Below are 57,671 nucleotides of genomic sequence, written 5' to 3'. Positions count from 1 at the left end.
TAATATGGTTGAAGAGATCCGCAGTGCGTCAACAAATGTCTTTGATGCTGCAAGAGAAATTGCCGAAGGTAATAATGAATTAAGCCAACGTACTGAAACGCAAGCATCAAGTCTTGAAGAAACGGCCTCAGCAATGGAGGAGCTCACAAGCACAGTGCAACAAAATGCTGAAAACACGACTGAAGCAAGCAAACTTTCCTCCGGCGTTATGGATAAAGCAACCAATGGTGGCGAAGTTGTTAAAAACGCGATTGAAGCAATGAGTGATATTAATAAGTCGAGTAAGAAAATCGCAGATATCATCAGTGTCATTGATGAAATAGCATTCCAAACCAATTTGCTAGCACTAAACGCAGCTGTAGAAGCGGCTAGAGCCGGTGAGCAAGGCCGAGGATTTGCTGTTGTCGCAGCTGAAGTTCGTAACCTAGCACAACGTTCAGCAGGCGCGGCAAAAGAAATAAAAGGCTTAATAAATGACAGTGTTGAAGCGGTTGGTCAAGGTACTAAATTAGTCGATGCAACAGGACAAACCTTTACTGAACTGGTTAGTGCCATTGCCGAAGTTGGTAAAATGCTCAAGGATATTGATAGCGCAGGTAAGGAGCAGTCAGCAGGTATTGGTGAAGTGAGTGAGGCAGTTAGTCAAATGGATGAAATGACGCAACAAAACGCCGCCTTGGTTGAAGAAGCGTCAGCATCAAGTAAATCAATGGAAGAGCAAGCTCAAGGCTTGTTAGAACAAATTAGCTTCTTTAAATGTGTTGAAGTAGAGCCTGAGCCAGTTACTAGCAGAGCACCGGCAAGACGAGCCCCAGTAGGAAGTGCACCGGCAAAGACAGCGCAAGGTGGTGTAAAAAGAGAGACAGCGACTCGTCCGCCATCAGTGCGCCGTGCAACTAAATCTGATGACGATTGGAAAGAGTTTTAGAAGCTAGCTGTTGTAAGGAGCTTTTGTAAGGAGCTGTTGTAAGGAGCCGTTGTAAGGAGCCGTTGTAAGGAGCCGTTGTAAGGAGCGGTTGTAAGGAGCTTTAGTAAGGAGCTGTTGTAAGGAGCTTTTGTAAAGAGCCTGTGAAAGAGCTTTTGAATAAAGTATCTGAAACGAGCTTCTGAAACGAGCAGTCGAGCTGTTTTTTAATGACGTAGAAGGTTAAATGTAATGGCAGATGAGCGGCACGAAGACCATAGTCTATCTACAAAAGAGTTTAAGTTTGTCTGTGAGTACGTTCACAGTACAACCGGGATACTGCTCAATGAGAGTAAGCGGGAAATGGTTTATCGCCGCTTCTCGCGCATTATTCGAGAGCGTAAACTAGATAGTTTTAGCGATTATTGTCATTTATTGCAGACAAAATCAGAAGAGGAAGAAAATTATTTCATTAATGCGATAACAACAAATTTGACCAGTTTTTTTAGAGAAAAGCATCATTTTGATTATTTGCAAGAACATGAGATACCAAAAATAATTGCTCGAGAGAACAAAGCACAAGCGCAAAAAAAATCGATAAGGATCTGGTCTTCTGCATCATCTACGGGTGAGGAACCTTACAGCATTGCTATTACATTGTTAGAGGCGATGCAAAGCCAGTTACCACAATGGGACGTTAAAATATTAGCGACAGATATTGATAGTAATGTGCTTGCTAAAGGTGCAGCAGGTATCTATGACAATAGTCGTATTGAAGACTTACCAAAGGAAATACAACAACAGTATTTTATTCAAGGAACAGGTGCTAATAGTAAAAATGTCAAAGTGAGTAAACAAATAAGAGACCTAATCACGTTTAAGCAATTAAATTTGCTACATGAATGGCCGATGAAAGGGCTTTTTGACGTCATCTTTTGCCGTAACGTCATTATTTACTTTGATAAACCGACTCAACAAGAATTATTCGCTCGTTATTATGAATATATCAAGCCAGGTGGATTATTAATATTAGGACATAGTGAGAATTTAGGGGCCTATCAAAAGTATTTTTCCAATGGTGGACGTACTGTTTTCAGGAAGCCCGCGTTGTGCAATCAAGTTGTTGAAGGTTAATTACTTTGGAGCGCAATAACAGTATTGAAGTAAAACAATGTCTTTCACGTTGTTTGCCTGAGTTCAGTCATGTGAATCATTACTGGGATCGATATAGAGAAGTTGTGGTTGCCAAAATTTTACCGGGTGAGTTTTATATGACCAGAGATAATGTGGCTATTGCGACGACTCTTGGCTCTTGTATCTCGGCGTGCATTTGGGACAAAAACGAAAATATAGGTGGCATGAATCACTTTATGTTGCCTTTAACTGATAAAAAAGCTCATGAAGTTAACTGGGGAAAGCGCGGCATTTCCTCCGATGCAACCCGATACGGTAATTTCGCTATGGAACATTTGATTAATACCATATTAAAAAATGGAGGGCGCCGTGAGCATTTGCTAGCTAAAGTTTTTGGCGGTGGCAAAGTGTTAAACCAAATGACTGATGTAGGCAAGCGAAACATTGATTTTGCAATGCATTATTTACAAATGGAAAATATACAAATTGAAACTACAGATACCGGTGATTTGTATCCTAGAAAAGTAATTTTTGAGCCAGCTAGTGGGCGAGCATTCGTTAAAAAACTTAATAATTTACATAACGATACCATCGCTCAACGAGAAAAAGATTATTCCAAGCACATTGACCATAACGAGGTTGATGGCGATATAGAATTATTTTAATGTGCAATAGAGGACGGAACAGACATTGAAAAAAATAACCGTATTAGTTGTTGATGATTCATCAGTCATACGCAATATTGTCAAAGATGCGCTGAAGGATGAAGTTGACATTGAAGTGGTAGGGGAAGCAGAAGATCCTATTGTTGCCCGTGATTTAATTAAAAGACTAAATCCAGATGTTTTAACGCTGGATGTTGAAATGCCAAAAATGGATGGAATTACGTTTTTAGTTAATTTAATGCGCTTGCGACCTATGCCAGTAATAATGCTGTCTACGTTGACCACAAAAGGTGCGGATATCACCTTAGAAGCCCTAGAAATTGGCGCTGTAGACTTTATTGCTAAGCCCAGTGTTGCAGAATTATTAGCAACTAAAAATAGCTTTAAAGAAACCTTAGTCACAAAAATCAAACAAGCAGCGACTATTGAGCAACGAAATTTCAAATTATCCAACGTTATGGCTAGCAATTTACAAAATAAAATACTGCCGTTTAAAGGCTTAAAACGGCTAGATCATTTGATTGCTATTGGCGCCTCCACAGGTGGCACTGAAGCGATTAAAAAGATATTGATAAATTTACCTGCGAATTCACCCGCTATTGTAATCACTCAACATATCCCTAAATCTTTTAGTGGTCGATTTGCTGATCGCCTTAATAGTTGCTGTCAAATAACGGTTCAAGAAGCACAACATGGTCAAAAAATAAAAGTTGGTCACGCTTACATCGCGCCAGGAGACATGCATTTAAAAGTAGTAAGAAGAGGCAGTGGGTTATTCTGCACCTTGGAAGATTCGGCCGAAGTTAGCCGACATAAGCCATCGGTAGATGTTTTATTTGATTCATTAATTCCTTTTGCTGAGAACGTTCAAGCTATATTACTTACTGGCATGGGAAGAGACGGCGCCCAGGGCATGTTGGGTCTTAAGGAGTCTGGCGCGAGGACACTAATTCAAGATAAAGCAAGTAGTTTGATCTGGGGTATGCCGGGTAAAGCTTATGCACTTAACGCGCACTGTGAGCAGATTAGCTTAGCCAATATAGCAAGCAGTATTATCGACTTTGCGTTATTAAACAAAGCAGATATGAGAAAGAAAAATGATGAATATTGATAAAAATATAATATTTAGGATTGGCTTAAGCTTAATATTACTATTGTTAGTGAATGCAATTTTGTTAGAAATTAACGTTTTAAATATTTTAATTTCTCTGGGCTTGCTTGCGCTGCTGTTCTTAACTAAAAAGCAAAAGGAAAATAAAACTGAACAAATAACCCCTCATGAAAATGCAACTGATAACCCTTTACTGGTTTCAGTAATTCAAAATTTACATGAATTTTATGGACAAGAAGTAGAAATAATTGAGAATGAAATCGATCGTACTAGTGGCTTAGTCGGCGAGGCTGTTTTAGGTATCTCCGATTGTTTTAAAAACTTAACGCAACTTAGTGAAGATCAACAAACTATGATTGCAGCGTTGATACTGCAAAGCCAAAGTATTGGGGATGACGAAGGGACCAGCTTAGCCTCGTTCGTCCAAGAGTCAAATAAAACCTTAGACGAATTTGTCAGTGTGATTGTTAATACCAGTAAGCAAAGCCTCCAAACCATGGCGTTTACTGACGAAATGGTTAAACAATTCGATAGTGTTTTTGCTTTGCTAGAGCAAGTAGAACGGATTGCTACGCAAACCAATCTATTGGCATTAAATGCGGCTATAGAGGCAGCAAGAGCTGGTGATGCTGGTCGTGGCTTTGCCGTGGTTGCTAATGAAGTTAGATCGCTTTCTGTTAGTTCAACTGAATTAAATGAAAATATACGCAGAGAAATTAGCTTAGCAAAAGGGACTATCAGTAAGTTAAGAGCGTCGGTAGAAGAAATCGCTTCAGCTGATATGACGCCTATCTTAAAAGCCAAAGAGCATATAGGTACAATGATAGAACATATTCAAGATGTTAGTGAGGATAGCAAAGCAAAAGTGAATGAACTTTCTAACATTACGCCTCAAATAGCCAATGCGGCGGCATTAGGTATTCGCTCATTACAATTTGAGGATTTAACCTACCAATCATTAAATTCTTTAAAATCTAATACCGGTAGCATTCGTCAAATTAATGAAAGTCTCAATAAGTTTTGTAACGAAAGTAAAACGTATACACAAGAACAAATTGATACCTTCAGAGACAGCTGCCGAGAAATTACTATAAAGAGCAAAAATCAAAATCAAAATCGTAGTGTCAGTCAGGATTCTTTGGATGAAGGTGACATTGAGTTATTTTAGTAACGGGATGGTCGCAAAGTGACAGTTAAAACAAATATTTCAGACGATAAAAAAGTATTAACAATTGTGATTGAAGAGAGCTTTGAATTTTCTCAATATCAAATTTTTAGAGACGCCTATAGTGAAATTGACGTTATAGGTATTAAGTTTATCTTAGATTTAAGTAAAGCAGCGTTTATGGATAGCTCTGCGTTAGGTATGATCCTTTTATTAAAGGATCACGCGGATAAGCTTTCAGGGGAACTTATTATTAGCAAACCAAGTGTGATGGTTAATAAAATACTAGAGATAGCCCAATTCCATAAATTAATAACAATTCAGCGTTAAGTATATTTGGTATTCCCTTGCTAAAAAATACGAAATTAGTCTTAGTCGTTGATGATTCTAAAGTGCAATGTGACATTCTTAGTGCTTTATTAAAAAAACAAGGCTATGAAGTATTGTTAGCTTACAATGTTGTTCAAGCTGTTGAAATGTGAATTAAAAACCAAGTTGATTTGATATTAATAGACATTAACATACCCATGATGAATCGTTTTGATGTGACTAAAAAAATTAAAAACTTGCAAGGTGATAAGGTACTACCCCAACTTTCTTACGCGGCGATGCCTGCATGGGAATGGCAGTTAAAGTTAGGAGTCGAACGCTTACGTTGCGGTAACCCGATACCTATTATAATGGATCAAATATACGCTATTGAAGGTGATGAACCGCAGTGGGAAAATTTATACACCATATTAACTGAGCTATTTGTGAATGCGATGGACCATGGCGTTCTAAGTTTAAATTCTGCCTTAAAAAACTCTGCAGAAGGCTTTGGTCAGTATTTTGATGAGCGAGAAAAAAAGCTAAATAACGTAGACACGGGTTTTGTTCATATAGCTCTAAAGCGATTTAATGAAAAGGTTGGTGGCAAAATTCTTATTACTGTCAAAGACAGCGGACCAGGTTTCGATGTGTCTGACGTGATGAAAAAGCTGGACACGATGAATGACGCAGAACGGGTTTATTCTGGCAGAGGTCTAAAGTTGGTAAAACACCTTTGCGAGACATTGGAATTCAAGGAAAAAGGCTCATTGGTCGAAGTGACATACGTGTGGCGGTAATTACTCAATCTGAAATATTGTTCAGCGTTAATAATTTGGTCTTGTTCTTTATAGCATCCTGACACCGTCAGTTCATAACGGTAACTCGAGTCTATAGCGGCGTGCAATAGCAGACCTAATTGGCTCATCAAATTATTTATGCTATTACACTTTTTATATCTGCGCTTGAATAAATATTAGTTAACTTTAACCAGCCAATTGTGCTTGTCTTCAGCCTTACCCCATTGAATATCATTCAATGCTTGGCGTAATTTCATTGTGGTTAGCCCCGCTTCGCCATTGCCTACTTGATGCTCTTTATCATTATGAATAAAGGTGCCTACTGGCGTAAGCACCGCAGCGGTACCTGAAAGTGCTGCTTCAACACCGGGTTTTGCGGCTCTCTCTAATAACTCATCAACACTGATGTTGCGTTCACTAATCGTCATGCCTAAGTCAGCGGCAAGGGTTAAAATAGAATCGCGTGTAACACCGTGTAAAAAGCTAGAGTCTAATGCTTTGGTGATGATTTCGTTACCATCAATCAAAATAAAGTTGGCGGCACCGGTTTCTTGTACGTCACCATTTGGACAGAACAGTATTTGATCAGCTTGCACGTCGTTACGCGCCTTTAAAATAGGACCTAATGCACTTGCATAGTTGCCACCACTTTTAATCATGCCCATGTGCGGTGCACAGCGCATACCTGTCTCGTCTAGCAATAAGCGCAATGGTTTTGCGCCGCCGGCAAAGTAATCGCCTACAGGTGACAATAGCACGTATAGTATAGAAGACAGTGATGGGGCTGCGGCTTTGCCGATAGATGCTTCGGTACCGACATGAGTAGGGCGAATATACATAGAGCCAGGAGGTTGTGGCACTTCATCAGCATATTGAGCAACAATGTCTAGGATCATGGCTGCAACTTGATGTTTGTTTATTTTAGGTAAATTAAGTAGTTCACTGCTTTGCTCAAAACGGTTGAGGTTTTTATCCATTCTAAATACGTAAATACCGCCATCTTCGTGACGAAAGGCTTTCAAACCTTCAAAACAAGTACTTGAATAATGCAACACATGAGCGCCTGGGTGAATTTGAATACTCTCAGCAGAGACTTTTTGGGTATCGTTCCACTTATCATTTTCAAAAGTTGCCAATGCCATTTGCGGCATAAAAACAGTCCCGAACACAGCCATGTATAATTCCCAATTTTTGTTGTTGGCGTTAATCGCCTAATTTTATTGACCTTGTGCTATCAGCACGTTGCTTGATAGCGTTTATAATGACGACTATTTTACGTAATATTTAACTTTGAACAATAGCTGTCGCAGGTTTGCATCGCATTTATTAGTGCTAAATCAATTAAGGTCCCAAATCTGACTAAAAATTCGTTACTTACCTTGACCAGCATTCAATGGCTTGTTTTACCGTAAACTTGCCTTCAAGCAAAGCTCTACCTAAGATCACACCAGCGACATTAGTGGGTTTTAAGACCTCAATATCGCGCAAACTACCGATACCGCCGGATGCCTGCCATTGAATGTCCGGAAACTGAGCAACTACTTCTTTGTACAGGCTGTCGTTGGCCCCTTGAAGCGTGCCGTCGCGGCTAATGTCTGTGCATAAAACGTGCTTTAAGCCAACCTTGGAGTAGCGTTCAATCAACGCTTCAATAGAAACACCAGAGTCTTTTTGCCAGCCGTGCGTTGCTACAAATTTATTACCCTGTTCGTCAATGTTAATATCCAGAGCAAGAACAATATGCTCCGAACCGAATTCGACCATCCATTGCTCCACAACTTCCTGTTGAGTAACGGCCAGTGAACCGATTACGACTCTGTGCACTCCTGCTTTTAATAAACCTTCAACATCTGCTTTGGTGCGCACACCGCCACCGCTTTGAAACTTCATACGCTTGGTAGCCACCATCTCCGAAATGAGGGTTAATTGTCGTTTAGTTGTGTCTTTAGCACCAGTTAAGTCGACAATGTGTAACCACTGCGCGCCATCATCGGCATATTGATGCACCACATCGATTGGATCAAGTTTGTATTCAGTTGACTGGTTATAGTCGCCTTGATATAAACGAACCACTTTTCCTTCGATTAAATCGATAGCTGGAATAATCATTTTATTTTCTCACAACTGAATAAAGTTTTTGAGTAACTGCGCACCAGCATCACTGGAACGCTCTGGGTGAAATTGCACACCGAAAAAATTATCTTTATGGATCGCGGCTGAAAAAGTAGTCCCAATATCAGCTTTAAGTTGCTCGACACTTATTGGCTTGGCAATTATTGGGTCAGCACTTATTAGCTCAGCGTTTGCGTTAATAGCTAATGCGCCTATGTCTGATTGCTTTTTAGCTGAAGAATAATGGCAAGTGGCTAGCGTATGTGCATAGTCATCAATGGCATAGCTATGCACAAAATAGAAATGCTCGCCATCTGGAATGCCAACAAACAAAGGGTTTGCATATTTGCTTGTGACTCTATTCCAACCCATATGCGGTAAACGTAAATTGCCTACTTGCATACGTTTTACGTGGCCGGGAATTAAATTCAAGCTATTGGTCAAATCAGTTTTACCAAATTCACCTTCTTGCGAGTCGGTGACCATCAATTGCATACCCAAGCAAACACCTAATGTGGGCTGAGTTAACGCGCGTAAGCAAGCGGCTAAGGCTTTTTTGTTAATACTGCTCATGGCGGCAGGTGCACTGCCAACGCCGGGTAAAAGGACTCTTTGTGCTTTTGCTATTACCTTAACATCGTCAGACACGTCAACGTTGATACCTAATCGTTCAAATGCAAACTTAACTGACGATATGTTGGCACAGCCGGTATTTACAATGACCAATGAGTTAGACATTTATAATGATCCTTTGGTACTCGGTAGGGCATCACCTTGTTTCGCTATTGCTTGACGCAACGCGCGGCCAAACACTTTAAATAGGCTTTCTACTTGGTGATGTGCATTGCCTTCTGTGGTTGACAAATGCAATGATAAACCCATTGTTTGCGCAATTGAATAGAAAAAGTGAGGCACCATTTCAACCGCCATATCACCAACTGAATCACGACTAAATGGCGCATCAAATTTTAAGTGAGGGCGGTTTGAAATATCCATAATACATTCGGCTCGACACTCATCCATTGGCAAGGCGAAGCCAAAACGGGCAATTCCGCGCTTATCTCCCAAGGCTTTTTTCAGGCATTCGCCCAGTGCAAGAGCGGTATCTTCAACACTGTGATGATCGTCTATGTGAAGGTCACCATCAACACTCACGTTAAGGTAAAAACCGCCATGTGTGGCTACTTGATCTAGCATATGGTCAAAAAAACCGATACCGGTATGTATTTCTGGTTTTTGTGAACTGTCTAAATTTACTTTTACCCTAATATCTGTTTCTGATGTCGTTCTGACCACTTCTGCAATGCGCTCTGTTACTGTTAACTGCTGTGTGATCATCGGCCAATTGTTAGTTGCAGGGTCGTACTTAATACCCTTGATGCCCATATTCTCCGCAAGTTGTATGTCAGTATCACGATCGCCAATCACAAACGAACGCGTAAAATCGACTTTACCTGTTTGCAAGTAGTCTTTTATCAGCCCTAATTTAGGCTTTCTGCAACTGCAATTATCGGCATCAAAGTGCGGGCAAATTAATACGTCATCAAATACCACGCCTTGGCTGGAAAATATATTCAACATCGCGTTGTGTGGCAAATCAAAGTCAGCGATTGGAAAACTTTCCGTACCTAAACCATCTTGATTCGAAACCATCACCAACCTGAAACCAGCGGCTTGGAGTTTAAGTAGCTCAGGAATAACATTGGCTTCAAAGACCAACTTCTCTAAGTTGTCGAGTTGTTTATCAACGGGGGGCTCTTCCACTAAAGTGCCGTCACGATCAATGAAAAGAATAGCTTGTTGACTCATATTATTGATTTCCGTCGGCAAAGAATGCCTTAATTAATGCTAATAATGTGTTGTTCTGCTCTGGGGTTCCGATACTAATGCGCAGACAATTGTTCAAGTTTATCTGTTTTGATTGATCGCGAATTAGCATCTTGTTTTTCACAAGAAAAGCCATGAGCTGAGTTTTTCTTTGTGTTCTAAAGAGCACAAAGTTGGCGTTAATATTACCTACAATTTGAATATCACCAATGTCAGTTAATGCTTCACGCAATGCAATCAATTCAGCTTTTAATAAATCAACGTCGCTATGCATTTTAAGCAAACCGTCTGATTCAAGCGCTTTGCTCGCAACTTGAGCAACTGGTGCAGGAATAGGGTAAGGCGCAATAACTTTCAATAATGTTTGGACAATTGCCGCTGATGCTAGCGTAAATCCGCAACGTAAACCAGCTAGCGCGAACGCTTTTGACAAGGTTCGCAATATCACTAAATGTTCATATTGTTCGAGTAAATCAGTTTGGTTTTGAGCAATATCAAATTCAATATAAGCTTCGTCCACTACAACAATTGCTTGATCTTTAAATGCTTCAAGCACGGTCACAATGTCTTGTTTAGAAACACTTGTACCAGTTGGGTTGTTTGGTGAGCAAATGAACACCGCTTTGACTTTACCAACATACGTTAGTATATCGGCTATATTAAGGGTGAAATCGTCATTGAGTACTGATTTCTGTACACCAACGTTAAACGTTTGGGCACTGATCGCATACATACCATAAGTGGGAGGGCAAATAAGAATACTGTCTTTGCGAGGTTCACAAAATGCGCGAATGATGAGTTCTATGCCCTCATCTGCGCCTCTTGTTACTAGGGTTTGCGCCGCCTTTAAGTTTGCATATTTTGCATAGCCTTTGATCACAGAGTCAGGCTGGCAGTCAGGATAACGATTGAATACCGATGAATCGACAGCGTATTCTCCTGCAAACGGCGACTCATTGGCGTTTAACCACACTTGCCCTGTATCAGCGCCGGAGCCAGCGAAGAGTCGTCTTGCTGATTCATAAGGAGTTAACGCATTAACATGATCAAGGGCGAGGTCCGACAGCCAATTTGCTGTCGTGTTTATCTCACTGACCCTGTTTTTGTGTTCTGTGCTCATGGCTATTCACCTGCCGGAGTATAAATGTATACACGACCGTCTGTTTCACTGTTGTTGGTTGCGCTATTTACCGCGCTAGTTGCCACGCTATTCAATGCACTAATCACAACACTATCACTTTTTACTGCAGAATTTTCAGAGTGTTCGAGTGGCATAGAGGGCAGCTCTAAACCGGTTAATCTAATTTTAACCGCGTTTCTATGTGCATCGAGACCTTCAGCATCAGCTAAATCCATAATGGCATCGCCAATATTCTCTAACCCTTCACGCGATAATTCTTGCACAGTGTAACGGCGCATAAAGTCTAGTAAGCCCAAGCTCGAATAGTTTCGCGCATACCCATAGGTTGGCAATACATGATTAGTACCACTTGCATAATCACCTGCGGACTCTGGAGAATAAGCGCCAACAAATATAGAACCGGCGTGTTTCAAGGTTGCCAATAAGTCGCGAGCATTGTCAGTTTGCACAATCAAATGCTCAGGTGCATAGGCATTGCTGACCAAAACACATTCTTCAATACTATCGGTAAGAATATAACGACTGTTATCTACCGCTTTAGTTGCAATATCACGACGTGAAAGCTGAGCAAGTTGTAAGCTGATTTGTTGTTGTACTTTCACGATCAAGGTGCGGTCATTACTTACTAATACGGCTTGTGAATCTGCGCCATGTTCAGCCTGTGAAAGCAAGTCAGCAGCGACAAAGCCTGCATTCGCATTTGCATCAGCGATAACCAACACCTCAGAAGGACCCGCTGGCATATCGATAGCAGCGCCGCTAACGACTTGGCTTACTTGCTGTTTTGCTTCGGTAACAAAGCTGTTACCAGGACCAAATATTTTATCAACTTTGGGTATGCTCTCGGTACCAAATGCCATTGCCGCAATTGCTTGAGCGCCACCACAAAGGTAAATGTGTTTAATGCCACATAGCTTTGCGGCATAACAAATTTCAGGTGCGATTGTGCCTTGTGGTGAGGGTGGAGTGCATAAAATAGGCAACTCACAACCAGCTACTTGGGCTGACACACCCAACATCAACACAGTTGAAGGTAAAGGTGCACTGCCACCGGGAATGTAAAGACCCACTTTTTCTAAGGCTGTGTGTCTTTGTTCACACAATACACCCGGTGTTGTCTCAATACGAATATCCTGAGGTATTTGGGCTTCGTGAAATATTTTTATATTTGCATACGCTTTATCAATAGCGATTCTGACCTTCGCTTTAATTTTGCGTTCTGCTTGCTCAATGATGGTTGGGTCTAAGCGTAACTCTCTTAGTTCTGCACCATCAAATTGTTTTGTATATTCAAATACGGCGGCGTCTTTGTTCTCACGCACACGACTCAAAATTTTAGTCACAGTGTCACGCAGGATAACACTGTCTTTCATTGCTGGACGCAACAACGCATCTATTTGTTGTTGCTCGGTTAAACAACCCCATTCAATAATTGATTGCGACGACATCGCTTTTACCCCATCATTTTTTCAATTGGCATAACAAGAATTGAGCTACAGCCCAACGACTTTAATTTTTCCATGGTTTCCCAGAACAATGTCTCTGAGCTCACCACATGAATAGCGACTGTGTCGTCATTACCAGCTAACGGCAGTACCGTTGGATTCTCAGCACCAGGAAGCAAACTTTTGACCTGTTCTAAGTAGGCCTTGGGTGCATGCAACATGATGTATTTGCTTTCTTTTGCCTGCAGAACACCATCAACGCGCGGTAATAAGCGATTAATTAATGCTTGCTTGTCATCACTTAAAGGCTGCGCTCTTTGAATTAGCACGGCTTTTGACTCAAAAATAACTTCTTGTTCACGTAAGCCATTGGCTTCGAGTGTCGCGCCTGTTGATACAAGGTCGCATATTGCGTCAGCAACACCGGCACGCGGCGCGACTTCAACAGAGCCTGTTAACATGACCGCTTGTGCATCAATATTGTTTTCTTTGAAGTAGCGCTCTAATAGATAAGGATAAGTTGTCGCTACTTTGCTGCCATTTAATGTTTTTATGCCGTCGTACTGCATCTCGTTTGGGATCGCAATAGATAAACGGCAACCGCCATAATCTAAACGACGAAGTGTTTTGAACTCAGCAGGGCGATTAGATGATTGGCGTTCCAGCATTTTTTCTTCAAGTTCGTTTTCGCCAATAAAGCCCATATCGACAACGCCATCCATTACTAGTCCTGGAATATCGTCGTCTCGCACAAGTAATAAATCGATAGGCTGATTGGTTGAATGAGCAATGAGCAAGCGATCTCTAATTTGTAGTTTTATGCCAATTGCTTTTAACAACGCAATGCTGTCATCACTTAACCGGCCTTTTTTCTGTACTGCAATTTTTAATCTTGTTGAATCGCTCATTTCTAGTTCCTTTGTATGCTTTCGCTTAATTGCTACTACTTGTTAATCTAAATTGGAAATTTTTAAGGTTCGCAAAATCGTTATTATACGGTAAGCACTTATCGTAACTTACGGTCTTAAGATCCAGTACAACCCCGTTATCAACGCAATCTAATAGCACTATCTAATACCCATTCCAGCCCAGAGAGATCGATTTGATTTAATATGCAACGAAAATCAAACAAAAAACCCCCGAAAGTTTCCTCTCGAGGGCTTCAAATTTCTTTAATGCCGTGGAAAGGAAACAACACCCTTCCAGCACGAACCTGAAAGGTTATACGTTCATATGATGATGGCTGAAATTTGTAATAGTCATTTTAGTTTGATTTCGTCTTCAAATTTTCTAAGAGTGTGAATGTTATATAACTTGATGTTTATAATCAACAGCAAACCCAAGAGAAATGCACATTGTTTTACATAACTCATGTCAAATGTATATAAGAACGAGTGACCGTTAGTTGCTAATCAGTATTACTGCTTAAATTTTTGCACATAATTTGGTGTGTAGCGTTTGTAAATGGCGTTTGTAAATGGCGTTTGTAAATGGCGTTTGTAAATGGCCTTTGTAAACAGCATCGCCGTTTAAACCTGCTAATCTTTACTCGATGCGCGTTCCCAAGATTGCATTGTTGGGCTTGCATCGGCTAATTTTAACTGCAGCTCGGTGTCATCAAGATCGGCTTTTCTTAATTCGTGAATATTAGCTTGCAAGGCAGTTCGAAACTCTTTCACTTCACGCCAAAGTTTTATAAATTGTTCGCGTTCTTGCCTTGTTATATTGCTAGCGTCTTTAAGATCACTCGCAGCCAACAGGGGTCCTAAGACTTGATAGCCTTGCTGCAAACGTTCGGCGTGTTTATTTTCAAACGCCTCTAAAGACGGCTTATTTTGCGCTTGTGCAAGTTTCATAGAATTTGCTTCTTTTTTGAAACGAGAAAATTGCTCAATATAGATTTGAAGCTCAACACTATCTGCACTTTGCCATTGTTTAAGTGAATCCATATTCACTACAGTATTAGATACTGGGTCAACTATTAACACCGTAGGTGTGGCAAAGTAATTTGGATAGCCTACTAAGGAAGTGATATCTCGTCGGTCCTGCAGGTAGCCGACATCAATAAATTGGGTAACGTAGCGCTCCGACAATAGCGTTTGCATTTTGTCCGTAGAGAAACGTTCAGCTAAACTAACGCTATCATGACACCATTGCGCGCCAAGCACGATTAGGGCATATTTATTTTCAGCATTTGCTTTGCTTAATGTCGTTTGGGCTTGCAATATTGGGTTATCGGTTGGAATAAAAACATAGTGTGGAAGTACCGTTTTTTCTTCATCAGCAAGAGCAATCGACGCTGACGTAAAAATAACACATAAAAAAAGTGATACAGTCTTCACTAGAATAGTAGATTTTTTAGTAGTTTGAACGTTCATTAGTCATTTATTTTTCGAATTTTATTAGAATAAATATATCACTTTTTATAACTAGAAACATTCTGATACGAGTGATTTGAGTAAAAAAACAAAATTCAGTTTATAATAAAAACTCAACATGGGGTATTTGAGTGAATCGATTTTCAAAAGTAAATTCAAAGTTCAAGCAAGCAATTAGATAAAAAGCGTGGTGTTTTTTGCTATAACCTAGTTAACATCAATTATAATAACCACAACCCCAACGCGATCTCTATATGTCAATAAACTACGTACAACTTTCGCCCCATCATTTTGATGCTGTTATTGCTCTAGGTAACCAAGTGCATGGTGATAATTACTTAGATGAAAATAGCTTAACTGGCTTGTATCAATGCAGTTGGTCAAACAATATCAATGCGAGTTGGGTCGCGGTGCTAACAGCAGACGAGCTGCATAAGTTGAATGTTAGCTCATTGAGAAACACGCCGGATGGCTATTTAATTGGCTTTCGCCTGACCATCGCAAGCAATCAATGGATGCCTGATAAATGGTGTTCGCCGCTGCAATGGGACGTTCCTAGAGAACATGTCTGTTATTTTAAATGCAATACGGTTGACGCTGAATTGAGAGGGCGTGGAGTGGGTTCAAGATTATTGAAAAAATCAATCGTTACTTCCAAGCAGCAGGGTGCGCTTGCAGGAGTCGCGCATATTTGGCTAGCCAGCCCGGGCAACTCTGCGTTAAGTTATTTCAAAGCTTGTGGCGGCAAATTAGTCAAAGAGCATACAAATAGATGGCAGCAATACAGTATTGAAGATAGCTACGACTGTCCTGTATGCGGTGTTTTATGCCAATGTACGGCTGCTGAAATGATACTTAAATTCAATCAGTTAGCTCAGTAATGTACGACCCACTTGTGGATAATGTGCCACCCAGCGATCAGCATCAGCCAGACAGTTTTTGGGTATCAGAAAAATCCTCTGACGCTTATTTGCCGCTTGTTGGCGAGCATAAAACGGATGTTGTGATCATTGGTGCTGGCTATACTGGTTTGTCATGTGCTCTCAACTTGGCGCAACAATTTGGTGTTGAATGTACTGTTGTCGAAGCTAATCAACCGGGCTGGGGTTGCAGTGGTCGTAATGGCGGGTTTGTGCTACCGGGGACGGGACGGTTAAGTGTTCAACAAATGCGACAACGCTGGGGCAAGTCAGTCAGCCAATCCATTTATGCTGAATATCTCAATTCAATTGATACGGTTAATCAGCTAGTCGATGAAGGTATTGACTGCGAACGCGTTGCAGGTGGTTATTTAAAGTTAGCCCACAAACCGTCTTTAGTCAGTGCTTTGCATAATCAAGCAAAAGAGCTAGCTGCGGATTACGGTGACTCAATATTATCACTTTCAGCGGATGATATTGCGACCAAGTATTTATCCGGCACGCGCGCATATAGCGGTATTTACTACCCTAATGCGTTTGGCATTAACCCTTGGTTGCTGTGCCAAGGTATTGCAAAAAAAGCGGCAGATGCAGGCGTTACTATCTGCGGAAATAGCGCCGTTATCGATTGTCAAAGAGTGGATAAACAGCATGTATTGAGAACGAAATCGGCTTCAATTACGGCAAATACGCTGGTTGTAGCGACCAATGGTTATGGTCAACGGAATTTGTATAAAGGTCTCAAAGATCGCACCTTTCCGGTTATATCTAGCATTATTGTGACGCAGCCCTTAACGCCCCAGCAGTTGCTGGATGTTGGAATGGCAGCTGGCTTGATGTTTATGGATACCAGGCCGTTAAAATACTACTACCGAATACTAGCTGACAATCGTTTGTTGTTTGGAGGCAGAGGAGCGATTGAAGGAAAAAAAGCGAATAACGCTAAGTATCAAAAAGCCTTAAAAGATGGACTATTAGCAACTTTTCCTAATTTATATGATGTCAAAATTAGTGCTTTTTGGAGCGGATGGGTAAGCGTTTCTTTAGATGATTATCCACGCGTTTATCACGACCCACAGAACAAAATACTGTATAGCAGCGGCTATTGCGGTGCAGGATTGGCTTTTTCTATTCAAGCAGGAAAACGTCTTGCGCAATTGCATTGTGCTCCAGAGCAATTACCTGATCTGCCGTTTTGGAAATCACCTCTCAAGCAATTTCCTTTCGCATTAGCTAGGCGACCCGCTTTAAAGACCTTTTATGCATGGGAAGCATTTAAACGAAAAGTTGGAATGTGAGCCATGTCGTTGATGCGCTTACTCAATAAAACGTTTACGCCGAGGCGTCGATGTATAATGGAAAAATATAAGCAGTCAGTATGACGCCCCTGTAAACTACGATTTTGTTTGTAACTGCATATCTATGTGCATAATGCCATCTTCATCATAAGGCTGGCTAAACGGTATAAAACCTAATTGAGCATAAAATTTTTGTAGATAGACCTGAGCACCAATCTGAATAGTTTCATCAGGCCAATGTTGCTTACATATACTAATTGCCTCTAACATCAATAATTTTGCAAGGCCATTACCTCGTGCTTTTTTCGCAACCGCGACACGACCAATACTGCAACCCTGATACGAGCTACCCGGCTCTAAACATCGTGCGTAAGCGATAATGCCGTTGACAGACTCGGATTTGTCATTGAGCAAAGTGTTAGCCTTAGTTTCAAGCAACAAGTGTAATGTATTTGCTTGAATGTCTTTGTCGTCTAAATCTGCATAAACGCAGTTCTGCTCGACCACGAAAACATCACTGCGAAGTTTTAAAGCACTATAGAGGGCCAGATTAGACAGATCTTCAAACCGGTAACTACTGAATGAGGTGGGGGAGGTGTATTGGAATGTGTTCAAGCTTCTATCTAGCCTTTAAGGGGGTCGTAATTGGCTATTACTCTAGCTGAACATTTGAATAACTTCTACTATTGTAGACAAGTCGCAGCTCAACCGGTTTTTGTGAGGTATCTCATAAGTGATCAGATGTTCAAACTAAGGGGTCCTTTATTTCCAGGCCTGACGTATTCTCCAAGCCCATGAGTACGCTATATATTTACAATATAGCGCGCTAAGCTTTGCTTAAATTAATGGTTCCCAAATAGAATTAACTGGCGTTATTTCAACCACTTTAGCTGCGGCGCCGCTGGCGACCTGTTGTATTGCGTCAGCTATTTTATTAATGTCCATTTCGCTCATACTAGGGTGTAAACTTACTCTAACCCAGCCTGGCTTTAAATTTTGAAACTCATCATCAAGTTGATCAGTAATGCTCTTGGATGTGCAATAATCAATGTCTAATAAATGATGACCATAGGTGCCAGCACATGCGCAGCCGCCGCGTGTTTCAACCTGAAAATCATTACTTAATCGTTGCACTGCTGTTTTGTAATCAATGTCGTCAAATACAATTGAGAATACGCTTAGGCGATGTGTATGCTGGTCAGATAATATACGCACACCTTTAATGTCCTCTAGGCGTTTAAATAAAATAGCATTTAGATATTGTTCACGCTCATAAATACGTTGGGTTCCCATTTCCTCTTTTAACTGAATTGCCATCGCGGTGCGTATAGTCTGTAAAATACCCGGGGTACCGCCACTTTCTCGTTGTTGTATGTCTTCAATAAAACGGTGTTCACCCCATGGATTAGTCCATAATACAGTGCCGCCACCAGGCTGCTCCGGTACTTTGTTTTGATAAAGATGCTTATTAAAGAGTAAAACACCTGATGCGCCAGGACCACCTAAAAATTTATGTGGTGAAAAGAATATTGCATCTAGCCATTCACCTTTTGCAGGGTGCATATTTATGTCGACGTAAGGGCCTGATGCCGCAAAATCAACAAAGCAAACACCGCCATGGTTATGCATTTTTTTTGCTATTTCGCGATAAGGCGTTTCGATACCAGTTACGTTCGAAGCCGCTGTGATAGACGCTATTTTAGTTTTTCGATTTTTTTCGTTTGCTAAATCATGTTCTAGCCAGTCGATATCTATTTCATCACCTTGTAAGGCCGGGATAATTCTAAGCTCAACTAAGCTTTCAACCCACATGGTATGATTACTATGATGTTCACGATGAGTAATATAAACCAACGGTTTTTCACCCATAGTTGCCACTACAGCTGCCCGATGTTGCTCGTGGCACCACCAACCCATCATACGCATCAATTTAGCTAAAGCACCTGTCATGCCGCTGCCGACATTTAATAAAACATCGTCGGCTGATGCATTCACATGCTTTTTAATAACCTGATCGGCTTCATGCAACCACGTTGTCATGACCCGTCCGGTGTAGCTGTCCTCAGTGTGAGTATTCGCCATTAATCCGCCTATCATATTGGTAATGCGGTCTTCTATTGGTCGAAATAAACGCCCACTTGCGGTCCAGTCAGCATAAATACGGTGTTTGTATTTAGGATCGATAACGATTTGGTTTGCTATATTCTCCCAAAATTGGTTATTTGACGTAACTTTATCTAGTTTGCTGATTGCGTGTGCGGCGTTGTTCATGTTGTCCATATCCGTTGCTGATAATGGCACATATTATAAAGCGCAGCGTCTAGCATTGGATTCTTTTATCAGCCATAGATATATGATCTTTTAGCATTTAATTCCAAATATTTATTTTTTATTAAAAAATATGACTAGTTTTTAAATTATTATTATAATTTAATTCTAATTTTTAATGGCTATGCACGTATATTTTCGAGTCTATAGTTAACTCTGAAACTTTTGTTGTGCATTAAGCTAGGTTTGATATTAAATATACCTAATTCTGCTGCTGCCCCATCCAGCTAAGTCAATATATCTATCAGTCTATTTATTCATAATACTTTCTTTTTCATTCATCTCTTGTTCAACTAAAGTTCAGTTTTTGTTCAGTTACGCTAGTGTAATCTTATCAACGAAATCAACAATATACGTAACAAAATAAATCAAACTTCATACACAAAGGAAACTTATGAAAACCAAATTAGCAGCAATTATCTTATTAAGCAGTGGCCTTTCTTCAACTGCAGTGTTTGCTGAAACAGCACCAGAATGGAATTTTGTACAAGGCTCTGTTGAGTCCCTATCGATCGACAATGCCAATGGCTTTGATCCACTAGGCTTGGGAATAACAGTCTCATACTTACTAACTGACAATATATTTGTTGACGGAAAGTATAGCCGTCTATCTGATGACCCAGCAGACGTTGATGTCGACGTAACTCTCTTTGATATCAACCTAGGGTATCGCTACCGTATTTCAGATATCACTGACTTATATGGCTCACTGGGCTTTGTTAACCTTAATATAGAGGCAAGTAGCGGCGTCAATTCAGCTGAGGCTGATGACGACGGTCTTCAAATAAAAATTGGCGCTCGCTCTCGGTTAATTGATCAGTTTGAGATCGACACACACATTGTGCGCCGACAGATTGGAGATGATAGGACGCAGCTTGGCTTAAGTGGTCATTACTATGTTAATGAACAATTAGCATTAGGCGTCGGCATTCTTGGAGACGGTGATGGTAAGCAGTACTCTTTATCTGCAAGGTATGCGTTTTAATCAGAATGGTTAGAGTGTTAAAGGCACATGCATTTGATTTGTATGTGCCTAAGGTGAAAGCAATACATACAAAAATAGGACCGCCGCAAGCCTGTATCGCTGATGCGCTAGTTATGTTTAAAATTTATAGCCGATATCGATAGTAAACAGAGCTTTTTTTGAGGGGGATATACGCTCATGAGTAAATAACTGTGTATAAGACTTTTCATCATAAAAACCGATGCCAGTGCCAACAACCCAACCATCATTTTTAAAGCCACTCATATGATAATTGTAAGTTATCAAGCCATTTCGACCACCATCATTCAATAGACCATCATTCAATAGACCACCATTCAATAGACCATCATTCAATAGACCATCAAGTTTGCCGAGCGAGAAACCAACCGAATAATATTCATTATCTGAAACTATTGTTTGCACTCCTAGTGAATATCCCGGGACAGACACAAAATATTTACTATCTTCATGTTTTACTGCTAATTGAGTACCGACCCACTGTATTGCAAGCCAGCACCAAGTGAAAATTCAAATTCAGCTCCAAAAGCAGAAAGAGGGAGATAAGATAATGAAATAAAAATTAATTTTTTGAGCATGTAACATCCTTTAGTTTTTTAGAAATAATAATAATTTTAGATAGCATATCTTGCATTCGGTTAATTTTTTATTTGCGTGTATTTAGTATTGAGGAGCTTAGTATAAAAATGAGCGGCATTCAATGCTAATGCTTTTGGTGCAATGTTTCTATTTCAAAACGACTGCGACTGTAGTTTGTGCTAAGACCTTAATTGTTTATGAGTACCTTCGTTTTTATTGATCACTTCCAATAGCTACGTAGGGGGGAAGCTAGGTCCACTTGAGTGCCAAAAGAAGGCGTATTTAATCTAGTTTAGTAGATTTGAAGTTCACACTTTGCTTTATGACTTTCGTTTAAAAAAATACCAATATGACGAATCTCTAATAGTAACGCGTCTTAACGCTTCATTAATCTATAACTATGTTGAAGCAAAGCACTTACGTCGCCATCCGCATGCCGCTCAAATGTGATCGCTTCGGCTAAAGTACCATCATCACGTTTGCGGCGGAAAGTATCACCTTCTTCGTGCACCCAAGTTTGCATATTTCCTACAGGATCGTTGTTAAAAATAGGCATGGCAAAAAGTCCGTTCTCGTTCACACCAATATACCTATCCGAAGGATAATTGACGCTATGATATGCACCTTCATAATCGGATAGATTTACTTTGCTTTCGTCTTTGCTTCCATCAGGCACTGCTGCCTTCTCTCGAACATCTAGCGCTTTTTTACCATAGGCTTTGGTTATTGCGGCTTCGGTCAGTGAATAGATTGTCTCGACCACGGCGCTGGGCGATATATCATTAACACTAACCATCATAACGACACCAATTTTTGTCGGCAGGCGCATAATGAACTCGGTTCGTGCACCCGGACAATAGCCGCCATGACCCCACACAGTTTTTCCATCATATCGACGCGTGGCATAAGCAAGGCCCCAAGCTGGTTCGTTAAAATCGGCGCCAACCCAGTGCACTCGCTGCATGTTTTTAAGCGTGGTCGCTTTCAATATCTCTTCGCCGCCTTTTTCATGTAAACGAAAGTGCCAGGAAGCAAACTTAGCCATGTCGTGCACACTGGAAGCGACTCCAGCAGCCGGTGCAAATGCCTTAAAGCTATGTTTTTCTACTGCATTACGTTCACCCTTAGCGGTGCGAACATAATAGCCCTGCGCAAAGCCATTGCCTACGAGATCGAAGGGCATATCGGTCGTTGAGCCTTTCATCCCAAGCGGTGTAAAAATATTCTGTTCTATATAATCGCCCCAGCTGATGCCGCTAACCTTACTTATCACATCGCCTAACATTGACATTCCAAGATTGGAGTATTGCCAATGGTCATACGGACGATAAAGCTGCTCTTGCGCACTCACTATATCGAATAAGGCAGCCATATCGGGGAAGCTGGTGTCGGCCCAATAATCACGCATTCCTTCGCGTGGCAATCCGGCGACATGGCTCAGTATACCGCGTGCGGTAACTGGCTCCTCTGAGCCCTGCTTGTCTGTCATCGCCAATGCGCTGTTATATTGTGAAAGCGGTGTATCAAGACCAAGGCTCCCTTCTTCAACTAAATTCATGGCAGCAATGCCATTGAATAGTTTCGACACCGAGCAGATGCTAAAAAGCGTATCGTTAGTCACAGGGTTATTGGTCTTAAAACTTTCAACACCAAATTGATGGCTCCAAATAAGGGCCTGATCATGCACAATGCCTATGGCGGCGCCAGGAACTGATTCCTTTATAAGATTGGCATCCATTAATGCTTCGGCTGCGCGAAAACGCGACGCAAGGGCTTCTTCTGGTGTTACCGCTAAAGCCGGGGTAGATAAAACCGTCGTTATACAAGTTGCAATCAGTAATTTATGCATAGTGAGGTGCTTAATTTTTCAGCTGGTAAGTTTAGAATAGACGATACTTTTATACTATTCAACAAGCATCTATTTTTTTAGTTTACATCGATATTTTCGATTAGAAACATATTCACAATGTATCGTTGCTGATGCCAGCTTGGTCAGAGCTGCCGCAATTAGGCTAGTACCGAGGATGTTAAAAATTGTAAAATTTCAGTTCACTTCAATGGTAATTGCATATCAAAAAAAGCTGAAGAACTAGACCTCCTCATAATTTTACTTTGTTTAGCTTTATTGGATTATCGTGTTGGAAGTGTGTCAGGGGTATTCGCTTTTATTCTGTTTGGCTTTGTTTTTGACGTTTTTTTTTGGTTTGGACTGCTGGGTAAAAAGAAGAAAAAAAAGCAATGAGCATTTAGTCTAGTTTAATACTGTTTTATGTAAGTAAACTTGCCTTAACGTAATTGTTAGCAACGCAAATGCCCGTCTGGATAGTTCTGGTATGGCTCACAAAAAATCCATAAGTGACGTTAGCACCTATTATGCAAAAGCGGAACTCTACCGCTCACTGTTATGAGCAGTTTCGCAAACCCTCGGTTACCAGTAAGCTGGCATCGCTTATTGATACGATACCATCAATAAGTTGGCTAAAATGAACCTTGCCGTTCGTGGTATCTCGCCCAACTTGGGCGAAGTAGCAGGGGATAGGTTTTTTAAACATCAACATCCAGACCTCAAAGCTGACCTTATTATGGCCAATCCACCGTTTAACCAAAAGCAATAGCTTGGTGAAAATGAACTGGAGGGATTACACAATCAACTAATAATGTCAACTATCCGCGGCATCCACTTCATTATTGCAGCGGCTAGAAAAACCGAAGCACTGCTATATTTACATTGCTTGGTAATTTTAATTCAATGAATTTGCGAACTTTATTAAGTAACAATGCAGCTTTAAATATAAGGTGACATTGTTGTATTTGCCCCTGATAAAACAGATTGTTTACTTCCTTTATTTAGGTGCTTGCGATACATTAATCTTTCTCACATTTTTGTTTTAAAAAGGATTAAAACTTCAGTGAAACGTTTTTTAAATGAGATAAAACGACGCGAAGTCATAAAACCGCTGCTAGCTTATGCTGGCATCTCTTGGTTGGTTTTGCAGGTAGTTAGCGTTGTCGCTAGTTTTATTACCGTGCATCCGCTCGTGGGTCCTGGGGTACTGTATTTTTTAGTGTTCGGCTTTCCCGTTATGGTATACCTAAGCTGGCACTTTGATTTTAGTTTTCAAGGGGTCAGTCGTACACCGGGCATAGACGAAGAAGAAAACCCTGCTATTGAACCTTTTGGTATCAGCAATTGGGTAGGGCTCTTAGCCATTGTTTTAGTCAGTGGTTTTATTGGGGTTCAGTATTTCAGTTCATTTAAAGACGAGCAAATCGCGTCCAAGGAAGGCTACGCAACGGTCAAAATTGCTGATTCTATTGCGGTATTGCCATTTACAGACCAGAGCGCTGATAAAGATCAAAATTACTTGGCCCTTGGCCTGTCGGAAGAAATTACGGGGCTACTTGGTCGCTCCGATGGATTCAAGGTGTCGGCATCACGTTCAAGCCAAATATTATCTGAAAGAGGACTTACTCCCACTGATATAGGCCGCCGATTAAATGTTCAGACCTTACTCACCGGCAGCGTTCGCGCTACTGGGAATCGCCTCAGAGTCCGTGTTGAATTGTTAGACACGGAAAGCGGACGCACGCTATGGACAGAAAGTTTCTTGCGCGAACTAAAAGACATCTTTGACTTGGAGAACGAAATTAGCAGAGCGGTCGTTAATTTACTGCAAGACAGATACATAGAGGCAGGCGACCTTACTTCGCTGTCAGCAACCAAAAGCGTAGACGCATATGTAATGTATCTTAAGGGGCGCGAAGCCTACCGCAAGCAAACCAGCGAATCGATGAAAAATGCCCGTACCCTATTTGAGCAGTCGATTGCACTCGACCCAGAGTATGCGAAGGCCTACGTTGCACTGGCTGATACACTTGCATCGTTATCCGAAGGTGGCGGACTTTTTGGTGTGTTAAAACCTGAAATTGCTGCAACCTTAGCAGAACAAAATCTAGAAAAAGCCCTTGTTCGAGAACCTAAGATGGCCGAAATTTATGCCGTACTCGGACAAATAAAAAAACTCAGAAATCAATATGAGGAGTCTTTGAGCGCATTTGATAAGGCTTTGGAACTTAATCCTAACCTAGCAATCGCGTATGTGTGGAAGTCTAACTCTCTTTATATATTACAACGCTTTGATGAGGCGATTGAGACACAAGAAAAAGCGAGGGAACTCGACCCTTTGTTTTTAACCAGTACTTATAATCTTGGCTTGATGCTGTCATGGCGTGGTCGATATGATGAGGCGGAAGCCGTGTTTGAGAACTTGAAAAAAGACTATCCAGAATCGACATTTCCATATCAAGGACTGACAGATCTATATTTTAGTCAAGGCAACTACGTAGGTTCGATGCAAGCAGCGCAAAGCGCAGCTGAGCTGTCGCCAGATAATGAGGAACTGCTCAATCGAGTATATGGTGCAATGATGGCTTTAGGATTAGTTGATGTTCTCCAACAGCAAACTTCCAATCCAGATTATGCGTCCACAATCTTAATCTTTGAAGAAAAATTTGATGAGCTTTTTAAAAAAATGGACTTTGAGCTTGCAGCTAATCCAGATGACTATTGGGTTGCATTTGAGGCAGGCTGGTATTACGCCATGTTTGGTGATCAAGAAAAAGCGTTTGGCTTATTCATTGAAAATAGTGAAACACTTGAGGACGCAGATAAATACTATATGCCTTATTGTTCACCTGCGATTGAGATAGCCTGGGCTTATCAGGAACTGGGTAAAAAGGATATGTCCGCGAACTATTTAGAAAAGTGCCAACAGCTTTTTGAAGAGCAGATAAGGGCGTCAATCAATCAGTCTGAATTAATTTATTTGGGCGCTCGCATATATGCCCTAAGCGGAAATAAACAAAAAGCGATTGAATATTTGCAAAGGTCAATAGACATTGGCTGGCGAGAATGGTGGACTAAACATGACCCACTATTATCAAGCCTTAAGAATGAACTGCAATATCAAACGCTTATTGATTTTATTGACAAGGATTTAGCCAAACAAGCGCTAGAGGCTAGAGCCTTGTTTCAAACTGATTAACAGTTTGTATCAATACTAAGAAGTCATGGTTTAATAACATTTTACAGAATATAAAAAGGAGGCTTACGCCTCCTTTTTTAACACACGATAATCTTACTCAATCAAATTTACGCCAATTATGCGCGCTTACGTATCCATAAGCCGATAAAAGCGAACAACATTAAGCCTGAAGTTAAAGGCGCATTAACTGGATTTATTTCGGGGTCCGTGCTTGCTGCTATAATTTGTAAAGTTTCTGTCAGTGAAAAGAAAGACCTTGGGGCTGTTGTTACAAAGCCGCTCTCACTTACGCTTTGATAGCCAGAAATAAAAACGTCAGGTTCAGTAAGACCAAACACGGGCTCAGGCCCTGTCCGATTATTATCTACCCAAGGGTCATATACATCTTGCAGCCACTGTTCAAATGCGTCCTGCCAAACGATATACGCAGGATTTGCTTCCTCTGTGAGCTGTAATGTTATACTTTGCGTTGAGCTCTGTGGCTCAGACTCGCGCACCATGAAAAACTCACCTAGGTCACTTGATAATATCGCGCGTACTTTTAAGTCATATACTCCAACTGCTAGGTTAGCGGGAGCTGGTGCATCAAGCACCACGTTCCCATTTGCTATCGTTCCGTCTGGCGTTGTGATATCACCACCAGTATTAACGCTACCGGTGATAGGGTCCTTTCCTTCAATGTTCCACTCGATTAATGTCGTAATTGAAGGCGTGTCGAAAAACATACTAAAAGAACCAAACGCTAATAAATCCTCACCCTGCTCAAATTGGTAAACACAGGGGTCGCCGTTTTCAAGTTGTTCTAAGGCCGCAGTTGCTCTATCTATATCTGTCTGGTCGTCGCTGCTCTCAGCTGACGATAAGTCATTCAATGCGTCCTGCAACTCAAAATCATCGTAGCTACCATTGCAGTTAGTTGCGGTTGGCCCGTTGGTAGGTACGGCTGAAATACCTCTGCCCCCGCCGCCAATAGAATTAGACAAAGAGAACCTGTTATCAAAACCAGATTGACTCATACCAAAGGATCCGTCTAAAAATCGAACGATATCTTTATTTTCTACAAAAAAGTAGTCTTCAGAAAACTGTTCACTTAGCACGCCTCTTCCTGTGCTTCGAAGAAGCTTCGCCGACGCTACTTCAACAAACACAAACATGGCTAAGAATAAAAGGGCTAACAGCGATACTATACGAGGCATAAAATTTTCCTAATGCGCGTTGCGCAACGTGTTTCTATATCTAAGATGCTATGAGACCAACGTATTTCAGCTTATCGCTATCATTGAGTGTATTTATTATGGTGCATTGTATCTAATAAATAAGATTTCGTCATTTTTACGCAATTATCATTCCATTTATTTTTATTTATATATAACAATAGCTTAAATAAATACCACGCTTAAGTATTGAGAACTTGTAAAATATACTGACACCTGCCAGTAATTGGATATATGTTAATCGGCTTACCTATAGTCTCTGGCTAACTTCTATTTCTTTTTGTTTTCAACTCATTAACACCACTGTCTAAAGCGCATATTTGTAGAGGCATGAATGTAATTAACGTTTTTCCAATACAAATTTACTAAACGTCAACAGCTAGTAACTCAGCAGATACCTGTAAAAGAATTTGACAGTGTCGACAAACAAAAAAACAGAGTGCTATTAAGTAACCTGTCCGTAATGCAGACGATTACGTTCACGTTACGCTTTTCGCGCTTTCACATTCGGTGATGTCTATGTTAAATACCCTCTCTTACTCAGCGGTCACCGACCTCTGGGCAATCCCTGCTAGCCATATTCGCCATCTGTGCTAGCTGACTGATGGCGTGAACTAAGGTGAGCATATTGTCGTGAGAAGGTGCTTTGATGCGAGTGAAGGTAGTTCCGTCCCAAGGGCTCTTGTTCATAACGCCTTAAAAAAACAACACGTGAAAGTAGATTTTCAGATTCAGCGCATCTCCAAATCGCTGAATGATTTTTACCGCACCCGTCTTGGCTTGTTTATTTGAAGGTCCAGCTCGGCTCACAACTTGGGTGGATCTGGCGCGATGAATGATACCCATTACTTCATTCAATTCATTAGGATACCTAGTCAGAAGCGGTCTCAGGGATATAGGTAGACTCAACAACCACTAACAAAGGGGTAATCTTTTCATGGAATGTGTAATATATCATCCTTGTTTAGATTAATAATACTTCTCTTGGAAGGACACCCCTTTGCTGATGGATTAGTAACAGCTCTTATAATATTTCCAATTGGCGGTATTTTTTTCGGACTTTCAATGTAGTTCACAATGAAGCGTGACTACAATAAATCCTAGGCCAAATTAAATTGAATTATAGGTAGATTTTAGTCTTTAAAAGGAATTTTTATGGACGTGTTTTTGTTTGTATCAGCTGTAACCGCTGCTGTTGGTCTCTGTTGTAGCAATTGCGATAGCATCATTTTTACCGCTTCCTTGCTTCTTCTACGCTAAGAAAAAATACTCGCCACATTCTTCGATAGAAAAAAGTGGCTAATAAACATCAAGTCAATTTTTAAGGGTATATTTTAGCCAACTTCTGTTTTTGTTCATCGCTTAGCATATGGTTGAAATTAGCAATCATTCCGGCTAAGGACTTAGCCCAATCTGGCGCTTTATCGCTTGCTTGAATGCGCGTCATTGCCATTTTTCCTTCATCGTTTGCTGAATGGGCTATCGTAGACACAGCAGTAGCCATGTCCCGTACGTTTTGGGGTAAGCTGTCGTCAGCAGAAATAGTTGCTAGTGCGGCTTTATCTTCATCAGAAGGGAAATGATTTATTGAAGCAACGATGTCAGCGATTTGTTTAGCAGCTGCCATTGGAGTGACTTCTTGTGCAGCTGAAAACTGCGTGAAAAATCCAAGTAGAGCAATTGCGGCAAAACTTTTTATGAGTGTTAATTTCATGAACGTCTCCATTAGAAAGGGCAAAATATTTCTTTAAAACGTAAGCGTACTCTATTCTAGCATGCGGGTCAAAAGGCGCGTCGCGAATGTCTTGATAGCGTCCATTCGCTTTTGCAGCGTCTTCATCTTAATTCGGCTTACTTAATTCTGCTTACTTACTTACGTTTTAGTGCCAAAAGTAGGCCTTACAAATACACCCAAGTTAGCAATGACAACACGATGCCTGAGTACAGAATCGAGATGGGAGTGCCTATTTTAACGAAGTCTTTAAACTTATAGTTTGTTGCGCTGAACACGATTAAGTTAGTTTGATATCCATAAGGAGATATAAAGCTAGCACTAGCAGCAAAGGCGACAGCAAGTGCGAATGGCATTAATGGCAGCCCCATTGCGTTAACTATACCGTAGGCAAACGGAAACATAAGCGCTGCAGCTGCATTATTAGTGACAAACTCGGTAAGTAACAAAGTCATAATATACACTAGGGTCAGAGCATATACGGGTGGCATATCACCAATGATTGGCATCAATCCATTAGTGGCTAAGCTAATAATTCCGCTACTTTCAAGTGCGGTTGCTAAACTTAACGCACCAACGATGACTAAGATCAGATTGACCGGCAAGTGGCGCTTAATTTCTCTAATTGAAGAAACATTTATTAGCGTCAAACTTGCGGTAAAGAAGAGTAGGCCGAGAGCTAATGGAACCATTGATGTTGCCGCTAAAACAATAGTACTAACAAATCCAAGAAGGGTGAAAGCTTCTTGCCAAGGCTTGAGTTTTCTGGTGATTTTTTGCTCAGATACAACAAAGAAGTTTTTGGTAATGTTATCTCGACGTTGAAAGTCGGCGCCTGTTGCAAGTAATAAAAAATCACCTGCTTGCAGTTTTAACTCTCCTATCTTACCAGATATCTGTTCGCCGTCTCTTCGTATAGCAACAACTGCTGCATCAAATAAGGCTCTAAAACCGACTTCTTTGAGTGTTCTATTAATAATCGGGGCACGATTTGACACGATCACTTCTGTTAAATTATCACGTAATAGGCCGTCAGCTTCCGCAAACATAGTTAGGCCTTTAATATGTGCAAGGTTATCCATTTTTTGTACATTGCCAGAAAATATCAATTTATCATTTTCTTCAATCAACATATCTGGCGTCACTGGTGACATAACCACATTGCGGCGAATAATTTCGATAAGAAATAACTCTGGCAGGTTGCGCAGGTGGTTCTCTTCTACTGTTTTTCCGATCAATTCTGATGCAGCTTCAACATCAGCCTCCAGAAGGTAGCTCTGGTAGCTGTTTTCGTTGCTAGCAATGTTGGGCAACAAAGGAGTGAGGAAAAACAACAGCACAGCGCAGGCTAAACCGGCAGTTAAGCCAAACAAGGTAAAATCAAAAAAGTTAAACCCGGGATGCCCATGTTCAATTAAGAAACTGTCGACTATTAAGTTTGTTGATGTCCCAATTAAGGTGACCGTTCCACCCAATATCGCGGCGTAGGACAGAGGAATTAATAGTCGCGAGGGAGCATGTAATTGGTTCTGTTTAATTGGACCAATTAAACTAGCAACAATAGCCGTATTATTAAGCAAAGCAGAAGAGCTAAATGTGACGGCGAACATACGCCAGAAGCTTTGCGTGAATGACTTTCTCACGATAGCTCTACCGAGCCGTTTTATGAAGGCGGTTTTATCAATAGAATGGCTAACGAGCAACAGCAAAACGAGGGTGACAAGTCCGGTATTGGTAACATTTTTTAGAACGGCTTCAAGCGAAAGTTGCTGCGTTAACAGCAGCAAAAGCATGCTAGCAGCAAATACACTGGCGGGACGTTTGTTGGTAAAAGCAAGTCCAAAAATAGTGCTGAAAAAAACAACTAAGACGAGAATTTGTTCCCAAGTCATTATATAACTACCTTGTTGTTCATTGTATTTTTTCGCAATGGCTCAATGGCTGCTCCTGCAATAGGTATTCCTGCAATGGCTGTTCGTACGATGACTATTGCCGCGATTACTTACGCTTATAGCTAGGCTGCACTTAAAAATCCAAGCATAACCTATTTTTTAGTAATATGAAGTGGCATGTTTAGTCAGTTTGCATCTTTGCTAACATATTTAGCGCTAATGGGTGTCTTTTACGTTTTATTCTGATTTGGCTTAAGTTTCATCAACGTCATTAGATTAGAACAATGAAAAAGGAAATACAGTGAATTAATAACTGCATTCCCTACATTTTACGACTTTCTACATAATAACCTAGCCGCTAATGTCGTTTGCATTCCAATGCGGGAAATGTTTTCTCACTAATGAGTTAAATTCAAGCTCAAATTCAGAATACTGATGTGAGCCTTTATTGGTTTCATTCTCACTAATAATCATACCAGCACCGACTGTGCCATTGGTGAGACGGTCGATCATAATGAATGCACCCGTTTTGCGGTTCTCGGCATAAGGGTCGCAAGCAACCTCTTGCGTCAATTTGATGTTAGTAACACCAATTTCATTTAAGTTAAGGTGCAACGCGTCAGTTTTCTGTAGGGTATTTACATCTATTTGATAGTCAATACTCGAGACGCTTCCTGACACTTTTTTGGTTGCAAATTTAAAGCTATATTGCTTATTAGGAATAAGCGCATCTTCAGACATCCAGACCATATGGGTTTTATATGCAGTTGATTGCAATGGCAAAGCATCTGACTTAACAATCATATCTCCGCGTGAAATATCAATCTCATCATTTAAGGTCAATGTGACTGCGTTTGGTGCATATCCAATATCTAAATCACCGTCGAAAGTAGAGATTGTCTTAACAGTTGAGGTTTTTCCGGAAGGTAATGCGGTAATGGCATCTCCTTGTTTAATCGAACCTGACACTATCGTCCCTGCAAACCCTCTAAAGTCGAGGTTCGGCCTGTTGACATATTGCACTGGAAAACGGAAGTCTTTATATAGCTGTTGCGTAACTTCCATATTTTCAAGCAATTCCATCAACAACTCACCTTTAAACCAAGGTGTTTTGTCGCTGCGATTAACCACGTTGTCGCCTTCAAGCGCGGACAGAGGCACAAAACGAATATCCGGAATGGTTAACTGCGTTGAAAATTCCATATAGTCTTTCTGGATCTGTTCGTAAACATCTTGTCGATATTCTATTAAGTCCATTTTATTAACGGCAACAATAATATGCTTAATACCAAGCAAAGAAACTAAAAATGAATGGCGTCTAGTTTGTGTTTTTACACCTTCTCGTGCATCCACAAGAATAATAGCAAGGTCACAGGTTGACGCACCAGTCACCATATTACGAGTATATTGCTCGTGTCCTGGCGTATCGGCAATGATGAACTTACGTTTCTCTGTACTAAAATAACGGTAAGCAACATCAATAGTAATACCTTGTTCGCGTTCTGATTGCAGACCGTCGACGAGTAATGCTAAATCAACTTTTTCGCCAGTTGTTCCACTTTTTTTACTGTCTTTAGTAATAGCCGCGAGCTGGTCTTCATAAATCATTTTTGAGTCATATAATAAACGGCCAATTAAGGTACTTTTACCGTCATCAACGCTACCACAGGTCAAAAATCGCAGTAGGTCTTTATTTTCGTGTTGTTCTAAGTACGACAATATGTCGGTTTGAAGCAATTCGTTTTCGTTATTCATGTTAGCAACTTACCAAGAAATAGGGGTTTAAGACAGAATCTTTTTGGTTGTATCGAAGTGGAGATGCGTCCTTGTCAAAGGGATTATTAACGTCCAAAACAGTGACTTTTGCACCAGCTGCAATCGCAACGGCATGCGCTGCAGCGGTATCCCACTCGCTAGTAGGTCCAACGCGCGGATACATATGAGCTTCGCCACTAGCGACTAAGCAAAGCTTCAACGAGCTGCCCATCGCGACCAATTCATTTTCACCACCAAGACTATCAAGTATCTTGTTTATTTCCGTGCTCTGGTGCGAGCGGCTGCCAACAATCTTCCACGTTTCTCCGGCTTTGCGCTCGCTTGCTTTTATCGCGGCCTTTACACCACTAACTTCGCTGTAAGCACCAACATCGACTTGACCAACGTAAGTTTTATTAATGGCAGGTGCGTGCACTACGCCAAAAGTAGGCTCGCCATATTCGATTAACGCGATATTTACGGTAAATTCGCCGTTCTTTTTTATGAATTCTTTGGTGCCATCTAATGGGTCTACCAGCCAGTATCGGACCCATGTTTTGCGCACTGACCATGGAATATCCGCCGATTCTTCAGACAGGATAGGCAACGGTGATATAGCTGCTAAGCTATCAACAATGTGATGATGAGCGGCTAAATCCGCCTCTGTCAATGGGCTGGAATCAGGCTTGTCATAAATGGTGAAGTCTTGGCCATATATTTCCATAATCTTGTCGCCGGCTTCGACTGCAATTCGCTTTACTTTTTCAGCAAGATCTGGGGTTAATTCAAAACTCGTCATTATATAAAACCTCTCGTCGATAGCATATTGAAAAGGCGTTCAGCGGTTTGCTCAGGGGTCTCGTCGACATAAGTCAGATGCACTTCAGGGGCCTCAGGCTTCTCATAGGCAGAATCGATACCGGTGAAGTGTTTAATGTCACCACTGCGTGCTTTTTTATATAAGCCTTTGGGATCGCGCTGCTCACAAATTTCGATAGGCGTATCGACAAATACTTCTATAAATTCGCCGGCTTCTAATAAAGAACGACAGTACCCGCGGTCAGCTTTGAAGGGAGATATAAATGCAGTGATAACAATAGTGCCTGAATCGACAAATAATTTAGCAACTTCACTAATTCGGCGAATATTTTCAACACGGTCTTTGTCATCAAAACCCAGATCACCACAGAGTCCATGGCGCACGTTATCGCCGTCTAGCAAATAGATCTTTTTGTTTTCAGAATAGAGCTTTTTCTCTAGTAAATTAGCAATAGTTGATTTACCTGAGCCAGACAACCCGGTTAACCAAATAACCGCTGGCTTTTGACTCAGCGCTTCTGATCTGGCTTTTTTATCTACGTCGTGTTCGTGCCAAACAATATTAGTTGTCATTAGAAGTAACCTTCCATTTTTTTCTTTTCCATAGAGCCAGAGGAGTCATGATCGATGACTCGTCCTTGGCGTTCAGATGTTTTAGTTAGCAACATTTCTTGAATAACTTCGGGCAAGGTATCTGCAGTAGATTCTACTGCACCAGTCAGTGGGTAGCAGCCAAGGGTTCTGAATCTTACCGAACGCATCTCAGGTGTTTCGCCTGGTTCCATAGGCATGCGGTCATCGTCAACCATAAAGTAGGTGCCGTCGCGCTTAACAACAGGACGTGGTTTAGATAAATACAATGACGGAATCTCAATATTTTCAAGGTAAATATATTGCCATATGTCTAGCTCAGTCCAGTTCGACATTGGGAATACACGAATACTTTCGCCTTTGTTGATTTGGCTGTTGTAGATATTCCAAAGCTCTGGACGCTGATTTTTTGGGTCCCAACGGTGATTCTCATCTCTAAATGAATACACACGTTCTTTGGCGCGTGATTTTTCTTCATCACGACGAGCACCGCCAAATGCAGCATCAAATTTGTATTTATTTAACGCTTGCTTCAACGCGACCGTTTTCATAATGTCTGTGTGTTTTGCACTGCCGTGGCTATAGGGGCCAACGCCCTGCTCTACACCTTCTTGGTTGGTATGAACAAGTAGGTTAAGCTTATGTTTTTTGGCTATTTCATCTCTGAAAGAGATCATTTCCTTAAACTTCCATTTAGTATCAACATGCAAAAGCGGAAATGGAATGATGCCAGGGGCAAATGCTTTTCTGGCTAGGTGCAGAAGTACCGATGAGTCTTTGCCGACGCTATATAACATGACTGGATTGTCAAATTCAGCTGCAACTTCTCTAAAAATGTGAATACTCTCAGCTTCAAGCTGTTTTAGGTGAGTAATAGATGGAATTGAGGTAGTCATTTCAGTGACGGACTCCTTGTTAGAAGGTTTATATGCGAAAAATCTATATGCTTAGAACTTTAGCATATTTAAGATATATTCGATTATTATAATTTGGTATGTCTAATAGCGTTTTAATAACTAGAAAAATAAAAATATGACAAATATGTTATATATCTTTATTGCTTCGAGCAGAGTCAGCAAGGTGTAATAGTAAGGTTGTCGTTAGGTGTTATGTTTGTCTAAGGGCTTAGACAAACTGATCCACCTTTTCTTGAGCCCAAACACTGGCGACTTGATATGCTTCAAGTATCTCGTTGTAAGGGATTTGTAAGCGTATACAACTGTCTTCCATTTGTTGCCAATTGCCTTTTTCAAAGTGTTGACAAAGTGTCACGCAGTCGGCCAACCAACCTTGTTTTCTAGTAAGCGCGCGTTTGATTTCGTCACTTAACGGCAGGTCGCTGATAACCACACCAAGATCGGCATCGAGCATGGCGTCAATTAAAGACAACATGCCGGTTAAGAAAGCAGATGAGCTGTTATTTTTTTGTGCGCAATGAGGCGCTAATAGTTCACAAAATTTGGCACGTTGCATCGACAAGCGAATAAGTTCTTGTGGTTTATCACCGCTAAATTGAGCAGCAAAAAGCAGGCCTACAAAGCGTTCAAGTTCGGTTTTACCCAGCATTAGAACAGCTTGTTTAATGGTTTTAATTGCATTTTGGCGTTTAAATATAGCCGATTGTGTGTAACGTAATAGCTTAAAAGAAAGTGTAACGTCTAATTCAAACAGCTTAGTAATTTCGTTAAAGTCAGGATCTTCCGCCGCTACTTTATTCATTATTCCGGCAATCGAGGTTTGAGCAGGCGTAAGAGAGACGCTTTTTATCACCTCAGGTCGACTAAAAAAATAACCTTGAAAGTAATCAAACCCTAGCTCTAAAGCTTTTGTAAATTCTTCGTTAGTTTCCACTTTTTCTGCTAGTAATTTAATGTTGGGATATTTTTGAGCCGCGGCAATAGTTCGAGCAATTTCTTCGGTAGTACTTTCGAGATAGTCAATTTTAATAATATGGATGAGCTTATAAAATGGCGTCCATCTCTCATCATGAATAAAATCGTCGAGGGCCAGCATATAGCCTTTTTGATGCAGTTTGTGTAATGCAAGATAAAGTGACTTGGTTGGTTTTGCTGTCTCTAGTATTTCGATCACGATCTTTTGCTTGGGAAGCAACTCAGCGTAGCCGCCTAAAAGGGTTTTTTCCGTAAAGTTAATAAATGCCAACTTACCTTCGGAAATACGATCCAAGCCTAGGTCAAACTGTAATCCTTCTATCATTTTTGACGTTGCTTGCTCTTGGTCAACGTCGGGAAAGACGTTGTCCAAGCTCGTGCGAAAAAGCAATTCATAACCAAATAATGATTTTTGCCTGTCCAAAATAGGCTGGCGAGCAGCGAAAAATTCCATATCTAATTTGGTGGCCTTTTCATATTATTTTTTACTTTCCATTGCGTATTTATCGACAAATGAAGAGAAAAGTAAACGAATATTGTCATCTTTCTCAGGCTTTAGTAAGGATACTGCAACAATAACCAAGCTTGATACAAAGAATCCCGGAATTATGGCATACAAATCTGGATAAATAGATCCACCATTTTCACCTAATGGTGCGTAAATCCATACCAATACGGTTACTGCACCACTTACGATCCCGCCTATTGCTGCAATTCGACTCATGTCTTTCCACAGTAAAGAAAACAAAACCAGTGGACCAAATGCGGCACCGAAGCCTGCCCATGCATTGCTGACTAATGACAAAATGCTGCTGTCTTTATCATATGCAAGAGCAATCGCAACAACTGCCACTAGTGCCACGCATATGCGTCCAATGACAACTTGTTTGGGTTCGCTGCATTGCTGGTCAATAAAGGTAACGTACACGTCTCTCGTCAGAGAACTAGACGTCACTAACAACTGTGAAGAGATAGTACTCATGATAGCCGCCAAAATAGCAGCTAGTAAAAAGCCACCTATCAAGGGATGAAACAACAATTGAGAAAGAGTTATAAAAATCGTCTCAGGATCATCTAAAGATTGGCCAATAGAGTTCATATATGCTAATCCAAACAGACCTGTAGCGGCTGCACCAAAGATGGATACAATCATCCAACTCATGCCAATACGGCGAGCGGCAGGCATTTCTTTTATGCTAGAGATCGCCATGAAACGCACAATAATATGCGGTTGGCCAAAATAACCTAAGCCCCACGACATCAATGAGACGACACCAACAAAGGTAACTGTCGCCCCCGTGCTTGCATCAATAAACAAAGAAAGTAGGTTGCTGTCGGTTTCGGCTAAGATGTCGATTGTATTGTTAATACCGCCGAGTTCGAAAACAACGACTGTAGGCACCATTACCAATGCAATAAACATGATAATACCTTGCACGAAGTCAGTTAAACTGACTGCCATAAAACCACCAAACAAGGTATAACAGACCACGACACCAGCGGTAATATACAAACCGACTTCGTAATTATAACCAAAAGAAGATTCGAATAATTTACCTCCAGCAGCGATGCCAGCTGAGGTATAAATTGTAAAGAATATAATAATAACGATTGAAGCTATAATTCTTAATGAACGACTAGAATCATAAAAACGATTTTCAAAGTAGTCGGGGAGCGTTATTGCATCTTTTGCTAATTCAGTGAAAACCCTAAGTCTAGGAGCAACAATAATGTAATTTAGCCACGCGCCTATACACAGGCCAAAGGCAATCCAAAGCGATGATGCGCCGGATAAATACATTGCGCCGGGAATGCCGAGGAGCATCCAACCGCTCATATCAGAAGCACCTGCTGATAGCGCAACTACTGGAGCACTGAGCTTTCGACCACCGAGTAAATAGCCAGAACACGTTTCTTCATTTTGTCTATATGCATAGACGCCTATGCCTACCATTGCGATAAAATATATAGCCAAAGATATAAGGGTACCTGTTTCCATATTACTCTCTATTGTTTTTATTGTGGTTATGATGATAACAGATAAGGCTGTTTAACCTCAACTTGTGATAAAAAGCGACGCAATATTATTATGCTATCAGACGCATTGAGATGAAGTAGATAATTGTTTTTAATGGTAATTATATTGGCAGAGAAAAGCCGCAACGCATAAATGGCGGCTGATTGATGTAATGAGAATCGTGCGTTTTAGAACCTAAAGGCGCTTTGCGCTACTTTTTGCAGTCGTGAGACTTGTTCTCTATCGTCGCCAACAATAATAATTTTTGCTGATTGCAATAAAAAGGAGGTGCCAACAAGTACATCGGTACTGAAGTCTTCTTTTAGTTCTTTGCTGTTATTGTCCTCAACTACAAATAGGTTAACGAATCCTGTTTTGCCTTTTATAATCATATGTAGGCTTTTAGTTGTGCCTAAGTAGCAGTAATTAGCAGATAGTACTTCACCAATTTCGCCTGACAATACACCATTGAAAGTCGCCATTTTCTGGTTAATCGCATACTGAGATACGTGCTGTCCGCTCATTGCTATTTCTTTCTTCATATACTCATGATTAGCATGCGCATATACATCATTAGCGAGCCCGTTATTGCCAGCAAAAAGGGTCATATAAGAGATACCAACTACCATTGCTATGGATGCTGCCAAAGCAATATACCAAGGGCGCTTCTGGCGCTTTTGCGAAAACTCATCCATACCTTGACGTAAAATGAGCTTGTCGGCAAAATTCTCTGGTACGGGTATATTCATCGCTTGCGCTAGTTGCGCATCCATTGCTTTAACTTCAACCCAAAATGCTTGTTTGGCTGGGTCATCTTTGGCCGCCTGAATAATGTCGGGGTCGGTTGTGTTGGGCTCAGCATAAATGGTGCGACGGAATATTAGTTCATCCATTTACCTGTTCTCCTTTGGGGTGTTCGCCTAGTAAGGCTTCTTTAATCTGGTTTCTTGCTCTAAATAGTCTTGTCATTACCGTATTTTTATTAAGGTTAAGTTGCTCAGCAATTTCGTCTCCGCTGAAACCCATTAATATTTGCATCATTAATGGTTCTCGATATTCTTCGCTTAAGTTGGACATGATCCTCCTTAGCTCTCGATGTTCTAATGCTACATCACCAAATATATGTGGGTCAGCGACTGCAACATCGTCAATATCAACGAGGTCAAATTGCTTACGCTCGAAGCGGCGTGCATTTTCACGACGTAAAATAGTAATTAACCAAGATTTAGCCGCAGCTTCATCTTTTAGCGAATCAAGTGACTTCCAAGCGCGAAGGAATGTTTCTTGAACCACATCTTCAGCAATTACTTTGTCTTTTATCAGCCACATTGCATAGCGGAATAGATCAGCATGGAATGCCTTAACGAGGGCTTCATATCGTGTTTGTTTTTCCATCATGTCAATAGAGACCGACGAGTGCTGATTTTTATTTCGCGAAAACATGAAGTTTCTTCTTTTTATTTTCTTCAGCTAACAGTCTCTTTTGACTAAAGTTAGGGTTTTATTTAGTAGCCAAAATCCATTTGTTCACGTTCTCTTCCAATACTGTCATTGGCACAGGACCGTCTTTTAAGATCGTATCGTGAAAATCACGATACTCAAATTTATCGCCTAACTCAGTTTGAGCTCTATCGCGCAACTCCATTATTTTCAACTTTCCAATCATGTAAGCTGTGGCTTGACCTGGCATTGCAATATAACGTTCAATTGCCTTAACAGAATCAGCCTCTGGGTTCGGTGTATTGTCGACCAGGTATTGTATTGCCTTTTCTCTGCTCCACTGCATTTCATGAAGACCAGTGTCGACCACTAATCTACAAGCACGCCATAGCTCCATTGCTAAGCGTCCAAAGTCAGAGTAGGGGTCCGCATAAAAGCCCATATCTTTACCTAACTCTTCAGAATATAAGCCCCAGCCTTCAGTATAAGCTGTGAAAGTAACGTACTTTTGGAATTCAGGTATGCCCCCAAGTTCTTGTGCAATAGCCCTTTGCATATGATGGCCAGGAATACCTTCATGATAAGCTAATGCTTCCATTTGGTAGGTTGGCATACTGCGCATATCAAACAAATTTGCATAATATGTACCTGGGCGACTGCCGTCCTTTGAAGGACTTTGGTAAAAAGCTTTGCCTGCAGATTGCTCACGGAAAGCCTCAACACGCTTCACCACCATCCGCGCTTTAGGCGTTAGACCAAAGTACTCTGGCAGTTTAGCTTCCATCTTATCAATGAAGTCTTTTGCTTCGCTCATATAACGTTGGCGGCCTTCATCTGAGTCGGCGTAATAAAATTGATCATCGTTACGCATAAATAAGAAAAACTCCTGCAAACTGCCGTCGAATTTCACTTGTTCCATAACACCGCGCATTTGCTCGTGAATACGGTCAACGTTGTCTAAACCAATTTGATGCACTTCTTGTGCATTTAATTCAGTTGTTGTGAACCAATTTAATCTGTTTTGATACCATTCGCTGCCATTTGGTAATCGCCATACGCCATCACCCTCTGGTGTTAATAAGCGTTGTTTACCTAATTCTTGCAATAACTTTTCGTAAGCCGGTTTTACTGATGTTAATAAAGCGGCATTAGCATCTGCAATTAACCCTGACTTTTCAGCATTACTGAGTTCAGATGCATCTAGCTTTTGTTTGAAGTCGGCTAATATCGTTGAGTCTGCGGGGCTTTCAGAAAAAGGATTGCCTTTGACAACATTCGCGGCGGCTTGCATCATCTGATCATATGACCATGCTGGCGGCATTACACCTAGCTTTTCTCTTATTCTCAGTTGTTCGATAACTTGGTCAAACAAAGGGGCTACTTTATTGAGTCGACTAATATAGGCTTTCGCATCTTCTTCATTCTCTATGCCATGAATATTAATTAAAAAGCTGGGTACCGTCGTATGCCAAGCACTAAATTGGTCCATGATATAGGTATGATGCCTAAACTCGTCGTTGGCCAGTTTACGTTTTAAATCAATCTTATAAATGGTCAAACTTAGCTTTTCTGAATCAGCGAGTTTATTGACATCAAATTCGCTAGCTTGTTTTAACCGGGTTTCCATAAGTGCACGTGTTTCATCTGCATTGGCTTCTGAAAAATCACCCCACTTATCATAATCCCACTTTATCCCTAAATAACTTTGTGCCATAGGCGAGCGTTTGAGATCAGTTTCTCTGCTTTGTGCAAAAAATGTAGCGAGTGCTTGCGATTCGGTTGCTGGTGCTTTAGCTGTTTCAGTTTGAGCCGGTTGTGGTTGCTGACTATCCTTATTCGATGCTGGGCTGCAAGCTGCTATCGCAATGATTAAGCTAGATACAGCGAACAGTTTCGCTGGGATATTTATTTTGGCTAATGGTTTCATCATGTCCCTCTCATTTTTTATTATTGTATTTAATTCACATTATAGCTAATTCAAGGTCGCTTCATCCACCCTATAACGGTGGGTCAAGTATTTGGCTTGAGACCTTTTATGTTTTGGGGTACAAACTAAATTCATCATGCATTTGCTGTTTTCGCTGAATAATCTGCTGTCTGAATGATGTCAGTGCTGAAATCAACTCCTCATAGCGCCATGTTGCTTCAGCAGAGCCATATGCGCTTTGCATCATATTATTATACTGAGCAACGCATTCGGTTGCGTTCATCGCTAAAAAATATTGATTAATAGACTGAATAGGCTTCTCGGTTAATTCTTCAAGCCACTGTGTCAGTGTCTTATCTGTCTCTTTCACATTATGCGAAGCAATCGTTTTTTGCAATCTGTTCCATAATTCAGCTTCGCTTACCATGCTATCGGATGAGTTTATTTGTTGTGTATCATCGTTGCGTTTGTTTGCGACAAGCACGAAACCAAATATGCCCAAAGTGACAAGCCAAAGAACAAACAAACTGACGTGTAACCAATCAAAACTAAATTCATCGGCTGTGTTGTTAGTTGCCAATTGACTTGAAGCAGGTAATTGGTCAATTGCTGTTATTGGTGGTTTCTGATTCATCGCTGAAATCGGTTCAATATTTGAAACCGTGTCTCTGCTAGGCGGCAATACTTCAATAGAGCGAGCGGGAAGTTTTGCGTATTCTGTTTTTTTTGTGACCACGTTAAACCAAGGAACAACCACTTCACCAAGCACAAATGTACCGACTCGATTTGGAATAATAGCTTCACTTTGGATTTTTTGTGCAAACAATACCGAGCCTTTGTCTATCGTTGCTGTGCTTGCTTGGTCGGGATAAGTTTTGAAGTCAGGTGGATATATACCGGCAATTTCCGGTAGTTGCTCTTCAACTAACCCAGCGGCGGTTAACGTAATGGTGCGAGTAATAGGCTGGCCCAATACAATGCGCGTTGGGTCTTGTTGCCACTCTTCGTCCAACTGTACAAATTCGCTGGGTAACCAATGCTGTTGGTAGTTATCAGGAATAGGCAGTACGGTTAAATCGATAGTGGGAGAGACCCGATTAATCGGTTTGGTGCGGCTAATAAAGCCAAACGATTGGCGAGAGTCAGTAACGGCCTCACCATTAAATACGGTACCTGAAATAGTGAAAGAACCACTTGCCTGAGGAATAATTGCATAGGTGCGTTCGATAACCCGATAGCGGACGCCATTTTGAAAGTCTTCGTATTCTTTATCTTCACCCATTTGTTTGATAATTGCATTTTCTAACTCAGGCGCTTGCAAAGAGCCTCGTTGAATGTCTTTCGCCATTAGCAGTTTGGTTGTGTATTTTATTTGTTGTTGCAAATAAACGGTCGCCATATCGACGTTTGCAGTGACATAAAAATCCCGTGCAGTTGCGCCTTGTCCATTGCCGACAGGCGTTACAATAATATCGAATACTTTGCTTTTCTGTCCATCCATTTCAAATGCGGGGATAGTAAATGTCCCGATTTCTTTTGGAAATAATTGAGTTACCCAAGTGGTTGTTTTTGTCGTATTAAAGTTAATAGAACGGGTCGACTGGCTAATTGAAGTGTTAGACAAACGGAAGTCGTTTTCTAATGCGGATAAATCGATTTGACGTGATGTAATTTCGCCCTCAGCACTAATAATTAACTGCAAGGCCTCGTCAATCATGATCGGGTTTTTATCCACAGATACGCGTAAATCGGTGATTGTTGCCATTGCTGCATTGGACGCTAATAGAGCGGCAGAGCAAACAATTGACACTAAAAAAAAATACCAAACGGAGTTGTGTTTCATTACTACCAGTCCTTCTTATTCGGCTTTGAGAATCTCTCACTTCGCCTTTTTTGTGATTCTAATAGCATTTTTCGTTGTAACAGAAAAGCCGGGTCATCAGGTACCTTGTTCATGAGCATCTGCATACGTTGCATTTGCTCCTTTTCTTCGGATGTCATCTCTTCCATCGGTTTTTGCTGTCGTAAATTACTTTTTTGCTCGCTATTTTCACCCGCTTTACCCTGCGCCTCTTCAGACACAGCCTCAGTCTCAGCATTTTGTCGATCAGAGTCATCCTGTTTTTGTTCGCTCTCATTGTCTTTGGATTCATCTTGGTTTTGCTTGGAGTCTTGTTCGGACTCTTGTTGCTGATCAGATTGCTCACTTTGCTGGCTACTCGATTGTTGATCACTCGATTGTTGATCACTCGATTGCTGATCACTCTCGCTTTGTTCACCGGATTGTTGGTCGCTGTTTTCAGACTCACCTGATTTTTGATCTTCGCCATCTTGTTGCTGACCATCTTGGTCTTGGTTTTCTTGTTGCTTTAACAAATCCTCAACCAACTTCCTATTTGCTATGGCATTTGTATGGCCAGGGCGCTCTTTCAAAGCTTCATCATACTTTTCTATCGCCTGTTCTAGTTGTCCTAAGCGCGCCAATACATTGCCTTGGTTGTATGCTGATTCAGGGCCAGGTACCGACTTGAATGCGTTCAATGCAGCTTCGTAATCTTTGTTTTTATAATACGCAGCGCCTTTCCACATTGGGTCGGTAAATGTGCTGACCGCTTTGTCAAACTCTTGCTTTTCAAACGCTTCAAGGCCTTGTTGATCCGCATTTTTAAAAATATTGCCCATCCACTCATTGGCCTTAGAACTATTCGCTTTTGCAGCTTCGTCACTTGCATAAGAAGGCTCTGTTGGCAGAAATAATATTGCACTTAGTAATACCACCAAAATACCCCGTCTAAAGGCATAGGCTGCAAAAGGAAGAATAATGAGTATAAAGACTACGCCCATATCTTGCCATTGGTCTCCTTGTCCAATAACGTCGCCGCTTACTTGGTCTTGTTCTATGGTTAGCGATCTAAATTGCATATTTTCTATATCACTGTCGTCATTTTGAATAGGTGTGTAGCGTCCATTTGTATTGCCGAGCACTTGCGAAAAGTAGTTACTGTTGAGGGTGGGAAGTACAATATTTCCTCTAACGTCTTTCAAAAAACTGCCATCAAGCATCATAATAGGCGCGCCTTTTTGGGTGCCCACTCCGAGCACTGAATAACGATAGGGTGACTTTTTAATATGGTCTTGAAGCTCTTCGATATCATCAAATTCAATACCATCACTTATCCAATAAATTTCACCTTTTTTGTATCCTGCTGATGCGAGTAATTTCTCGGCTTGTTGCATCGCAAACAAAGGATCGCTGCCAGGTATTGGCATTATTTCAGGTCGCAAACTGGGAATAAGAGCCGTGATATTGGTGACATCAGAAGTCAACGGACTAATGGTAAATGCGTCGCCAGCGTAAACCACTAATCCTACTTCACCATCTTCCAAACTATTCAGTAAATCTATGGTTTTAAATTTTGCTCGTGTAAGTCTATCGGGCAGTACATCGGTCGCACGCATCGACATCGACATATCTAGAATCACTACTTTCCCCGTGGATACTTGGTAAACAGGCTGCGGTAATTTTTGCCAAGTTGGACCTGCCATAGCAATACAGGCTAACAGCCATGCCAAACCAACTAAATAGAACGGCGGTTTGTATGACTTTTTATCTTTAGCGACAACCAAGTACTGATATAAATGACTCGAGACAATGCCTTGCCACCCACTTTGCTTACTAGAGATTTTAGTTAACAACAGGGCCATAATAAGCAAAGGAACGATGGCTATCAGCCATTCTGGACGAATAAAGTGAAATGCTTGAAAATCAGTCATTTCTGGCCTCCGCTTGGGCTATTAATATTATTTTGAGTGCTAGCACGGATGGATTTTTGTAAGCTTGAAAAAGCCTGTTTGAGAAGATAAAATAAAGCATATAGTGCGCTTATAATAAGCGCTATACCTAAAGGCAAATAGAACAGTGCAGTAAGAGGACGCAGTTTTTGTCCTTCACCTGCGACAGGTTCAAGTCGGTCAAGGGTTTCATAAATTGCTTCTAATTCTTGCGTATCGCGCGCTCGGAAGTATTGGCCACCCGTTGACCTAGCAACTTGTATAAGAAGGCGCTCGTCAAGGTCTTGTGATGGATTGATCGTGCGACGACCAAAAACACTGGCAATTTCTTGTTCTTCCGCACCCAAGCCAATGGTATAAATAGTAACACCCTTATCAATAGCTAATTCATTGGCTTGCTCAGGCGTGATATTACCGGCGGTGTTTCTGCCATCGGTTAAGAGTATCAGGACTCGATTAGACTCTTCTTTGTCGTCAAAACGTTTAACCGCAAGACCGATGGCATCGCCAATAGCAGTGCGATCACCGACTAAGCCCAAGACCGATTCATCAAGCAGCGTTTTTACTGTATCTCTGTCAAAAGTTAGTGGTGCTTGCAGATAAGCGGTGTCAGCAAATAAAATTAATCCTAAGCGGTCACCAACTCGGCGCTTAATAAATTCTCTAAGTACATATTTAGTCATGACAAGACGGTTTACAGCGCGTCCATTTATGCGCATATCATCTTGTTTCATTGACCCTGAAAGATCCACTGCAATCATCAGATCACGTCCTTCATTTGGAATAGAGACGGGTTCTCCCAGCCATTGTGGCCTCGCGGCAGCAAGCACTAAACAACACCATATTAAAGTAGCTAAAAATAGTCTAGGTGTTGATCTTTTTAAACTCTTTGTCGAGTGGCTTTGTACTTTTAAGTAATTTGGTACCAGTAACGCAGCGCTTTCACTGGTTGCTTTGCTTGGAAACATAAAATAAACCAACAGCGGAAGTGGCAGTATAGATAGCACCCAAACCCAAGCGAATTCAAACATGCAGAACTCCTTTGTTGTCAGTGTCGAGGGTTTCTGACTTTATCAATTCTGTTGTAGAGGGTGGTAAACAATGTTTTATCCATAGATAAACGGCTTGTTTAGCATCGTCCACATTGATACTGGGTACTTTAGTGTACAGACTAGCTTCAAGTTGAGTCAGTTGAGCAAGGCATTGTTGGTCTACTTTTTTATGTGGTTTTGCTTTCAATTGCAATAGTTCATGCCATGCTGGGCCTTGCAGGCTATTGATACTTTCCGATGGAAAGTAATGCATAAGTGAACTGCGCAAGACAGCATGTAGAGCCGACAATGCGTGTGGCTCATTATTTGACATGTTTAGCACTGCCTTTAAGGCCCGGCGCTTAACTTTATGTTTGGATATATATCGAGCAACAATCCAATAAATGCCGACAATTGCGAATATTACCAGCAAGATTAAAATCCACCATCCCCAAGCCAGCGGCCAAATCGAGGGTGTTTGACCAAGGCTAATGTCAGCAAGGCTTTGCAAGGCAGCGTCCAATGACGCGTCGGCTGGGTTGTTGGTGCTAGCCATTCTCTTTATAAAAGAACCCATAAAAGAACCCATAAAAGAACTCATAAAAGCTCTCCCATATCGCGCTGATTTAGTTGTTGTTCAATAGGGTAGGCCGATGACACCGTTCTCAATGCGATTGCATATCGAGCAAATGACTGTTTGATACTCTCAAAGTGTGTTGCTTGTTGTGACTGATACTTTTGGTTAGTTGCCGCTTCACCTAAATTGACCTGCTGGCGTTCGACGCCATTAGTAATGTTGAGTGTTTGCTGAAAAGCGGAGTTGGGTAGTGCAATTTCCATTGGGTCATTAACTAAAATCGCCTTTACTTCACAATGGCGAGCGATATTGCTAATAACGGCCATTGAAGCATCATTTAATCCATTAAAATCGCTAATTAAATAAACTAAAGCGCCTGGTTTGGCCAAATGTTGCAAGCGTTGAGTTGCTTTTAAAAAGATACCTTGCGCGTCTATTTGTACCGATTCAAATCGAGGCTCATGAATATTAACTAAAGCTTGCATTAATGCTAATGCGTTCTTTGCTTGAGCTTTTGGTTTTAATTCAATATCTTGAGTATTATTAAAAATCAAACCGCCGACCTTGTCGCCGCGTTGAATAGCATTCCATGTAATTAGTGCGGCAAGATGTGCCGCTTGTACCGATTTACATAAGTAAGCAGTACCGAAGTACATTGATTGAGTGAAGTCCGTAAACACGAATATCGGCCTCTCACGTTCCTCACGAAACACTTTAGTGTGGGTTTTACCCGTGCGTGCAGTTACACGCCAATCTATGCTACGTATATCATCGCCGGGCTGATAATGCCTCACCTCATCAAATTCCATACCTCGGCCTTTGATTTTGGAGCGATCTTCACCAGACAATGCGCTCGCTATATCTCTACTCGGACGTAAGTTAAGCAAATGCGATAACGAGCGGTAGCATAATAGTTCAGGCAAGCCGATATCAACGCCATTGGTTTTATATTTTGCCAACCATAGCTGAATGTTTTGTGCCGTCACAAGACCGCTATTATTAGAGCCGTTGTTAAACATGAGTGACATCAATCATTCTCAATTTATGGATAGGATTTGTAACCAAGATAATCCAATTACAATCATGCAACAGGAACAAGTTTAACGATTTTATCGAGTACAGCATTCGCATTAACTCCTTCCGCTTGTGCTTGATAACTTAATATAATGCGATGGCGGAGCACGTTGTGCAATACTGCTTGTACATCATCTGGACCGACAAAATCACGACCATTGAGCCAGGCATGCGAACGAGCACAACGCTCTAACGCTATAGTGGCGCGCGGACTGCCGCCAAATTCAATCCATTGCGCGAGCTCTGCGTCATAGTTTTCAGGACGCCTAGTGGCCATAATCAATTGTACAATGTAGTTCTCTAGTGCCGGTGCAAGGTGGATATTCATTATTTCAGCTCTGGCCTTGGCTATGTCATCTTGAGTTAGCCTCTTAACAATAGGCTTGGCCGTTTTTATGGCTTCGCTGCGAGTAAGGCGCAAAATTTCTAATTCAGTTTCAGCATCTGGATAGTCAATTTCAACATGCATTAAAAAGCGATCGAGTTGTGCTTCTGGGAGGGGATAAGTGCCTTCTTGTTCCAATGGGTTTTGTGTTGCCATAACCAAGAACAACTCAGATAGCTTGTAAGTTGTATTTCCTACTGTAATTTGGCGTTCTGCCATCGCTTCAAGTAAGGCCGATTGAACCTTCGCTGGCGCACGGTTTATTTCATCAGCTAGCACTAGATTATGAAATAGTGGGCCTTTTTGAAATATGAACTCGCCGGTTTCAGGTCGATATATGTCGGTGCCGGTTAAATCAGCAGGCAACAAGTCGGGTGTAAATTGCACTCTGTGGAAGTCTGCCTCTATACCGTCAGACAATGAATTGACCGCTCTAGTTTTGGCAAGTCCTGGGGGGCCTTCAACAAGTAAGTGACCATCTGCTAGTAACGCAATAAGGATACTCAAAGTGAGAGAGGGTTGCCCGATAACTTGTGCGTTTAAGTGGGCTTGTAATTGCTTGAACTCTTCTACTGCCATGGTTATTTTTAGCCTTTATTACGCTGCTTCCGTTATGTTTTTCTGTGTTTTTTTTATGTTTGTTTGTGGTAAACGCAAAGCAAACGCAAAAAACTCTGATAGTCTTATATGTGGATCTATCTCAAAATTTCAACTTTACGACTCGTAAATTTACGATTGGTTCTGTATTTTATTGCTTAGCTTCACAAACACTTGCGTGCTCTACTGACTTTTTTAACGCTAATGTTTGCAATACACACGTGTAAAATTTGAATTTTACTGTTTATTCCGTCACAATATCGGTTAGAGGTCTGACCAGAAGATATTGCCATGCTGTTTTTGCAATAACTCATTTATAGCCACAGGATAATCTATGTCACAGAAACAAGTTTTAAAAACCCAGCACGGCGATCGAATTGCGATTGTTGCTGGACTGCGCACTCCATTTGCTAAGATGGCAACCGACTTTCACGGCGTTCCTGCTGTTGATTTAGGTAAAATGGTGGTCAATGAGTTGATGCTAAAGCACGATCTTGACCCTGCGATTATTCAACAAGTGGTGTACGGACAAGTTGTACAAATGCCGGAAGCGCCCAATATTGCACGCGAGATCGTGCTTGGAACTGGCATGGATGTGCGAACGGATGCATATAGTGTGTCTCGAGCGTGCGCTACCAGTTTTCAGTCTACGGTGAATATTGCTGAATCCATGATTGTTGGTAATATTGACGTGGGCATTGCGGGTGGTGCTGACTCAACGTCAGTGTCTCCAATTGGTGTCTCTAAAAAACTAGCACGCGCTCTTACCGATCTACAAAAAACCAAAACGCTTGGTCAAAAACTGGCGGTGCTGAAAAAATTAGGTTTAAGAGATTTATTACCCGTGCCGCCAGCCGTTGCCGAATATTCAACCGCTTTGTCAATGGGACAAACAGCTGAGCAAATGGCTAAAAAACATGGCATCAGTCGCGCCGCTCAAGACGAGTTAGCGCACCGTTCGCATAGCCTAGCTGCGCAAAACTGGGAAGCTGGCAATTTAGATAGCGAAGTGATGACAGCCTATCCTGAACCATATAAAAAAGGGGTGTCACGCGATAACAACGTTCGTTTCGATTCAAAACTAGAAAGCTACGCAAAACTTCGCCCCGTGTTTGATAAAAAACACGGTACGGTAACGGCTGCTAATGCAACCCCTCTTACTGATGGCGCTTCAGCAATTATTATGATGACTGAAAGCAAAGCAAAAGCACTCGGTTATAAACCTATTGGTTACTTGAAGAGCTACGCATTTGCCGCTATTGATGTATGGGATGACATGCTAATGGGGCCATCATATGCATCACCAATCGCGCTAGCGCGCGCAGGCATGACACTCAACGACCTCACCCTAATTGAAATGCATGAAGCCTTTGCAGCGCAAACGTTGTCGAACATAAAAATGTTTGGGAGTAATAAATTTGCGCAAGAGAAATTGGGCAGAGACAAAGCCATTGGCGAAATTGATATGCACAAATTTAATGTCATGGGTAGCTCGTTAGCCTATGGACACCCTTTTGCGGCAACCGGTACAAGAATGATTACGCAAATGTTAAATGAACTTAACCGTCGAGGCGGTGGGACCGGTCTTTTGACTGCATGTGCAGCAGGTGGCTTAGGTGCAGCAATGATAGTGGAGACAGAATAATGGGTGCATTTACCTTAACCAAAAGAGACGACGGTATTGCCATATTAACAATGGATGTGCCAGGCGACAGCATGAATACTCTCAAGGCCGACTTTGGTGATGAAGTTAGCGCAATACTTGATGAAATTGAGAATGACACTGCAATACTTGGTGTTGTTGTTGCAAGTGGTAAAAAAGATTCGTTTGTTGCTGGTGCTGACGTAACCATGCTTGCGGCTTGTAGTGATGCGGATGAAGCTGAAGAGTTGTCTACCTCAGGTCAGAAATTATTTGATCGCATTCAAGCTATGCACAAGACATTTGTCGCGGCCATTCACGGTCCAGCTTTGGGTGGCGGCTTGGAGTTAGCATTAGCTTGTCATTATCGAGTTTGTTCCGATAGCCCCAAAACACAATTGGGTTTACCTGAAGTTCAGCTTGGTTTGCTACCAGGCAGTGGCGGAACACAGAGACTCCCCGCCCTTATTGGCATTCAACAAGCAATGAAGATGATGCTGACTGGCGCGCCTGTGCGTGCTGCACAAGCTAAAAAATATGGTATTGTTGATGACATGGTGCCACAGTCAATATTACTTGATGTTGCTATAGAAATGGCAAACAAGAAAATAATCAAACGTATTTTGCAAAAAGACGTGACGGCGAAAGTGCTAGAGAACACCTCGTTTGGACGTAATATATTGTTCAAAAAAGCCCGTGAACAAACCTTGGCAAAGACATTGGGGAATTACCCTGCGCCTATGTACATTATTGATTGTATTGAGGCGGGTACGAATGATCCACGAAAAGGCTACGCGGCAGAAGCCCGTTTGTTTGGCCAGTTAGTGATGACGCCAGAATCAAAACAATTACGTGAGATTTTCTTTGCAACAACCGACATGAAAAAAGAGTCGGGTGTTGAAGGTGTTGCTCCGATTAAAGTGAAAAAGATTGGCGTGTTGGGCGGTGGATTGATGGGCGGCGGGATTGCCTTTGTCACAGCTACAAAAGCAAAAGTGCCTGCGCGTATCAAAGACATAAACACTGACGGCATTGCCGGTGCAATACGCTACAGCTATGATATTTTAAATAAGAAAGTGAAAAAGCGTTTTATGTTAAAAACAGAAATGCAAAAGCAGCTTTCTTTATTGAGCGGTTGTGTCGATTACAGTGGTTACAAACAAAACGACATGGTAATTGAAGCTGTGTTTGAAGATGTGGAATTGAAGCAAAAGATGGTCGCGGATATTGAAGAGCAGTGTAATGAAAACACTGTTTTTGCGTCTAATACGTCGTCTATACCCATAGCTGAAATTGCGGCCCAAGCGAAACGCCCAGAAAACGTAATCGGTTTACATTATTTTTCACCTGTAGATAAAATGCCATTGACTGAGGTTATTCCACACGCGCTTACGTCGGACCAAACCATTTCAACGACGGTTGAATTTGCAAAGCGACAAGGTAAAACACCTATTGTGGTAAAAGATGGAGCTGGCTTTTACGTTAATCGAATTCTCGCTCCGTACATGAGTGAAGCTGGCTTTATGGCTGTAGAAGGCCAACCACTTGATTCAATTGACAGGGCGTTGACTAAGTTTGGTTTCCCGGTTGGGGCATTTAAACTGCTCGACGAAGTAGGTATTGATGTAGGTACTAAGATTATTCCGATTTTAAAAGGTCAATTTGGTGAGCGTTTTAATGCTCCTGAAGCTTTTAATAAGTTATTGGAAAATGATCGCAAGGGTAAGAAGAATAAGTCTGGTTTTTACGACTACAAAGCCAAGAAGCCAGGTAAATATATTGATGATTCAGTGTATAAATTGCTTGGTGTTGAGCCAGAGAAAAAATTCTCAGATGACACAGTCGTAGAACGTTGTGTGCTGATGATGCTAAATGAAGCGGCAATGTGCTTGCAGGAAGAGGTTATTAGAAATCCTCGTGATGGCGATATAGGGGCTATTTTTGGTATTGGTTTTCCACCCTTTTTAGGTGGACCTTTCAGGTATATGGACACTTTAGGGCTAGCACATGTGGTCGGTCGCCTTGAACATTATACTGAAACTTACTCCGACAAGTACCAGCCAGCTGAGATATTGTTAACAATGCATAAAGAAGCCAAGACTTTTTATTAAGTCTGTGAATATGTCGAGTTACACATAAAAACCCCCGAAGGTTTTATCTAACTTTCGGGGATCACTTTAGTTTTTCTCTATTTTTTTATATTATATAGCAAATTTACAGCTTATTTATTCAGCAGTTTGCTATACTTTAGTCTCGTTTCGGCAGTCGTTAAAACTAAGCCAATCGCCAGTATATATATTCAAATTGTGGCCATTACAGCTATTTGTCAATTTACGGGAGCAATGTCATGTTGATGGGTTCAATGATAGTAATAAGCTCCCTCATAAGTAGCGTTTACTATTATGTTGAGGCGGTTAAAAATGCGATGGGTAAAAACGCTGGTTATTAGGCGGGATGATAATTGGGCCAATGTTGTTGCCCATGTTTATCATCTCTAAAGCCGCACAGAAGCGCAAAAAACCGGCTTTGATAGCGGTCACTTACATCCTTAAATTATTTGTGTAACGGAAATTAGCTCTTGGCTATCCTAACAGCTGGGCGTATTGGACTTGGCTTTCTTGATTCCAACATATGCTTCATGTTTCTACCTTCCACTAATAATTGCTCAAATTTGGCGGCACTTACAGGCTTGCTAAACAAGTAACCTTGTAGCATTTCGCAATCGTAACGCTTCAATATTTCTAACTGATTCTCGTGCTCAACACCTTCTGCAACTACCTTCAAGCCAAGGTTGTGTGCAATTTTGATGATCGATTCGGTCATGTGCTTGTCAACTGAGCTGGTCGCTATATCATCAATAAAAGCTTTGTCTATTTTGAGCGTATGAATAGGGAATTTTTTCAGATATGCGAGTGATGAATAGCCCGTACCAAAGTCATCCAAAGCTAAGTGAATACCGCGCTCACGCAAACGCTGCATCATCTTAAGGGCTTGTTCCGGATTTTCCATCAACGTACCTTCCGTGATCTCACATTCCAAGTGCAGTGGACTTAAGCCGACCTGCTTTAAGATGCGTTCGATGCGATCGTCAAGGTCTGGTAATTCAAACTGTTTGGCTGAAATGTTAACCGCAACTCGGCCGGTAAATAACCCAGCATCAACCCAACGCTTGGTATCGATACAAGCCTTTCGTAATACTTGCTCACCAATTTCCAGGATTTGACCTGTCTGTTCGGCTAACGGAATAAATTGCCCCGGGCTAACAATGCCTTTTTGTGGGTGTTCAAATCGGACCAACGCTTCCATACTTACCATCCGGCCCGATGCAATATCAACTTTTGGTTGATAAAAAACACTAAACAAGTCTTCCTTTATACCAAACCGAATTAAGTTTTCGATCTGCAGTTGGCGAACCGCGTTTTTATTCATTTCACCACTGAAAAACTGATAATTACTACCGCCATTATTTTTAGCAAAATACATTGCTGTGTCTGCATTTTTAAGCAATTCTTGGTGGTTAGTACCATCTTCAGGGTAGGTTGCAATACCGATGCTGACACCCAACACAAACTCTTGTTTGGCGATATAAAATGGACGCGAAAGTGTATCCAGTATGTCTTGCGCAATATGCGATATACGATGCACAGTTGCGGTTGCTTCAACCAACATGCTGAACTCATCACCACCTAGGCGATAAGTAGTCGAACTAGAGGTTGTTATTTTTTGCAAACGACGAGCAATTTGCTTTATTAATAAGTCACCGGTTTGATGCCCAAGAGAATCATTAATGCGTTTGAAGTTATCCATATCGAGACAAATAAGTGCGTGGGGTGTTTCGCGACGCACTAAGTTTTCATGACTGGCTTGAAAAAATGAGCGGTTTGGTAAGTTCGTTAACGGGTCCGTGTTTGCTAGCTTCAATAATTCCTTTTCAGTTTTTTTACGTGAACTGATATCGGAGAACACACCAACATAATGACTAATATGGTTATCTTCATTGCGGATCGCATCAATAGTCATTTCTATCTGATATTTTTCGCCATTTGTGCGCACAGCATCCACTTCACCAGACCAACTACCTTTATGTCGAAGTGTCTTTTTGACTTCTTCGGTAAAGGCTTCAGGGTACTGACTGAAGGATAATTTACTGGCTAGCGCTTTTTCAACCGTATCACCAGTAAAGTTACAGTAGGCGCTATTGACCGACATGAACTTAAACTCTTGATCTGCAATGAAAACACCTTCTGTAATGTTTTCAAAGCTGCTTTTGAACAAATTAAGTTGCTCTTCTGCTTGCTTCAAATGATTGATGTTTTTTAGCGTACCTGTCATGCGCTGTGCTTTGTTATGTGCATCGCGCTTTACAACCTTGCCTCGATCCAATACCCAGACCCAATCGCCAGCAAACGTTTTTACTCTGTAGGCGAGCTCGAAGAACTGGGTTTTTCCGTCTAAATGGTCATCTAGAGACTGCTTTAAACGTTCAACATCATTTTCATGAACATTGTTTTCATAGGTAGTATGACTGCGCATGCTGTCTTGCGGGAAATCGATGGTATTCCAGGTGTTTGCTCGATAAATCTGTCCGCTAGAAATATCCCAATCCCATAATTCATCGCCACTTGAAGACAGGGTAAGCGTTAAACGTTCAACATCTTCAGTTAAAGTTTGGTCACGATTTTTTCGAGACTTCATTTTGTTAGCCTGATAAATCACCAAGAAAATAATGAAGAAAGCGTAAAATATCAGCGCACGTGTATTTAGCCAAAAAGGTTTTTCTACTGCAATAGCCAGTTCATTTTGCTGCGACCACTCACCGCCGTTGATACGTGCTTGTACTTTAAATATATAGTCACCAAAGGTCAGGTAGCTATACGAAGCCAAACGGTTGGTCGTCGTATAGGTCCAATCTTTATCTAAGCCTTCTAGGATGTAGCGGTATTCAGTTGCATTTGAGTTAATACTGTTAATAACACCAAACTCAATGTTAATTCGACTTTCAGAGTGAGCCATCTCAAATCTGTGCATCATGAATGCGGGTAAATGCGGCGTTTCCCGATCAAGAGTTTTATTTGGCGCAGAGAAGCTTATAAACTGTGGTTCAACTGGTTTGTCGTATTTGTTGATGTTCTGCTGTTTAGTTTTTAGATAATGAATACCAATTGAACCGCCGATCAGGAGGTTGCCATCTGCTGTCGCAATAATTGCTCCGCGCCCTAATTCATTAAAATTTAGTGCACTTTTTGAACGTCTTTTAACAATGCTCGAAGAGTCGAAATCCAGGGTGTAGATGCCTTGTCTGCTGGCATACCAAATACTATTTTCAAGCCCAATTGCAGAGCGAATATCTGAAGTAGCATTGTCATTCAAGCCACTAAATTGCTTCAACAAGGTCAAACTTACTTTGTCGAGTTTGAAAATACCCTGATTCTCAGTAATTACCCAATAGGCATCTTGGTGACTATAAACTTGGATTATATTTAACTGACCAAACTCTTCAAGGCCAGAGGGTCTGCTAAACTGGTTACTGCCACGGTCATTAATGAGGACACCAACATTGGTTTGCAACCATACTTTGCTCCTATCATCCGTAAACACAGGCATGGCGACTGAAATATCACTAGGCAGATTAACAAAGGTCTCTTCATAAGTTTTCGGGTCAATATTTGACAAGCCTTTGTCTTGATGCCAAATCCACAGTCTATTATTAAATATTTCAATAGCTTCAAAAGACTTGGTCGCATGAATTTGATTTTCAAACGCTAAACTATCGCCATCGATCCTATAACTGTATATACCTTCACTGGTTGCTAACCAAACCTTATTACTAGCATCAATTTTGATGTCGTTAACCATTGCTGTAATATTCAGAGGAACCTGTATGTAGTAACCTTGTTTTTGGTTAAATTTGTTTAGCCCATCAAGGCGGGTTGCTACCCAAATATCCTGATTAGTGTCGTTTGCAAAGCCAATGATTTGTCGACCTGATAAGCTTTTACTATCGCCTTCAACGGGTTTAAACAGTTTTAATGGGCTAGAAGCTGGATGAAAGTTATGCAGTCCTGCGCTCGCAGTGCCTATCCAAGCCGTTCCCATTCTCGAAATAAAGATATTGCTTATATTGCTATCTTGTAAGCCACTTGAGAATGCATTGTTATGGTTGATAACCGTTTGAATATTTGATTCTTTGTCTGCAATAGCTAAGCCTCTATTAGTACCAATCCACAGGCTTTCACCGTCAAAATTAAGGGCATTTATGACATTTGATGGTAAATCTGGATTGAGCTCTTGCGACAGGTTATTTTGTTTATTAGTGCTTGAATCGAGTGTTATTAAGCCTTTATTTGTCGCAATCCAATATTTGTTTCCGACCACTTCAATTTTATTTATTTTTACGTTTGGGAGTGTGAAATTCCAAGGGTTTTCAAGCGTTAAATCGAACAACTGGCCGGAAATCTTATCGAAAATGAAAATACCTGAATAGGCAGAACTCATCCATATTCTTGAATTTTCATCTTTAATGTACGTAATACTAGTGGGGAACGGAGATTGACTGATTACTTGCGTGACTTTTTCACTTTCAGCATTTAATCGGTATAACGAATTTTGGACCGTGAAATAGATTTCTTTTCCTGATGCACTGGCAATAGCGCTAATCTCATTTGCCTTAATGATACTATTTTCGCTAGTTATTGTTGAGAAGCTGTCTGTTTCGTAATGATACTTGCTTAAGCCTTGGTTAGTTGCTACCCACAAGTTAAGTTGATCGTCTATTACGATACCGCTTACTGAATTACTTGGAATTGACCCGGGTACTGAACCATCTGCGCTGAATAATCGATTTTGAAAGCCATCATATTTGCTTAAACCGTCACTACTGACGATCCAAATAAATCCGTACTTATCTTCAATGGTTTGGATGACATTGCTTTGGGAAAAACCGTTTTGAGCGGAGAGGTGCTCAAAGTTCAGGCTAGTTGAAACTCTTGCAGTTGCCGGAGACAGAAACTGCATGCTTGCAAGCATGATTAAAATAAGCCATTTCTGGGAAAAGGCACGAGTCACAAATTCTACCGCCTGATTCATTATTATTATTGTTATTATTTTGAGCTCGCTAAGAATGCCCAAAA

General features: G+C 41.2%; 45 protein-coding genes and 1 pseudogene (1 of these 46 only partly in view). 14 read left to right on the top strand and 32 right to left on the bottom strand.

The annotated features are described in order from the left end of the window. From G399_RS20280 to G399_RS0106810, 7 genes are all read left to right on the top strand, one after another. Positions 1-928, top strand: partial view of a methyl-accepting chemotaxis protein gene (locus G399_RS20280; protein ID WP_006010719.1) — the 3' portion only. 1,502 nt of this gene lie to the left of the window's left edge; only the last 928 of its 2,430 coding nucleotides appear in the window; its start codon lies beyond the left edge, outside the window; it ends in the stop codon at positions 926-928. Positions 929-1,156: 228 nt separating this feature from the next. Continuing rightward, entirely contained in the window at positions 1,157-2,038 is an 882-nt protein-coding gene (locus G399_RS0106840) for a CheR family methyltransferase (protein ID WP_006010718.1), read from the top strand. A gap of 5 nt (positions 2,039-2,043) precedes the next feature. Beyond that, positions 2,044-2,703 carry a chemoreceptor glutamine deamidase CheD gene (gene cheD, locus G399_RS0106835; RefSeq protein ID WP_006010716.1) on the top strand — a complete coding sequence of 220 codons (660 nt, stop codon included), beginning with the start codon at positions 2,044-2,046 and terminating at the stop codon, positions 2,701-2,703. Positions 2,704-2,728: 25 nt separating this feature from the next. Further along, the gene (locus G399_RS0106830; RefSeq protein ID WP_006010714.1) at positions 2,729-3,814 is read left to right on the top strand and encodes a protein-glutamate methylesterase/protein-glutamine glutaminase; all 1,086 of its coding nucleotides are present in this window, start codon (positions 2,729-2,731) and stop codon (positions 3,812-3,814) included. After that, the gene (locus tag G399_RS0106825) at positions 3,801-4,982 is read left to right on the top strand and encodes a methyl-accepting chemotaxis protein (RefSeq protein ID WP_226988950.1); all 1,182 of its coding nucleotides are present in this window, start codon (positions 3,801-3,803) and stop codon (positions 4,980-4,982) included. The genes G399_RS0106830 and G399_RS0106825 overlap by 14 nt, the downstream gene beginning before the upstream one ends. 18 nt (positions 4,983-5,000) lie before the next feature. Beyond that, positions 5,001-5,309, top strand: coding sequence for an STAS domain-containing protein (locus G399_RS0106820; RefSeq protein ID WP_006010711.1), 309 nt, complete (start codon positions 5,001-5,003; stop codon positions 5,307-5,309). Positions 5,310-5,506: 197 nt separating this feature from the next. Beyond that, on the top strand, positions 5,507-6,088 hold the full coding sequence (locus tag G399_RS0106810; RefSeq protein WP_006010709.1) for an ATP-binding protein: 582 nt from the start codon (positions 5,507-5,509) through the stop codon (positions 6,086-6,088). Positions 6,089-6,264: 176 nt separating this feature from the next. Here G399_RS0106810 and G399_RS0106805 read toward each other — a convergent pair whose 3' ends face one another. The 8 genes from G399_RS0106805 to G399_RS0106770 all read right to left on the bottom strand — a co-directional run bounded on the left by G399_RS0106805 (position 6,265) and on the right by G399_RS0106770 (position 14,991). Beyond that, entirely contained in the window at positions 6,265-7,296 is a 1,032-nt protein-coding gene (locus G399_RS0106805) for a branched-chain amino acid aminotransferase (protein WP_226988954.1), read from the bottom strand. Positions 7,297-7,462: 166 nt separating this feature from the next. Then, complete coding sequence (hisA, locus tag G399_RS0106800) at positions 7,463-8,197, bottom strand: 1-(5-phosphoribosyl)-5-[(5-phosphoribosylamino)methylideneamino]imidazole-4-carboxamide isomerase (RefSeq protein ID WP_006010702.1); 735 nt, start codon at positions 8,195-8,197, stop codon at positions 7,463-7,465. A 9-nt stretch (positions 8,198-8,206) separates the two neighbouring features. After that, a complete protein-coding gene (gene hisH / locus G399_RS0106795; protein WP_006010700.1) occupies positions 8,207-8,938 on the bottom strand; it encodes an imidazole glycerol phosphate synthase subunit HisH in 732 nt (243 codons plus the stop codon). Then, positions 8,939-10,009 (bottom strand): bifunctional histidinol-phosphatase/imidazoleglycerol-phosphate dehydratase HisB, encoded by a 1,071-nt coding sequence (hisB, locus tag G399_RS0106790; RefSeq protein WP_006010699.1) that lies wholly within the window; start codon positions 10,007-10,009, stop codon positions 8,939-8,941. Position 10,010: 1 nt separating this feature from the next. Further along, positions 10,011-11,147, bottom strand: coding sequence for a histidinol-phosphate transaminase (gene hisC / locus G399_RS0106785; protein ID WP_006010696.1), 1,137 nt, complete (start codon positions 11,145-11,147; stop codon positions 10,011-10,013). 2 nt (positions 11,148-11,149) lie between these two features. After that, positions 11,150-12,616 (bottom strand): histidinol dehydrogenase, encoded by a 1,467-nt coding sequence (gene hisD / locus G399_RS0106780; protein WP_006010694.1) that lies wholly within the window; start codon positions 12,614-12,616, stop codon positions 11,150-11,152. A 5-nt stretch (positions 12,617-12,621) separates the two neighbouring features. Then, the gene (gene hisG / locus G399_RS0106775; protein ID WP_006010693.1) at positions 12,622-13,521 is read right to left on the bottom strand and encodes an ATP phosphoribosyltransferase; all 900 of its coding nucleotides are present in this window, start codon (positions 13,519-13,521) and stop codon (positions 12,622-12,624) included. Between the two features lie 630 nt (positions 13,522-14,151). Beyond that, entirely contained in the window at positions 14,152-14,991 is an 840-nt protein-coding gene (locus G399_RS0106770) for a thioredoxin family protein (protein ID WP_006010692.1), read from the bottom strand. Between the two features lie 254 nt (positions 14,992-15,245). Between G399_RS0106770 and G399_RS0106765 the strand changes: the two genes are divergently transcribed. After that, complete coding sequence (locus G399_RS0106765) at positions 15,246-15,872, top strand: GNAT family N-acetyltransferase (RefSeq protein ID WP_006010691.1); 627 nt, start codon at positions 15,246-15,248, stop codon at positions 15,870-15,872. Next, positions 15,872-17,209 (top strand): NAD(P)/FAD-dependent oxidoreductase, encoded by a 1,338-nt coding sequence (locus G399_RS0106760; protein ID WP_006010690.1) that lies wholly within the window; start codon positions 15,872-15,874, stop codon positions 17,207-17,209. Before G399_RS0106765 ends, G399_RS0106760 begins: the two co-directional genes overlap by 1 nt. A gap of 96 nt (positions 17,210-17,305) precedes the next feature. Here the strand turns inward: G399_RS0106760 and G399_RS0106755 are convergent, their stop codons facing one another. Both G399_RS0106755 and G399_RS0106750 read right to left on the bottom strand, forming a co-directional pair. Then, positions 17,306-17,824: a GNAT family N-acetyltransferase gene (locus G399_RS0106755; protein WP_026843536.1), complete on the bottom strand. Its 519-nt coding sequence runs from the start codon at positions 17,822-17,824 to the stop codon at positions 17,306-17,308. 222 nt (positions 17,825-18,046) lie between these two features. After that, the gene (locus G399_RS0106750) at positions 18,047-19,480 is read right to left on the bottom strand and encodes an aminotransferase class V-fold PLP-dependent enzyme (protein WP_006010685.1); all 1,434 of its coding nucleotides are present in this window, start codon (positions 19,478-19,480) and stop codon (positions 18,047-18,049) included. Positions 19,481-19,931: 451 nt separating this feature from the next. Between G399_RS0106750 and G399_RS0106745 the strand changes: the two genes are divergently transcribed. Continuing rightward, positions 19,932-20,522 (top strand): porin family protein, encoded by a 591-nt coding sequence (locus G399_RS0106745; protein WP_006010683.1) that lies wholly within the window; start codon positions 19,932-19,934, stop codon positions 20,520-20,522. A 117-nt stretch (positions 20,523-20,639) separates the two neighbouring features. Here G399_RS0106745 and G399_RS0106740 read toward each other — a convergent pair whose 3' ends face one another. Both G399_RS0106740 and G399_RS0106730 read right to left on the bottom strand, forming a co-directional pair. Next, positions 20,640-20,945 carry a hypothetical protein gene (locus G399_RS0106740; protein WP_006010680.1) on the bottom strand — a complete coding sequence of 102 codons (306 nt, stop codon included), beginning with the start codon at positions 20,943-20,945 and terminating at the stop codon, positions 20,640-20,642. A gap of 550 nt (positions 20,946-21,495) precedes the next feature. Then, positions 21,496-22,968, bottom strand: a complete 1,473-nt coding sequence (locus G399_RS0106730; protein ID WP_006010675.1) for a serine hydrolase domain-containing protein — start codon at positions 22,966-22,968, stop codon at positions 21,496-21,498. A gap of 613 nt (positions 22,969-23,581) precedes the next feature. Between G399_RS0106730 and G399_RS21545 the strand changes: the two are divergent. Both G399_RS21545 and G399_RS0106720 read left to right on the top strand, forming a co-directional pair. Next, positions 23,582-23,731, top strand: a pseudogene (locus tag G399_RS21545) (N-6 DNA methylase); the annotation flags it as partial. A gap of 297 nt (positions 23,732-24,028) precedes the next feature. After that, a complete protein-coding gene (locus G399_RS0106720; RefSeq protein WP_006010672.1) occupies positions 24,029-26,164 on the top strand; it encodes a tetratricopeptide repeat protein in 2,136 nt (711 codons plus the stop codon). A 116-nt stretch (positions 26,165-26,280) separates the two neighbouring features. Here G399_RS0106720 and G399_RS0106715 read toward each other — a convergent pair whose 3' ends face one another. The 19 genes from G399_RS0106715 to G399_RS0106625 all read right to left on the bottom strand — a co-directional run bounded on the left by G399_RS0106715 (position 26,281) and on the right by G399_RS0106625 (position 48,881). Continuing rightward, the gene (locus G399_RS0106715) at positions 26,281-27,360 is read right to left on the bottom strand and encodes a hypothetical protein (protein ID WP_006010671.1); all 1,080 of its coding nucleotides are present in this window, start codon (positions 27,358-27,360) and stop codon (positions 26,281-26,283) included. Between the two features lie 558 nt (positions 27,361-27,918). Further along, positions 27,919-28,068, bottom strand: coding sequence for a hypothetical protein (locus G399_RS21960; protein WP_006010669.1), 150 nt, complete (start codon positions 28,066-28,068; stop codon positions 27,919-27,921). Positions 28,069-28,699: 631 nt separating this feature from the next. Further along, complete coding sequence (locus tag G399_RS20275) at positions 28,700-29,092, bottom strand: hypothetical protein (protein WP_006010664.1); 393 nt, start codon at positions 29,090-29,092, stop codon at positions 28,700-28,702. Between the two features lie 185 nt (positions 29,093-29,277). Beyond that, on the bottom strand, positions 29,278-31,002 hold the full coding sequence (locus G399_RS0106700) for an SLC13 family permease (protein WP_006010661.1): 1,725 nt from the start codon (positions 31,000-31,002) through the stop codon (positions 29,278-29,280). A 351-nt stretch (positions 31,003-31,353) separates the two neighbouring features. Next, positions 31,354-32,757, bottom strand: coding sequence for a sulfate adenylyltransferase subunit CysN (gene cysN / locus G399_RS0106695; protein WP_006010658.1), 1,404 nt, complete (start codon positions 32,755-32,757; stop codon positions 31,354-31,356). A 1-nt stretch (position 32,758) separates the two neighbouring features. After that, the gene (gene cysQ, locus G399_RS0106690; protein WP_006010653.1) at positions 32,759-33,556 is read right to left on the bottom strand and encodes a 3'(2'),5'-bisphosphate nucleotidase CysQ; all 798 of its coding nucleotides are present in this window, start codon (positions 33,554-33,556) and stop codon (positions 32,759-32,761) included. Next, on the bottom strand, positions 33,556-34,149 hold the full coding sequence (gene cysC / locus G399_RS0106685; RefSeq protein WP_006010652.1) for an adenylyl-sulfate kinase: 594 nt from the start codon (positions 34,147-34,149) through the stop codon (positions 33,556-33,558). The genes cysQ and cysC overlap by 1 nt, the downstream gene beginning before the upstream one ends. Continuing rightward, positions 34,149-35,063 carry a sulfate adenylyltransferase subunit CysD gene (gene cysD, locus G399_RS0106680; protein ID WP_006010651.1) on the bottom strand — a complete coding sequence of 305 codons (915 nt, stop codon included), beginning with the start codon at positions 35,061-35,063 and terminating at the stop codon, positions 34,149-34,151. Before cysD ends, cysC begins: the two co-directional genes overlap by 1 nt. Positions 35,064-35,292: 229 nt before the next feature. Next, complete coding sequence (locus G399_RS0106675) at positions 35,293-36,513, bottom strand: EAL and HDOD domain-containing protein (protein ID WP_006010650.1); 1,221 nt, start codon at positions 36,511-36,513, stop codon at positions 35,293-35,295. A gap of 24 nt (positions 36,514-36,537) precedes the next feature. After that, positions 36,538-38,058, bottom strand: coding sequence for a sodium/proline symporter PutP (putP, locus tag G399_RS0106670; protein WP_006010649.1), 1,521 nt, complete (start codon positions 38,056-38,058; stop codon positions 36,538-36,540). Between the two features lie 206 nt (positions 38,059-38,264). Then, positions 38,265-38,969, bottom strand: a complete 705-nt coding sequence (locus G399_RS0106665; RefSeq protein WP_006010648.1) for a DUF3379 family protein — start codon at positions 38,967-38,969, stop codon at positions 38,265-38,267. Next, a complete protein-coding gene (locus G399_RS0106660) occupies positions 38,962-39,519 on the bottom strand; it encodes a sigma-70 family RNA polymerase sigma factor (RefSeq protein WP_006010647.1) in 558 nt (185 codons plus the stop codon). Before G399_RS0106660 ends, G399_RS0106665 begins: the two co-directional genes overlap by 8 nt. 58 nt (positions 39,520-39,577) lie before the next feature. After that, positions 39,578-41,443 (bottom strand): DUF885 domain-containing protein, encoded by a 1,866-nt coding sequence (locus G399_RS0106655; RefSeq protein ID WP_006010645.1) that lies wholly within the window; start codon positions 41,441-41,443, stop codon positions 39,578-39,580. A gap of 106 nt (positions 41,444-41,549) precedes the next feature. Then, positions 41,550-43,286, bottom strand: coding sequence for a BatD family protein (locus G399_RS0106650; protein WP_034896441.1), 1,737 nt, complete (start codon positions 43,284-43,286; stop codon positions 41,550-41,552). Positions 43,287-43,288: 2 nt separating this feature from the next. Further along, positions 43,289-45,217, bottom strand: a complete 1,929-nt coding sequence (locus G399_RS0106645; protein WP_006010639.1) for a vWA domain-containing protein — start codon at positions 45,215-45,217, stop codon at positions 43,289-43,291. Then, positions 45,214-46,266, bottom strand: a complete 1,053-nt coding sequence (locus G399_RS0106640) for a vWA domain-containing protein (protein WP_006010637.1) — start codon at positions 46,264-46,266, stop codon at positions 45,214-45,216. The genes G399_RS0106645 and G399_RS0106640 overlap by 4 nt, the downstream gene beginning before the upstream one ends. Continuing rightward, positions 46,259-46,867: a DUF4381 domain-containing protein gene (locus G399_RS0106635; protein ID WP_006010635.1), complete on the bottom strand. Its 609-nt coding sequence runs from the start codon at positions 46,865-46,867 to the stop codon at positions 46,259-46,261. Before G399_RS0106635 ends, G399_RS0106640 begins: the two co-directional genes overlap by 8 nt. Further along, entirely contained in the window at positions 46,864-47,871 is a 1,008-nt protein-coding gene (locus tag G399_RS0106630; RefSeq protein WP_226988949.1) for a DUF58 domain-containing protein, read from the bottom strand. The genes G399_RS0106635 and G399_RS0106630 overlap by 4 nt, the downstream gene beginning before the upstream one ends. A 53-nt stretch (positions 47,872-47,924) precedes the next feature. Continuing rightward, positions 47,925-48,881: an AAA family ATPase gene (locus G399_RS0106625; RefSeq protein WP_006010631.1), complete on the bottom strand. Its 957-nt coding sequence runs from the start codon at positions 48,879-48,881 to the stop codon at positions 47,925-47,927. Positions 48,882-49,233: 352 nt separating this feature from the next. On the opposite strand from G399_RS0106625, the gene fadI reads away from it, so the two are divergent. Next, on the top strand, positions 49,234-50,544 hold the full coding sequence (gene fadI, locus G399_RS0106620) for an acetyl-CoA C-acyltransferase FadI (protein WP_006010627.1): 1,311 nt from the start codon (positions 49,234-49,236) through the stop codon (positions 50,542-50,544). Further along, a complete protein-coding gene (gene fadJ, locus G399_RS0106615; protein ID WP_006010626.1) occupies positions 50,544-52,652 on the top strand; it encodes a fatty acid oxidation complex subunit alpha FadJ in 2,109 nt (702 codons plus the stop codon). The genes fadI and fadJ overlap by 1 nt, the downstream gene beginning before the upstream one ends. 460 nt (positions 52,653-53,112) lie before the next feature. Here fadJ and G399_RS0106605 read toward each other — a convergent pair whose 3' ends face one another. Next, positions 53,113-57,627, bottom strand: a complete 4,515-nt coding sequence (locus tag G399_RS0106605) for an EAL domain-containing protein (protein ID WP_162832517.1) — start codon at positions 57,625-57,627, stop codon at positions 53,113-53,115. Between the last annotated feature and the right edge of the window lie 44 nt (positions 57,628-57,671).

This window comes from Brumicola pallidula DSM 14239 = ACAM 615 (assembly GCF_000428905.1).
Lineage (GTDB): Bacteria > Pseudomonadota > Gammaproteobacteria > Enterobacterales > Alteromonadaceae > Glaciecola > Glaciecola pallidula.
Note: the sequence above shows the minus strand (reverse complement) of the source record. Positions and strands in the feature narration are given on the sequence as shown.

What these genes read in the sequence shown, in the direction of transcription:
- G399_RS0106840 (WP_006010718.1), top strand. Translation starts at nt 1,157, where the DNA reads ATGGCAGATGAGCGGCACGAAGACCATAGTCTATCTACAAAAGAGTTT.
- G399_RS0106825 (WP_226988950.1), top strand. Translation starts at nt 3,801, where the DNA reads ATGATGAATATTGATAAAAATATAATATTTAGGATTGGCTTAAGCTTA.
- G399_RS0106810 (WP_006010709.1), top strand. Translation starts at nt 5,507, where the DNA reads ATGATGAATCGTTTTGATGTGACTAAAAAAATTAAAAACTTGCAAGGT.
- hisA (WP_006010702.1), bottom strand. Translation starts at nt 8,197, where the DNA reads ATGATTATTCCAGCTATCGATTTAATCGAAGGAAAAGTGGTTCGTTTA.
- hisH (WP_006010700.1), bottom strand. Translation starts at nt 8,938, where the DNA reads ATGTCTAACTCATTGGTCATTGTAAATACCGGCTGTGCCAACATATCG.
- hisB (WP_006010699.1), bottom strand. Translation starts at nt 10,009, where the DNA reads ATGAGTCAACAAGCTATTCTTTTCATTGATCGTGACGGCACTTTAGTG.
- hisC (WP_006010696.1), bottom strand. Translation starts at nt 11,147, where the DNA reads ATGAGCACAGAACACAAAAACAGGGTCAGTGAGATAAACACGACAGCA.
- hisD (WP_006010694.1), bottom strand. Translation starts at nt 12,616, where the DNA reads ATGTCGTCGCAATCAATTATTGAATGGGGTTGTTTAACCGAGCAACAA.
- hisG (WP_006010693.1), bottom strand. Translation starts at nt 13,521, where the DNA reads ATGAGCGATTCAACAAGATTAAAAATTGCAGTACAGAAAAAAGGCCGG.
- G399_RS0106770 (WP_006010692.1), bottom strand. Translation starts at nt 14,991, where the DNA reads ATGAACGTTCAAACTACTAAAAAATCTACTATTCTAGTGAAGACTGTA.
- G399_RS0106765 (WP_006010691.1), top strand. Translation starts at nt 15,246, where the DNA reads ATGTCAATAAACTACGTACAACTTTCGCCCCATCATTTTGATGCTGTT.
- G399_RS0106760 (WP_006010690.1), top strand. Translation starts at nt 15,872, where the DNA reads ATGTACGACCCACTTGTGGATAATGTGCCACCCAGCGATCAGCATCAG.
- G399_RS0106750 (WP_006010685.1), bottom strand. Translation starts at nt 19,480, where the DNA reads ATGAACAACGCCGCACACGCAATCAGCAAACTAGATAAAGTTACGTCA.
- G399_RS0106745 (WP_006010683.1), top strand. Translation starts at nt 19,932, where the DNA reads ATGAAAACCAAATTAGCAGCAATTATCTTATTAAGCAGTGGCCTTTCT.
- G399_RS0106730 (WP_006010675.1), bottom strand. Translation starts at nt 22,968, where the DNA reads ATGCATAAATTACTGATTGCAACTTGTATAACGACGGTTTTATCTACC.
- G399_RS0106715 (WP_006010671.1), bottom strand. Translation starts at nt 27,360, where the DNA reads ATGCCTCGTATAGTATCGCTGTTAGCCCTTTTATTCTTAGCCATGTTT.
- G399_RS21960 (WP_006010669.1), bottom strand. Translation starts at nt 28,068, where the DNA reads ATGAACAAGAGCCCTTGGGACGGAACTACCTTCACTCGCATCAAAGCA.
- G399_RS20275 (WP_006010664.1), bottom strand. Translation starts at nt 29,092, where the DNA reads ATGAAATTAACACTCATAAAAAGTTTTGCCGCAATTGCTCTACTTGGA.
- G399_RS0106700 (WP_006010661.1), bottom strand. Translation starts at nt 31,002, where the DNA reads ATGACTTGGGAACAAATTCTCGTCTTAGTTGTTTTTTTCAGCACTATT.
- cysN (WP_006010658.1), bottom strand. Translation starts at nt 32,757, where the DNA reads ATGAATAACGAAAACGAATTGCTTCAAACCGACATATTGTCGTACTTA.
- cysQ (WP_006010653.1), bottom strand. Translation starts at nt 33,556, where the DNA reads ATGACGAGTTTTGAATTAACCCCAGATCTTGCTGAAAAAGTAAAGCGA.
- cysC (WP_006010652.1), bottom strand. Translation starts at nt 34,149, where the DNA reads ATGACAACTAATATTGTTTGGCACGAACACGACGTAGATAAAAAAGCC.
- cysD (WP_006010651.1), bottom strand. Translation starts at nt 35,063, where the DNA reads ATGACTACCTCAATTCCATCTATTACTCACCTAAAACAGCTTGAAGCT.
- G399_RS0106675 (WP_006010650.1), bottom strand. Translation starts at nt 36,513, where the DNA reads ATGGAATTTTTCGCTGCTCGCCAGCCTATTTTGGACAGGCAAAAATCA.
- putP (WP_006010649.1), bottom strand. Translation starts at nt 38,058, where the DNA reads ATGGAAACAGGTACCCTTATATCTTTGGCTATATATTTTATCGCAATG.
- G399_RS0106665 (WP_006010648.1), bottom strand. Translation starts at nt 38,969, where the DNA reads ATGGATGAACTAATATTCCGTCGCACCATTTATGCTGAGCCCAACACA.
- G399_RS0106660 (WP_006010647.1), bottom strand. Translation starts at nt 39,519, where the DNA reads ATGTTTTCGCGAAATAAAAATCAGCACTCGTCGGTCTCTATTGACATG.
- G399_RS0106655 (WP_006010645.1), bottom strand. Translation starts at nt 41,443, where the DNA reads ATGAAACCATTAGCCAAAATAAATATCCCAGCGAAACTGTTCGCTGTA.
- G399_RS0106650 (WP_034896441.1), bottom strand. Translation starts at nt 43,286, where the DNA reads ATGAAACACAACTCCGTTTGGTATTTTTTTTTAGTGTCAATTGTTTGC.
- G399_RS0106645 (WP_006010639.1), bottom strand. Translation starts at nt 45,217, where the DNA reads ATGACTGATTTTCAAGCATTTCACTTTATTCGTCCAGAATGGCTGATA.
- G399_RS0106640 (WP_006010637.1), bottom strand. Translation starts at nt 46,266, where the DNA reads ATGTTTGAATTCGCTTGGGTTTGGGTGCTATCTATACTGCCACTTCCG.
- G399_RS0106635 (WP_006010635.1), bottom strand. Translation starts at nt 46,867, where the DNA reads ATGAGTTCTTTTATGGGTTCTTTTATGGGTTCTTTTATAAAGAGAATG.
- G399_RS0106630 (WP_226988949.1), bottom strand. Translation starts at nt 47,871, where the DNA reads ATGTCACTCATGTTTAACAACGGCTCTAATAATAGCGGTCTTGTGACG.
- G399_RS0106625 (WP_006010631.1), bottom strand. Translation starts at nt 48,881, where the DNA reads ATGGCAGTAGAAGAGTTCAAGCAATTACAAGCCCACTTAAACGCACAA.
- fadI (WP_006010627.1), top strand. Translation starts at nt 49,234, where the DNA reads ATGTCACAGAAACAAGTTTTAAAAACCCAGCACGGCGATCGAATTGCG.
- fadJ (WP_006010626.1), top strand. Translation starts at nt 50,544, where the DNA reads ATGGGTGCATTTACCTTAACCAAAAGAGACGACGGTATTGCCATATTA.
- G399_RS0106605 (WP_162832517.1), bottom strand. Translation starts at nt 57,627, where the DNA reads ATGAATCAGGCGGTAGAATTTGTGACTCGTGCCTTTTCCCAGAAATGG.